Here is a 56,256-nt window from a genome sequence, read left to right on the forward strand (position 1 = left end):
ATGCACTCCGGGGCCCCTCTGGGGCTCCTCACCGGCTACGCATAGCCAGTCAGATTAATTTCCGCTTCTGTGGCGGAGCGATTGATCTTGCACGTAGGGACGATGAAGTCGGGTACGACGTACCTGCAGACCCTGCTGCATGCCCAGAGGACGGTGCTGGCGCAGGCCGGCGTGCTGGTGCCCGGTCGGGCTCCCGGCGCGCAGGCCTCCGCGGTGCGCTCCGCGCTGGTCGCCGTCGGGGACCGGGTGCGCTGGGAGCAGCTGGTCGAGGAGATCCGCGCCCATCGCGGCGTCGCGGTGATGTCCCAGGAATTTCTCGGGCCCGCCGCCGACGCCGCCGCCCAGCGCATTCTCGACAGCCTGCGCGGCATCGAGGTGCAGGTGGTCGTGACCGCCCGCGACCTCAACCGCACCCTGGTCTCGATGTGGCAGGAGACCATCCAGAACGGCCGTAGCTGGAGCTGGGAGTCCTACCTGGCCGGCGCGCACGAGACCGCTCCCGGCACGACCCGCGGCATCCGGGACAAGGAGACCCCCGGCGGCACGTTCTGGCGCCAGCAGCACCTCGCCCGGATCCTCGCCGACTGGGTCGGCCGGGTCGGCCCCGAACGGGTGACGCTGGTGACGGTGCCCCGCCCGGGCGCGGCTCCGTCGGTGCTGGCCGAGCGGTTCGCGCTCGCCTCCGGTGCCCCGGTGCAGGCCGCGCCCGTCGGCGCCATGCGCTCCAACGTCTCGCTCGGTCTCGCCTCGATCCTGGTGCTGCGCGACCTCAACGCCGCCTTGCGCGACCTCGGAGTGGTGGGCGTCGAAGGCCGGGAGCTGCGCAAGCGCTTCATCGCCAAGACCGCCCTGGCCCGGCTCGCCGCCGACGAGCCCCGCCTCGGCCTCGCGGTCCAGGACTGGGTGCGCCGGCAGACCGACGCGACCACCGCATCGGTCCGTTCGCTCGGCATCCGCGTCGTGGGCGACCTGGCCGATCTCGAGCCGGTGGAGGTGGCCGGTGTGCAGCCGGCCGAGGTGGACTCCGAGTACCTTGCGCGGGCCGCGACGGCGGCGCTGATCGAGTCGGTGGCGCGCCACCCGGACCTGCGCGACCTCGGGGCGGGTGCGGTTTCCGGCTAGGGTCTGCACTCGTGGCTGAACGGTTGGTGTTGCACGCAGGTCTGATGAAGTCCGGGACCACGTACGTGCAGCATCGCCTGGTCCGCGCGCCGGAGGGGCTGGCGGCCCACGGCTTCTCCTTCGCCGGGCGCAACTGGCACGACCAGGTGGTCGCGGTCAGCGACCTGCTCGGCACCAAGCGTCGCGCCCGCGGGGAGTTCGAGGGCGCCTGGGAGCGGATGGCCGACGAGATCCGCGCATGCGAGGGCACCGTCGTCATCTCGATGGAGTTCCTCGGCCCGGCCACCGCCGAGCACATCGAGCGGATCGTCGCGGCGTTCCCCGATACGAGGGTCGAGATGGTGCTCACCGTCCGCGACCTGAGCCGCACGGTGGTCGCGATGTGGCAGGAGAACGTGAAGAACGGGCGCACGCACGGCTGGGGCGACTACCTGCGCAGCGTCAGGTCGCGCGAGGGCGCCGCCGGCCGGATGTTCTGGCGCCAACAGGGCGCCTTCGGGATCGTGGATCGCTGGTGCCGCGTGCTCGGGCCCGAGAACGTCACCGTGGTGACCGTCCCGCGTCCCGGTGCCGGCAGCGAGGAGCTGTGGCTGCGGTTCTGCGAGGCGATCGGGCTGCCGCCCGAGGCCTGCCCGCCGACGCCGGCTGCCAACGAGTCCCTGGGCGCCGCCTCCGTCCAGGTGATGCGCCGGGTCAACGAGGCGCTCGACGGCTACGCCATCCCGTGGCCGCAGTACTCCAAGGAGCTGAAGTTCGGGCTCGCCAAGTCGATCCTCACCGGCCGGCGCCGCGAGGAGGAGCCGCTCGGCCTGCGGACCCCGCGGTGGCTGCGCAAGGAGGCCGCCGGGATGAAGGAGCGACTGCGGGGGAGCGGCGTACGGGTCATCGGCGACCTCGAGGACCTCGATGCCGTCTCGACCAGTGGCGTGGGCGGCGACCGGGTGTCGCTCCAGGCCCAGCTCGACGCCGCGGTCTACGCCCTGGCGCGGATCGCGCAGCGCAACATCGAGCGCGAGCTCGGCGGCCCGCTGCCGCCGGCCACGGGACCCGTCGAGGACGACGGCAGCCCCGCCGATGCATGAGCCGTCCGCCGACTTCTGAGAGGATGCCCCCGATGCCACCTGATCTCGACCTGCGCGCTCTGCCCGAGGACCTGCTCGCCGACGACCACGAGTACGTGTTCGTGGTGACCTACGGCCGGACCGGCTCGACCCTCGTCCAGGGCCTGCTCAACGACCTCCCGCGCACCCTCGTGCGCGGCGAGAACGGCTTCTACATCCTGCACCAGTGGCGCGCGGCCGAGGCCGCGGTCTCCTTCGGGCAGCGCCATCTCGCGCACCGCCCCCGCAAGGTGACCTCGGCGTTCTACGGCGCCCACCTGCTCGCGAACGCCGGCTTCGTCGCCAGCACGCGCGCGCTCACCAAGCAGATGCTGCTGGGCCTGCGCGGTGGCCGCCACTACGACCGGCTGGGCTTCAAGGAGGTCCTCTGGCACGAGATCGAGCCCGAGGAGACCGAGGCCTTCTTCGCCTGGTTCGAGCAGGTCTTCCCAGGTGCTCAGTACGTCCTCAACACTCGTGACCCCGAGCGTGCGGCCGGCTCCGGCTTCTGGCAGCGTGTCGAGCACGACGAGGCGCTGCGCCAGATCAGCCGGGTGCTGGAGATCCAGGCCTACCTGCGCTCCACCCGCCCCGACCGGGTCGTCGACCTGCGCTTCGAGGCGATCACCAACAAGGACACGAGCGTCTCCGACGCGGAGCTGACCAAGCTGGCGACCTTCGTCACCGGCGAGTGCTCCCCGGAGCTGCTCGAGACACTGCGCGGTGTGCTCGGCACCGGGCATGGCCCCCTCCCGTTCGGCGCGAGCCGGACCGACGACCAGGAGACCACCTCATGACCGACACGGCCGCGACCCCGGATCGCCAGACCGTCTTCCTCCACATCGGCACCCGCAAGTCCGGCACGTCATTCCTGCAGAAGGCGCTGCGCGAGTCGGTGCCGCAGCTGGAGGCGCAGGGGCTGCACCTGGCGTACACCACCCGCAAGGGGCAGGTGGAGCGACAGCTCACGCCGTTCCAGGAGTTCGTCGCCGGCGGCCCGATCGAGCCCGCCCGCGACGGCGTCGCCGGGATGATCCAGCGGATCGAGGACGCGCCGCAGTCGCGCCACCTGGTCACCCTCGAGGACCTCGCCGAGCTGCCCGAGCAGATCGCCGACCTGATGATCGGTCCCCTCGTCGAGAAGGGGTACGACGTGCACCTCGTCGTCACCGCCCGGCACTGGGGCCTGACCATCCCCTCGGAGTGGCAGCAGGACGTCAAGGAGCGCAAGCACGTCTCCTACCGTGACTTCCTCGACGCGATCCGCGACCGTACGCCCTCGGCGGACCTGTTCATGATGCGTCAGGACCTGCCGGTGCTGCTCGAGCGCTGGGGCCGGCACCTGTCCGCCGACCGCATCCACGTGGTCGCCGTGCCGCCGTCCTCGCGTACGGAGGGCTCTCTCATGCAGCTCTTCTGCGAGCTGATCGGTATCGACCCGGCCGTGCTCAAGGTCCCCACCGGCGACATCAACGCCTCGATCTCCCTGGACCAGGCGGAGCTGCTGCGGCGGGTCAACATCGCGCTCGGCGAGCGGCTCCCGGATCTGGAGACCGACTATCGCTTCGGCGTCCGCGAGTGGCTCACGCGCGGCAGCCTGATGCGCCGCAAGCGCGAGTCGATCCGGATCCCGGCCGAGGACGTGGCCTGGTGCATCGAGGCGGCGCAGGCGCAGTTCGACGCGGTCAAGGCCCTCGGCGTGGACATCATCGGTGACGCCGCGGACCTGGTCCCGGCCGCCGACGTGAAGACCGGTCCGGCGGGCGTCAGCGACCTCGAGGTCAACGACGTGGCCGTCAACGCCCTCGCCGACCTCGCGGCGCGGCACTGGCGCGAGCTGAGCGAGCGCAACATCGAGCGCGAGACCCTCATCGCGGAGCGCGACGCGCTCGCCGCCCGGGTCGCCGAGCTCGAGGCGCCCCGAGGCCTGCGCGGCCGGCTGCGCGGCGGCCGCTGATCGCGGCTGCCGATCAGGAGCGGTGGACGCAGTCCCCGACGAGCTTCGTGCCGCTGAGCTGGTAGTCCGTGATGACCGGCTCGTGGTCGGAGACGGCGGTCGAGCCGACCTGGGCCTGGACCGGCTTCAGGGCGGTGCCGCGGTTGAGCAGGTAGTCGATCCGGATCGTCGGGTGGGGTGCGGCGTGTGAGTTCGGGCTGCCGATGCCGACCTGGCTCCACGGGTCGCTGACCACCCGCGCCAGCGCGTTCATCGCGGCCGATCCGGGGCCGGAGTTGAAGTCGCCGCCGATGATCACCGGGTTGGGATCCTCGGCGATGATCGAGGCCGCCTGCTGCGCCTGACGGGTCCGCAGGTCGACGTGGGAGCCACTGCCGGTGTTGTTCTCGAGATGGGTGTTGTAGACGCTCACCGAGGTGCCGTCGACGTCGAGGACGACCTTGAGCAGGCCGCGCTGCTGCAGCCCGCCCTCGTTGACCAGCGGGGTGTTGCTCTTGCTCAGGATCGGGAAGCGGGCCAGCACGAGGGTGCCGTACTGGCTCTGCCCGTGGCTGGTGGTGTGGCCCACGACGTTGACGCCGAAGGCGTACGTCATGCTCAAGGCGCTGCTCAGCACGGCCGGCATGTCGACCCAGCCGCTGTAGCCACGGTGCGCATCCACCTCCTGGAGGAGCACGACGTCGGGGTTCAGCCGGGCCAGCTCGGTGGCGATCTGGTCGATCATCACCTGCTTGCCGTGCAGCGCGGAGTGGATGTTGAAGGTGACCACCCGCAGCGCGTGCACGGTCGGCTTCGCGACACACGAGGGCCTCGGCGTCGGGTCCGCGGTGCCGGAGGGCACGGTGGTGGCGGAGCTCGGGACGGGCGAGCCGTCCGGGCTGGCGGTGGGCGACGACGTCGGCGTCGGGCCCTCGACGATCGAGGTCGGCGAGGAGCTGCCCGACGGGATGTCCCGCAGTGCCGCGCGCTGGCCGGAGTCGTCGTTCGACAGGTAGACGGCGACGCCGATGACGCACAGGGTCACCACGATCGCCACGGTGATGATCACTGTGGCCCGGTCCGGGCCCCCGACGGGAGGACGGTCGTCGGGCTGGCTCACGGGTCGGAGTCTAGACGCGGCCCGGTGGGAGTCCTCACATCGTGAGCGGCCTGGCCGCGCCGGTTACCGATCGGTAATCTGGCGCCCGTGAGCAAGACGAACGCAGGCAACTTCTTCGAGGACTTCTCGATCGGCCAGGTCATCCGGCACGCCACGCCACGCACGGTCACCGAGGGTGACCGCGCGCTGTACGGCGCCCTCTACCCGACCCGCTTCGCGGTCCCGTCGTCGCGGGCCTTCGCCGCCTCGGTCGGCCTGGCCGCCCACCCGGTGGAGGAGCTGATCGGCTTCCACATCGCGTTCGGCAAGACCGTGCCGGACATCTCGCTCAACGCGGTCGCCAACCTCGGGTACGCCGAGTGCCGCTTCCACCGGCCCGTCGTCCCGGGCGACACGCTCTCCACCACGTCCGAGGTCATCGGCCTCAAGCAGAACTCCAACGGCCGGTCCGGCGTGGTCTACGTCCGCTCGACGGCCACCAACCAGCGCGGTGAGATCGCGGTCGAGTGGTGTCGCTGGGTGATGGTGCACAAGCGCTCCGCGGAGGCCCCCGCGCCGGAGACGGTCGTCCCCGAGCTGGCGCCGGCGGTGGCGGCCGGCGACCTGGTCATCCCGGCGGGCCTCGACTTCAGCGCCTACGACCTCGCCGCCGCCGGCGAGGAGCACCGCTTCGACGACTACCGGGTGGGCGAACGGATCGACCACGTGGACGGCGTCACCATCACCGATGCAGAGCACATGCTGGCCACCCGGCTGTGGCAGAACACCGCCAAGGTGCACTTCAACACCGAGGTCCGTCCCGACGGCAACCGCCTGGTCTACGGCGGTCACGTCATCTCCCTGGCCCGTGCGCTCTCCTTCAACGGTCTCGCCAACGCCCAGCTCGTCGCCGCGATCAACGCCGGCTCGCACGTCGCTCCGGCGTTCGCGGGCGACACGGTCTACGCCTGGAGCGAGGTCCTCGACAAGGCCGAGACGTCCGCGCCCGGGGTGGGTGCGGTGCGGCTGCGGCTGGTCGCGACCAAGGGCCGCGACGAGTCGATGACGCTGCGCACCGAGGACCCTTCGACAGGCTCAGGAGGGGCCGGGAAGTACGCCCCCGGCGTGCTTCTCGACCTCGACCTCTGGGCGCTCATGCCCCGATGAGGCGGGTCCGATCCTTCGCCACCGGCGAGGTCAGCGGCCGGATGGCGCCGCCCTGACCTCGTCGGACGGGGCCCCGCCGGGTGCGAACGCGCGCGCCAGCGGGAGCATCCCGAGGATCAGCACCATCGGCACCGCGAAGCCGATCCGCAGGTTGCCCGAGCCGACCACCCCGGTGAGGACGGCACCGAAGAGAGCGCCGACGTAGTTGAACTGGTTGAACCGTGCGATCACGGTGTCGATCCGGGTCCGGTCGCCGCCCGCGATCCGGGCGGCGGCCGAGAAGCTGAGCGGCGCGATCACCGCGACGCCGGCACCCAGCACGGTGAACCCGAGCACCGCGATCGGCCAGGTCGGCGCGAAGACGACCACCGCGAGCGCGCCGCAGCCGACCAGCGAGCCGATCCGCAGCACCGGCACCGCGCCGTACCGTGCGACGAGCCGGTCCCCGGCCAGCCGCATCACCAGCGAGGCGATCAGGTAGGGGAAGGTCGCCAACGCGACGAGGCGGTGCGGCGTCGGGAAGACGTCGTCGAGATAGTTCGGGCCCCAGGTCTGCGCGGCCGTGTCGACCATGTAGAAGAGCACCATCCCGAGGCCGACCAGCAGGATCGGGCGCCATGGCACGTCCTCGAGGTCCGCGGTCACGACCGCGCCCGCGCGGGGCAGGAGCGGGAGCGTCGCGGCGAACAGCGGCACCACCAGCAGGAAGGCATCGGTCCACAGCGGGGTGTCGCCCAGCGCCAGGGCCAGCGCGGCGCCGATGACGCCGCCCAGGGTCCAGGCGCCGAAGAACGAGGGCAGGATCGTGCGTCCGTACGCGTGCTCGAGGGCGACCGCCTGCATGTTGGTGCCGGCGTCCACCGCCCCGAGCCCGACGCCGTAGACGGCCATCCCGGCGATGAAGAACCCCATCTGCGGCGCGGTGGTGATCACCGGGACGGCGATGGCGATCAGGACCAGGCCGATCCGCAGCAGCCGTGCGCTCGGGTGTCGCTTGGCGAGGGTCTCGACGAGCACCGAGCCGACGCCGGCGAGCAGCACCATCATCAGCAGCAGCAGCGAGAGCGTCAGATCGGAGATCTCCCAGTGGTCCTGGAAGCGCGGCAGCCGCGCGGTCAGGCTGATGTAGATCAGACCCTGTGTCGCGAAGGCGACCTGCGCGGCACGGCGGGACCGGGCGAGCGCGGTGTCGATGAGGGCCATGCGCAGATGGTGGCAGCAGTGACCGCCTTTCGGCAGGCAGACGCGCTGCTGGCACACTCACCTGCGTGAGCGAGCGCCAGCGAGTGAACAGTCCAGTGCCGTCTCGTGGTGCCTCGTGCCCGCACGGAGCGAAGCGAGTCCGGGTATGAGCCTCTACCTCGTTCGTCATGGCGCAACCGAGTGGAGCAAGAACGGGCGCCACACCGGCGTCACGGATCTGCCGCTCCTTCCCGAGGGCGAGGAGGACGCCCGCCGGATGGCCGCGCGCCTGGCCGGGCACACGTTCGCGTCGGTGATCACCTCACCGCTGCAGCGGGCACGCCGTACGGCCGAGCTCGCCGGGTTCCCCGACGCGGTCGTCGACGAGGACCTGGTGGAGTGGGGCTACGGCGACTACGAGGGCATCACCACCGTCCAGATCCGTGAGCGCGACCCGGGCTGGTCGATCTGGACCGGCCACACGCCCGGTGGCGAGAGTGCCGACGAGGTCGCCCGCCGGCTCGACCGGGTGATCGCTCGGGCAAAGGCCTGCGACGGCGACGTCCTCGCCTTCGCGCACGGCCACTGCCTGCGTGCGCTCGCCGCCCGCTGGGTCGAGGAGCCCGTCTCCTTCGGGCGCTTCCTCGTGCTCGGCACCGCGACGCTCTCGATCCTCGGCGACGACCGCGGCCAGGCGGCCGTGCTGACCTGGAACAGCTGACTCCCCGGGCCGGCCGGTCGCGGCCGCCCGTCAACCCTTGACCCGCGCGGTCGCGGGGGACACCGTGGAGGGCATGTCGCACGAGTTGTGGCGCCCCGACGAGGTGTCCTACGACAGCTTCGTCAGCCATCTCGACCGGGCCGGCGCTCTGCCGACGTACGTCCCGTGGCCGCTGCGCCCCGGCTGGTCGATCGTCGACTTCGGGGTCGCCGCGGACCGGATCGGACCCGGCGCGACGCTGACCGTCGTCTCCGGTCCGAGCGAGGTGGACGGACCGGTCGACCTGTTGCTCGTCTCAGAGGAGGCCGGCGTGGGCCTGGGGGCCCGCTTCGCCGGTACGGAGGGCGCCGACCCGGGGCCCGGGCTCGGCGAGGAGCCGCCCGCCGCCCGGATCAGGATCGGCAGCCTGCTGGTCTCGCTGTGGCCGGTGTCGGTCGCGACCGCGGAGGGGGAGTGGGACCGCTCCGTGCTCGCCGGCGAGGCCGCGGGCCGCTGGCTGTGGCTCATCGCGCGCCCGGCGGCGGCGATGCTGATGCTGCAGGACGGTTGGGAGCTGCGAGATGTGTCCGGGCTGGGGATGTCGTTGGTCGAGCTCCCCTTCGACGCCGGGCACCCGCGCTGGTGAGCAACGCCCTCGATAGTCTCGCTGCGTGCGCATCGACCTCCACACCCATTCGCGGGTGAGTGACGGCACCGATTCGCCGGCCGAGCTCGTCGCGGCCGCAGCCGCGGACGGTCTCGACGTGGTGGCGCTGACCGACCACGACACCACCGCCGGCTGGGCCGAGGCGCTCGCTGCGGGGGAGCGCCTGGGCATCACCGTGATCCCGGGCATCGAGATCAGCACCGACCACCACGGCCGAAGCGTCCACCTGCTCGGCTACCTCTTCGACCCGACCCTGCCCGAGCTGGTCGCCGAGCTCGACCGGATCCTCGCCGGCCGCTCGGCGCGGGTGCCGGCGATGGTCGCCGGGCTGCAGGAGGCGGGCGTCGCGATCACCGAGGCCGACGTGTACGCCCAGTCGACCGACGCGGCGGCCACCGGGCGGCCGCACGTCGCCGACGCACTGGTCGCGCTCGGCGTGGTCGCCCATCGCGACGAGGCGTTCGAGCGCTACCTCGCCTGGGGGCGGCCGGCGTTCGTCGACCGCTACGCCGCGCCACTGGAGCAGATGGTCCGGCTGCTCGCCCGGGCCGGCGGGGCGAGCGTGATCGCCCACCCCTGGGGCCGCAGCAGCCACCGCTCCCCGTCGGTCGAGCAGCTCGCCGCGCTGGCCGAGATGGGACTCAGCGGGATCGAGGTCGATCACCAGGACCACGACGCCGCCACCCGTACCGAGCTGCGGGCCGTCGCCGCGGACCTCGGCCTGGTCGCGACCGGCTCCAGCGATTACCACGGGACCGGCAAGACCGGGCACCCTCTCGGGGTGAACACGACCGATCCGGCCGAGCTGCGCCGACTTCTGGAGCGGGCCGCAGCGGCGTCCGCTGCCAGCGGGCGCCGTACGCCCTCCGTGGCGCTGCCCGCGGAGGACCAGGGATGATCAACTCGTCGCTGCTGGCGTCGTCGTTCGTCACGCTCTTCGTGATCATGGACCCGGTCGGCACGGTGCCGGTCTTCCTGTCGCTCACGTCGGGCCGCTCGGCGGCGACCGCGCGCAAGGCGGCCTGGCAGGCCGTGGTCGTCTCGTTCGGCGTGATCTCGGTCTTCGCCTTCTTCGGCCAGGCGATCCTGGACTACCTCGGCATCTCGGTGGCGTCGCTGCAGTGCGCGGGCGGCCTGCTGCTCCTGCTCGTCGCGCTCCAGCTGCTGACCGGGACCCACGGCGAGCAGACCGCCGTCGGCGACACCAACATCGCGATGGTGCCGCTCGGCACCCCGCTGCTCGCGGGCCCCGGCGCGATCGCCGCGACGATGGTCTTCTCCCGCGACGTCGACGACTTCGGTGACTTCCTCGCGGTCGCGATCGCCGTCGTCAGCGTCCACTTCGTGCTGTGGGTGGTGATGCGCTACTCGCTGCCGATCCTGCGGCTGATCCGGGAGAGCGGCGTCATGCTGGTCACCCGGATCGCCGGCCTGCTGCTCGCGGCCATCGCGGTGCAGATGGTCGAGAACGCCGTGCTGGCGTTCATCGCATCGGCCTGAGGCTCACCTGCGGCCGAGCGACTGGAACCGCTGCAGCACGCCGCGCGGGATCGCCCGGGTGATCCCGACGATGACCTTGTAGTGCGCGGACGGGATCGAGTACGTCCTCCTCCGGCGGTAGTCCTTGAGCGCTGTCGACACCAGCTCCTCCACGTCGAGCCACATCCAGGCCGGCGCGGAGCCGTGGTCCTCACCCAGGCCCATCCGCTCGTGGAACTCCGTCCTGGTGAAGCCGGGGCACAGCGCCATCACGTGCACGCCCCGCGAGGCGTACTCGGTGGAGGCCCACTCGCTGAAGCTGTTCACCCATGCCTTGGCGGCGCTGTAGGTGCCGCGAGGGAGGAAGGCGGCCACGCTCGAGACGTTGATGATGCCGCCGGCGCCGCGTGCCGACATCACGCCGAGCGCCGCGTGTGAGAGACGCAGGACGGCGGTGACCAGCACCGTGAGCATCTGCTCCTCCTCGTCGGCGGTGTTGTCGAGGAAGCGGTCCTTGAGGCCGAAGCCGGCGTTGTTGACCAGGAGGTCGATCGGCCGTGCGAGGTCCGCGACCCGGGCCTCCACGGTGGCCAGCTGGGCGCGGTCGCCGAGGTCGGCCGACAGCACCTCGGTGGTGCTCCCGTACGCCGTCCTGAGCTCCTCCGCGACCTCGTCGAGACGGCCCTTGTCGCGGGCCACCAGCACCAGGTCGTACCCCTGCGCGGCGAGCTGGCGCGCGAACGTCAGGCCGATGCCGGCCGTCGCGCCGGTGACGAGGGCGGTGCCCTGCGTGGGACGGGGTGTCGTCGACATACCGCAACTCTCGCATGTCGTCGGGCATGATGGACCCCGATGACCACCACGCTCGCGATCGCCAACCAGAAGGGCGGCGTCGCCAAGACCACCTCCGTCGCCTCCCTCGGCGCCGCGCTCGCCGAGCTCGGACACTCGGTGCTGCTGGTCGACCTCGATCCGCAGGCCTGCCTCACGTTCTCCCTCGGCATCGACCCGGAGGACGTCGAGCTGTCGGTGCACCACGTTCTCACCAAGGGCACCGATCCGCGCGAGGTCATCTACGAGACCGAGGACGGCGTGCACCTGCTGCCGGCCACGATCGAGCTGGCCCGGGCCGAGGCGGACCTGTTGACCCGTACCGGGCGCGAGCACGTGCTCCGCTCGGTGCTCGAGGCGATGTCGGAGGACGGCGCTCCCGGCTACGACTGGATCCTGTTGGACTGCCCGCCGTCTCTCGGCGTGCTGACCGTCGCCGCGCTCACCGCGGCGGACGGTGTGCTGATCCCGCTGCAGTGCGAGACGCTGTCCCACCGCGGCGTGGGGCAGCTGCTCGACACGGTCCACGACGTCCGTCGGTTCACGAACACCTCTCTGGACGTCTGGGGCGTGCTGCCGACCCTCTACGACGGCCGCACGACCCATGCCCGCACGGTCCTGGAGACCATCTCGGAGACCTACGGGCTCGACGTGATCGAGCCCCCGATCCCGAAGACGATCAAGTTCGCCGAGGCTCCGGCCGCCGGTCGCTCGATCCTGGCGACCTCGCGAACCAGCAAGGGCGCCCAGGCCTACCGCGAGGTCGCGGGCAACCTCGTGGATCGGGCCGCGCGAGGCCGGACGACGTGAGCAGGCATCGCGCCGAGATCCGCCCCCGCTGGGCGCGGATCGGGCTTCTGGGCTCTGCGGTCGTGGTCACGATCGTCGCGGTGCTGGCCGGGTTCGGATTCCTCTCCGGATCCTCCGCCGACCCCTCGGCTGCGAGCGACCCGGCAGGCGCCGCGGCCGCCGTCGGGCGGGCCGTGGCAGACACGCCCCCCACCACGCCGTCGGCCTCGTCGTCCACCACGCCCGCGAGCGGCGGCGCGACCGCGTCGGCGAGCACCTCGACGTCCGCGAGCCAGAGCGCCGACCCCTCCTCGCAGAGCGCCGACAGCGCCGACAGCGCCGACAGCACGGCGCTTCCGGCCGACTCGGGCAGCGGGCGACGCGCGGTCTTCTCCCAGACCGAGCAGCGGGTCTGGATCGTCGACAAGGACGACCACGTCGAGCGGACGTACCTCGCCTCGGGCAGCACGGAGGACAACCTGCTCCCCGGCACCTACCACGTCTACGGCAAGTCCCGCTGGGCCGTCGGGATCGACGACTCCGGGGTGATGCAGTACTTCGTGCGGTTCACCCACGGCACCGACAACGGCGCCTCGATCGGCTTCCACTCGATCCCGACCAAGGACGGCAAGCCGCTGCAGACCATCGCGCAGCTCGGCCAGCGGCTCAGCCACGGCTGCATCCGGCAGAAGACCGAGGACGCCATCGCGATGTGGGACTTCGCCGACGTGGGCACCGAGGTCGTCGTCGTCGCCTGAGCCGACTCGGCCTCAGACACAGCCGACTCGGCCTGCGCGCACGCGTGACTCGGCCGCCACGCACATGAAAGGTCCGCCCCGTAGATGACGAGGCGGACCTTCACGTGTGCCGGAGGGCCGAGGCGGCGGTGCCGGAGGGCCGAGTCGAGCTACTCCGCGGCGGGAGCGGCCTCGCCGGCCGGCTTCGAGCCGGAGGAGCGGCGGCGACGACGGCGGGCCGGCTTCTTGTCGCCCTCGCCCTCGGCGCCCTCGGCGGCCGGAGCGCTGGCGACCGCGGCCGGAGCCTCGGCAGCGCCCTCGCCACCGACGACCTCGCCACCGCGCGAGCGGGTACGGCTGCGCGAGCGGTTGCGCGGGGCGCGCTCGGACTTCTCGCCGTCCTTGGAGGCCGGACGGTCGGCGCGCGGGGCGGGCTCGGACTTCTTGAGCCGGCCCTTGGTGCCCTTCGCGATGCCCATGTCGTGCAGGAAGTTCTCCGAGGAGGAGTACGTCTCGGCGATGTCGTCGAACGGCAGGTCGAGCGCCTTGTTGATCAGCTTCCACTTCACCAGGTCAGCCCAGTCGACCAGGGTGACGGCGATGCCGGAGGCGCCGGCGCGACCCGTACGGCCGATCCGGTGGACGTAGGTCTTCTCGTCGTCCGGGGTGGTGTAGTTGATGACGTGCGAGACGCCGGTGACGTCGATGCCGCGGGCGGCGACGTCGGTGCAGACCAGGATCTGGACCTTGCCGTCGCGGAAGCGCTGCATGGTCTTCTCGCGGGCCACCTGCGCCATGTCGCCGTGCAGGGCGCCGGCGTTGAAGCCGCGGTCGACCAGGTCGTCGGCGACGCGCTGTGCCTGGCGCTTGGTGCGGGCGAAGACGACGACCTTGTCGACGCCCTCGGAGCCGACCAGGATCCGGCCGATCATCTCCGGCTTGTCCAGGTCGTGGGCCTGGTAGACGTACTGCGCGGTCGCGGGCACCATCGAGGTGTCGTACGAGGACTCGGCGCGGATGTTCATCGGGGTGCGCATGTAGGTGCGCGCCAGCGCCACGATCGGGCCGGGCATCGTGGCCGAGAACAGCATCGTCTGGCGGGTCTCCGGGGTGAGCCGGATCAGCTTCTGGATGTCCTCGAGGAAGCCCAGGTCGAGCATCTCGTCGGCCTCGTCGAGGACCAGCGCGTGCACGTGGGAGAGGTCGAGGACCTTGCGGTTGGCCAGGTCGATGAGGCGGCCCGGGGTGCCGATGACGATGTCGACTCCGGTCTCGAGCGCGTCGATCTGGCCCTCGTACGGCGTGCCGCCGTAGACGGCGAGGGTGCGGATGCCGCGGTTCGAGCCGGCGAGGGTGATGTCGCCGTAGACCTGGAGCGCGAGCTCACGGGTCGGGGCGACGATCAGGGCCTGCGGCTTGCCCTGCGGGATGTCGACGTAGTCGCGGTCGCTCGGGGCGACGGTGCGCTGCACCACCGGGATGCCGAAGGCGAGGGTCTTGCCGGTGCCCGTACGGGCCTGGCCGATGAGGTCGGTGCCCTGCAGGGCGACCGAGAGGGTCATCTCCTGGATGGCGAAGGGCTCGCTGATGCCCTTGGAGTCCAGGGCGTCGCAGATCTCGGGCATGACGCCGAGGTCACGGAAGGTGGTCATGATCTTCAGATGTCGCTTTCGCTTGGCGGGAGCGGCTCTGTCGTCTCGACCGTGGGTCTTCCAACCGTCAGGGAAAGCACAGTGCCGCGCACATACAGTCGGGGCCCAGGATATCGGTAGGGTGCTCACGTGGTTGCATCCGTGGCTCCCGACCTGACCGACCCGCGCTACCGCGCCGCGATCGTCGACCTCCTCGGCGCGATCGCGTACGGCGAGATCTCCGCCTGCGAGCGGCTCAGCGAGGACGCCGGCCGCGCCCCGTCGCTGAGCGACAAGGTGGAGCTGCTGCAGCTCGCCCATGCCCAGTTCGCCAAGGTCGCTCCGATGATGGACGCGCTCCGCGACCTGGGCGCCGACCCGGACGAGGCGATGGCGCCGTTCCAGGTGCCGATCGATGCGTTCCACTCCTACACCGCCCCCGCCGACTGGTGGGAGTCGCTGGTCAAGGCCTACGTCGGCGACAACCTGGTCCGCGACTTCTACCGCGAGTTCGCGGTCCACCTCGACCCGGAGACGCGCGGGATCATCGAGTCGACCCTGGTCGAGGACCGCAGCGAGTTCGTCGTCGACCGGGTCCGCGCCGGCATCGACGCCGACCCCCTGATCGCCGGCCGGCTCGCGCTGTGGGGCCGCCGGATCATGGGGGAGGCCCTCACCCAGACCCAGCACGTCGCCGCGGAGCGCGACTCGCTCTCCGACGTCCTCGCCGGCGACGTGATCGGCTCGCTCGACCTCGCCAGCATCGCGGAGATGTTCGGCCGGATCACCCAGCACCACATCGAGCGGATGGGCAAGCTCGGCCTCGAGCACTGAGGCGTGGCGGCGTTCCGCCGCAACGGGGCGACGTCGCTGTCGCTCAGCCCGGTATCAGATCCCGATCAGGGAGGCGGCCCGCTCGTAGCGTCGGGCCTCGTCCTCGAGGTCGATCCGGTTGGCCGCATCCTTCGTGAGTTCGTTGGTCGTGGCGACGCGGAAGAGCAGCGCGCGGGCCACGGCCGAGACCGGCACACGGGCCGCCTGCACGATGGCTCCCGCGGCGCCGTGGTGGCAGAGCACGTCAGCGATCACGACCCCCTCGGCGTACGACGACGGGCGCCAGTAGGGCGACATGTCGATCACCGCGGGCTCCGAACCCGGTGCGACGAGCACGTTGCGGGTGAGGTCACCGTGGACGAGTTGCCGCGTACCGGGCGGGTCCGGCTGGGCGCTCAGCCGTCCGGCGAGCCCGGCGAGACGTGGGACGAACTCGACCGACCGCTCGCCCCAGGCGACCCGATCGGCCCGCGCCCACGGGTCGTCCCGCGCGTCCAGGAAGGCGGGACGCGACACCCCGGCGACGGCGCTGTGCAGGAGCCGACCCGCCTCGACGATCCCGATCACCGCTCCGGGCCGTGACAGGTCGGGCTCGGCGCCTTCGACGAACGAGGTGGCCGTCCAGCCCCGAACGACCCAGGCGCCGTCGCGGCTCGCAACCGGCCTCGGCACTCGTACGCCCTCGAGGGGCGTGTCGCGCAGGGTCGTTCCCCACCAGCCGTGCGCTGGGCCGTCGCCCGGCTTGAGCACGAGGTGCCCCGACAGCCAGGACGTGCCCTGCCCGCCGGGCAGCCTCCGCGCGTCCGGGCCGGCGCCGAAGGCCAGTAATACCTCGGCTGAGGGCGCGACGACCTGCACGCCGACACCCTAGGGGACGCGAGACGGCCCCGACCGAAGGGTCGGGGCCGCCTCGGCTCGCACGGAAGGCTCAGAAGCGCCGGTCTCGGCCGGTCGCGGCGGCGGCGCCCATCACCGCGAAGCACGCGACCGCGATCTGCCAGATGTGGCGCCACCAGTCGATGCCCTTGGTGGTGTTGTCCCAGCCGTACGGGCCGTCGGGGTTCGCGTCCATGTAGCGCTGCGCCGGGCCGGAGAGGCCGAAGATCGCGTAGTAGACCAGGCTGCCGACGATCATGCCGATGATGCCGCACACGACGGTCAGCCAGAACGGGATGTTGTCCCGGTGGCCGGGCGCCAACGCCTTGCCGAGCGAGCCGATGATGATGCCGCCGATGATCGTGAAGATGATCGACCAGAACATGAGCGTGTCCCTTCCGTGCTGGTGAGGAGGGGAGGTACCCCCGATCCGATCTTGCACCCGCTCGGACCCGTGCGCACCCACCCGGGGACGCAGAAGGCCGCCGCGTGTCGCGACGGCCTTCGTGCTGTGAAGCCGCAGGTCAGTTGAGGAAGCCGACCTTGCCCGGGGAGCCGGTGCCGATCTCGACGTACGTGATCTTCTCGGCCGGGACGATGATGTGCTTGCCCTTGCGGTCCTTCAGGGTGAAGACACCACCGGAGGCGATCGCGTCGGCGATCAGCTTCTCCACGGCCTCGAGGGTCTCGTCGGTCTCCACGACCAGCTCACGGGCGGCGTACTGCACGCCGATCTTGATCTCCACGCTGTGTGCTCCTTCTTGGGGACTCAGTGCTCGTCGGTCTTCGGGTAGCCGGCGATGCCCCGCCAGGCGAGGTTACCGACGAACGTAGCCGCCTCGTCCTTGTTCATCCGGCGACGGCTGTCCAGCCAGAACCGGGAGGACACCTGCGCCATTCCCACCAGGGAGACCGCGAGCAGCAGCGCCGCCGGCTCCGGCAGGTCGGTGTCGGCCGCGATGACCGCGGCGATCGCCTCGGTGCACTCGTTGGTGACCCGGTCGACCTGCTCACGCACGGCGGGCTCGTTGGTGAGGTCGGACTCGAAGACCAGGCGGTAGGCGCCGGAGTCGCTTGCGACGTAGTCGTAGAACGCCTGGACCGTACGGGCGACGCGCTCGTTGTTGTCGTGCGTGGAGTTCAGCGCCTCGCGCACGTTGCCGATCATGGCGTCGCAGGACTGCTCCAACAGCGCGAGGTAGAGCTCGAGCTTGCCGGGGAAGTGCTGGTAGAGCACCGGCTTGGAGACGCCGGCCCGCTCGGCGATGTCGTCCATCGCCGCCGAGTGGTAGCCCTGAGCGACGAAGACCTCGAGGGCCGCGCCCAGGAGCTGTGTCCGGCGCTCGGAGCGCGGCATCCGGGCTCCGCGCCGGCGCGCGTCGTCGATGTCGTACTGATCGGTGGTCACGCCGTCGGCTCCCGCTCGCTCGTCCCCGATCGATCCGTTGACCGATCAAAGCCGAAGCCTACTCCGCAGTAGCCCGGTTTCGGATGCCGGGACCGGTCCGACACGCCCCGGGGAGGTACGGGAACATGGTGCGCAGACACGGTGTTACGCATCAGCAACACCGTACGCACTGCACGCATCACCCGCGCTTGACCGAAGGAGCATCCCCGTGCCGCTCGCACCGCTCGTGGAGCCTGCTGAGTCCCTCAGCATCGACGAGGTACGTCGCTACAGCCGCCACCTGATCATCCCCGACGTGGGCATGGCGGGTCAGAAGCGGCTCAAGAACGCGAAGGTGCTGGTCATCGGCGCCGGCGGCCTGGGCAGCCCGGCGCTGCTCTACCTGGCCGCGGCCGGCGTCGGCACGCTCGGCATCGTGGAGTTCGACGAGGTCGACGAGTCGAACCTGCAGCGCCAGATCATCCACAAGCAGTCGACCATCGGTCAGCCGAAGGCACAGTCCGCCGCCGCGGCGGTCGCGGACGTGAACCCGTACGTCAACGTGGTCCTGCACGAGGAGCGGCTGGACAACGACAACGTCTACCGGATCTTCGAGGGCTACGACCTCATCGTCGACGGCACCGACAACTTCGCGACCCGCTACCTGGTCAACGACGCCGCCTACTTCCTCGGCATCCCGTACGTCTGGGGCTCGATCTACCGCTTCGACGGCCAGGCCTCGGTCTTCGCCGCCGGCATCCGCAACAGCAAGACCGCCTCCGCCGAGCTCAAGGCGTCGGTCGCCAACGCGCCCTGCTACCGCTGCCTCTACCCCGAGCCGCCGCCGCCGGGCATGGTCCCGTCCTGCGCCGAGGGCGGCGTGCTGGGCGTCCTGTGCGCCAGCATCGGCTCGATCCAGGTCAACGAGGCGATCAAGCTCCTCGCCGGCATCGGTGAGCCGCTCGTCGGCGAGCTGATGGTCTACGACGCGCTCGAGATGGAGTACCGCAAGCTCAAGGTCCGTCGCGACCCCAACTGCCGTCTGTGCGGTGAGAACCCGGAGGTCACGGGCCTCATCGACTACGACTACTTCTGCGGCAACATCTCCGACGAGGCCGCCGACGCGGCCGCCGGCTCGACGATCTCGGTCAACCAGCTCGACGAGTGGTTGAAGGAGCGCGACGCCGGCACGCGTGACCTGGTCCTGGTCGACGTCCGCGAGCCCAACGAGTACGAGATCAACAAGATCCCGGGCTCGGTGCTGATCCCGAAGGGTGACTTCCTCAACGGAAGCGCCTTGGAGCAGCTGAGCTCCCTCACCGGGGGCGGCGAGAAGCAGCTCGTCCTGCACTGCAAGTCGGGCGTGCGCTCGGCCGAGTGCCTGCTGGTCGCCAAGGGTGCCGGCTACTCCGACGCTGTCCACGTGGGCGGCGGCGTGGTGGCGTGGGTCAGCCAGATCGACCCGTCGCAGCCCGCGTACTGATCGCGGATCAGCACCATGACTGGGGACCGCCTCGACGACTACGTCGAGGCGGTCCTGTCGTTGGTGGAGCAGGTGCCCCGCGGCCGCGCCACGACGTACGGCGCCGTCGCCGACGCGCTCTTCGACGAGTTCGGCGGTGGGCCGCGTCAGCCGGCCTCCGTGATGGCTCGGCACGGCTCGGGCGTGACGTGGTGGCGGATCGTGCGCGCCGACGGGACCCTGCCCGAGCGGCTCGCCGACGAGGCTCGGCAGGCCTACCTCGAGGAGGGCACACCGCTGCGTTCCTCGGGTGCGGTCGACCTGCGACAGGCGCTGTGGCTGCCCGCGTGACGGACGTCGCTTCGCCTTACTGACCGGTCACCCGGATGATCGGACCGTGCTCTACCGACTGCTGCACGCGATCCTCACGCCGATGCTCCGGCTGATCTGGCGCCCCCGGGTGACCGGCCGTGAGCTGGTGCCGCGTACCGGCGGGGTCCTCATCGCCAGCAACCACCTCAGCTTCGCCGACTCGATCGTGATCCCGTCCACGTCGCCGCGACCGGTGCGGTTCCTGGCGAAGTCGGACTACTTCACCGGCCGCGGGATCAAGGGCACGGCGCTCAAGCTGTGGTTCGAGGGGCTCGGCATGCTGCCCGTCGATCGCGATGACCCGCAGGCCGCGCTCGACTCCCTCGACACCGCGCTCGAGGTGCTGCGCCGCGGCGAGGCGTTCGGGATCTACCCCGAGGGCACGCGCTCACGCGACGGCAGGCTCTACCGCGGCCGCACGGGCGTCGCGCACCTGGCGTTGACCGCCGGTGTCCCCGTGGTACCGGTCGGGCTGAAGGGCACCGAGCAGCTCCAGCCGGTCGGCTCCAACCTGCCGCGGCTGGTCCGGGTCGAGGTGACCTTCGGCGAGCCGATCCAGGTGGCGGGGCGCTTCGAGGGGATGGCGCTGGGCAAGGCCCGGCGGCTGCTCACCGACGAGATCATGACCGCGATCCAGGAGCTGTCGGGCCAGGTCGAGGCCGGCGTCTACAACGACCGGGCTCCCGACGCCTGACTCCCTTGTGATCGGCCTCACGCCGGAGCACCATGGAAGGACGCCTGCGGCGTCGTTGAGGAGAGGTGAGGCCGGGATGGGCACGACCGACTGCTTGAAGGATTCCGTCCAGCACACGTACGACGACCTGGCGCTGCGGCTCGAGACCGCGTCCCAGATCCACGGCACGGCCTCGCACTCGCGTCGCGGGAGCCCGCCCATCGACATGCTCTGCGCCTGCGTCGCCCAGCACCTCCACGCCGTCGACGAGGTGCTGCTGCCGTGCCTGCCGATGCATCACGACACCCACGACTTCCGGGCGGCTCAGCACGAGATCGAGATCGTGCTCGCCCACGTGAAGGCGCACGAGTTCGGCTCGACCTACGAGCACAACTTCACCTGGGCCCGGGTCTGGGGCGACGTCCGCGAGGCGATGGCGACCCTGCAGCAGCAGGAGGAGGCGATGATCGCTCACCTGGGCGAGGTCCTCGACGACGCCGAGCTGCAGAAGATGACCGACGAGCTGGCTCGGCGCGAGCCGTACGAGCCGACCCGGCCGCACCCCTACATGCCCCACACCGGCGCCGCCGGACAGGCGATGCGCCGCGTGATGCGGGTCGTCGACGGGTTCTGGGACGAGGCCGACGGGCGCTACGTCCCGACACCGCCGCGTGCGCCGCGCAAGCCTCCCGGCCGGGTCTCGCAGTACTTCATGGGCAACCCTCGCTTCGACGAGGAGGAGTGAGCGGGGTTCCGAAGCAGGATCCCCGGCAAGGACTGTCGGAGGGGTCTGCTTCAGTGGACCCATGACCACGACGTACCGCCTGGAGGCACCGCCGCCCCCGGCAGCCGTGCCGCCGCTCGACGAGCACCAGCGGCGCGTGGTCGACCACCCGGGCGGTCCGCTGCTGGTCCTCGCGGGCCCCGGGACCGGCAAGACCACCACGCTGGTCGAGGCGATCGTCGACCGGATCGAGGCACGTGGCGCGCGACCCGATCAGGTGCTCGCGCTGACGTTCTCCCGCAAGGCGGCCGAGCAGCTCCGCGACCGGGTGACCGCCCGGCTCGGGCGCACCACCGGGGCCGCGCTGAGCTCGACCTTCCACTCCTTCGCCTACGGGCTGATCCGTGAGTTCTCGCCCGCCGACCTCTACGAGCAGCCGCTGCGCCTGCTGTCCGCGCCCGAGCAGGACGTCGTGCTCCGCGAGCTGCTGGCCGATCACCCGGAGGCGGTGCGCTGGCCCGAGTCGCTTCGCCGCGCCCTCGGCACCCGGGGCTTCGCGCGCGAGGTCGAGGCGGTGCTCTCCCGCGCCCGGGAGAAGGGGCTCGACGGCGCCCAGCTGCTGGCGTTGGGGCACCAGGAGGAGCTGCCGGAGTTCGTGGCCGCTGGCCTCTTCCTGGAGCAGTACCTGACGGTCCTCGACTCCCAGGGCGCGACCGACTACGCCGACCTGATCCGGCGCGCGGCGCTGGAGGCCGAGGCCCACCGCGACCTGCTCCGCGACCGGTTCCGCTACGTCTTCGTCGACGAGTACCAGGACACCGACCCCGGTCAGGTGGCCCTCCTGCGCGCGCTGGCGGGAGAGGGTGGTGACCTGGTGGTGGTGGGCGACCCACACCAGTCCATCTACGGCTTCCGCGGTGCCGACGTCCGGGGGATCCTGGAGTTCCCGACCCGGTTCCCGCGCGCCGACGGCCGGCCTGCCGAGGTCGTCGCGCTGCGGACCACGCGACGCTTCGGCCCCCGGATCCTCCTCGCCGCCCAGCGGGTCGCGGGGCGGCTCGGCCTGCCCGGCACGATCGACGAGCAGGCCCGCGAGGCGTTCCTGCACCCGGAGGCCGCGGCCGGCCCCCACGGCGACGGCCTGGTCCGGGTCCTCACCTTCGACACCGACCGCGCCGAGGCCGAGCACCTCGCCGACCTGCTGCGTCGTGCTCACCTCGAGGACGGCATCGGCTGGGACGAGATGGCCGTGCTGGTCCGCTCCGGTCGCGCCACCATCCCCTCGCTGCGCCGAGCGCTGGGCGCAGCCGGTGTGCCCGTCGAGGTCGCCGCCGACGAGCTGCCATTGGTGCGCGACCCGGCCGTCGCGCCGCTGCTCGAGGCGCTGCGCGCCGTCCTCAACCTCGACAACACCGACCCCGACGACGTCGACTACCTCGACCCCGCGCGCGCCGAGGGGCTGCTCACGTCCGCCCTGGGCGGCCTCGACGCCGGGGACGTGCGCCGGCTGGGTCGGCGCCTGCGCGTACGGGAGAAGGAGCTCGCCCACGCCGAGGAGCGCTCGCCGCGCCCGTCGAAGGAGCTGCTCCGCGAGGCGGTCGTGCACCCGGAGGTGCTCGTCGAGCTCGACGGCCCCGAGGTCGAGCGCGCCCGGGCCCTCGCCGGCCTGCTGCTGCGCACACGCGCGCAGTTCGACACCGGTGCCACCGCCGAGGAGCTGCTCTGGACGCTCTGGTCCGGCACGTCGTGGCCGACCCGGCTGCGGCGCTCCGCGGAGTCCGGCGGCGGTGCCGCCCGCCGCGCGCACCGCGACCTCGACTCGATCTGCGCCCTCTTCGAGATGGCGGCGCGGGCCGAGGAGAAGCGCGACCACGTCGGCGTCCGATCCTTCCTCGCGACCCTCGTCGCCCAGCAGATCCCGGCCGACACCCTCGCCGACAAGGGCGCGCGCGGCGCCGCCGTGCGGCTGCTCACCGCGCACCGCTCCAAGGGGCTGGAGTGGCACCTCGTCGTCGTCGCCCACGTCCAGCACGAGGGCTGGCCCGACCTGCGCCGCCGCGCCACGCTGCTTCAGGCCGACCGGATCGGTCCGGCGCTCGGCCCCGACGGCGGCGGCACCATCGTGCCGCCCGTCTCCAGCCGCGAGCTGCTGATGGAGGAGCGCCGGCTCTTCTACGTCGCCTGCACCCGTGCCCGTCAGCGGCTCGTCGTCACGGCCGTCGACTCCGGTGAGGAGGACGGCGAGTCTCCCTCGCGCTTCCTCGCCGAGCTCGGGGTCAACGTGCAGCGGATCGTCGGGCGGCCCAAGCGGCCGCTCTCGCTCCCGGGCCTGGTCGCCGAGCTGCGGCGCACCGTCGCGGATCCGGCGACCGCACCCGCGTTCCGGGAGGCGGCCGCCCGCCGTCTCGCCCGGCTGGCCGGCGAGGTGCCGATCGCCGACCCCGCGTCATGGTGGGGGACCCGCGGTGCCTCGCGCGCCTCGCGGCCGCTGGTCGCGGCCGAGGACCCCGTCGTCGTCTCGGCGACGATGCTGGAGAAGATCATGACCTGCCCCATGCAGTGGTTCCTCGAGCGCGAGGCCGGAGGTCAGGCCGCCGCCCACCAGAGCGCCAACCTCGGGCAGCTCATGCACGCCCTCGCCGAGCGGGTCGCCACCGGCGAGCTGCCCGCCGACGAGGCCGCGATCGAGGTGCTGATGGAGCACGTCGACCTGGTGTGGGGCCGGCTCGACTTCCGCACCCCCTGGTCGAAGGCGATCGAGTACGACCGGGTGCGTGCCGCGCTCGGTCGCTTCCTCGAGTGGCACCGCCACAACCGCCGCACGCTGCACGCCACCGAGGCCGGCTTCAGCACGGAGGTGGAGGTCGGCTCGGCCGACTCCGGTGGGATCGAGCGGATCGTCCTGCGTGGCTACGCCGACCGCCTCGAGATCGACGCCGACGGCAACCTCGTGGTCGTCGACCTCAAGACCGGTCGCAGACCGCCCAGCGGCCCCGAGGTGCAGCGCAACACCCAGCTCGCGCTCTACCAGTACGCCCTCGACAACGGTGCCGTCGACGGCTTCGTCGCCGGTGGCGCCGAGCTGGTCCAGCTGGGCATCCTCGACGGTGGCCCGAGCGCGGTCGTCCAGCCGCAGGATCGGCACGTCGACGGAGGCGCGCCGCGCGAGGCGCTGCGCGACGCGCTCGCCCTGACCGCCCGACGGGTACGCGCCGAGCAGTTCCCGGCGATCGCGGGCGAGCACTGCCGTACCTGCACCTTCGTCTCGCTCTGCCCGGCCAAGGGCGCAGGATCGGTGATCGCGTGAGCGAGTGCCAGCGCGCGAATCATTCAAGTCAGCGCCCGTGCGCCTCGTGCGCGCCCGGAGCGCTGGGCCGTCGAATCCGGGGAGGACGCGCATGAGCTTTGTGGAGATCGGCACGCCGCACGAGCTGGCGCGGCTGATGCAGACCCCCTACGCACCCAGCCCGCAGCAGTGGGCCGCGATCTCGTCGCCGCTGGAGCCTGCGGTCGTGATCGCCGGTGCGGGGTCGGGCAAGACCACCCTGATGGCGGCCCGGGTCGTCTACCTGGTGCTGACCGGGCAGGTCCGACCCGACCAGGTCCTCGGCCTCACCTTCACCACCAAGGCCACCTCCGAGCTGCGCGAGCGCATCCGCAGGGCGCTCGAGGTCGCCGGAGCGCTGGATCCGGCCGATGTCGACGAGGACGTCCTCGAGCCAACCGTCTCCACCTACAACGCCTATGCCGCCAACCTGCTCAAGGAGCACGGCCTGCGGATCGGGTTCGAGCCCGACACCCCGGTCATCTCCAACGCCTCGCGCTACCAGCTCGGGGCGCGGGCGGTGGAGCGGTTCACCGGCGAGGTCAGCCGGCTCAGCGATCACCCGCCGACGGTGATCCAGTACCTGCTGGCCCTCGACAGCGCGATGAGCGAGCACCTCTGCGGCCCCGATCAGGTGCGGGAGGTCGACGGCGACGCGCGCAAGCGGTTCGAGGCAGCGCTCGCCGACGAGGCGGCCGGCAAGAACCGCAAGACCTACCTGGGCGAGATCGAGAAGGCGATCAGCGCCATCGACCGGCGCGGCGAGCTGCTGGAGCTGGTCGCCGCCTACCGCCGGCTGAAGCGCGACCTGGGCTGGATGGACTTCTCCGACCAGATCGAGCTGGGTGCCCGGCTCGCGACCGAGCAGCCCGACGTGGGTGTGGCCGAGCGCGAGCGGTTCAAGGTGGTGCTGCTCGACGAGTACCAGGACACGTCGGTCGCGCAGGCCGTGATGCTGTCGCGGATCTTCGGTGAAGGCCATGCGGTCACCGCCGTCGGCGACCCCAACCAGGCCATCTACGGCTGGCGCGGCGCTTCGGTCTCCAACATCCTCAACTTCGGGGCGACCTTCCCACGCGTCGACGCGTCGACGGGCTCAGGGCGAGCCGAGGGTGAGGTCGCCCTCTACCCGCTGACGGTCAACCGCCGCTCCGAGCGCCGCATCCTCGAGGTCGCCAACGAGCTGGCCGCGCCGCTGCTGCGCGCCTACCCGCAGGTCGCCGCGCTCGAGCCGCCCCCGGAGGCGGGGGAGGGCGAGGTGTCGGCTGCCGTCTACGCGACCCAGGCCGAGGAGCTCGAGGCGCTCGCCACCGCGGTGTCGGCCGCCCACGGCGACTCGTGGGCCCAGATCGGGGTCCTCACTCGCGACAACAGCACCGCCGAGCTGGTCTTCGACGCCCTGACCGGTGCCGGCATCCCCGTCGAGATCGTTGGTCTCTCGGGCCTGCTCCGGCTCCCCGAGGTCGCCGAGATCGTCGCGACCCTGCACCTGATGCACGACGTCACCTCCAATGCCGCCCTGCTCACGTTGCTCAGCGGCCCGCGCTGGGCCGTCGGACCGCGCGACCTCAAGCTGCTCGCCGGGCGGGCCCAGGAGCTCGCCGGTCGCGGCGGCGGGCGGACGCCGACGGCAGGCGATGTCGACGCCCACCTGCTGGAGATCGCCGACGGCATCGACCCCGCCGAGCTGCCGGCCCTCGACGACGCCCTCGCCGACCCCGGCGAGCTCGGCTACTCCGCCGAGGCGCGGGATCGGTTCGACCTTCTCGCGGCCGAGCTGCGTCAGCTCCGCACCCACGTCGGGGAGCCGCTGCTCGACCTCGTCCGCCGGATCATCGACACCCTCGGCACCGACGTCGAGCTCGCCTCAGCGGTCAGTCCGGCCGCGGCCGCGCGTCGCGACAACCTCGACCTCTTCGTGAAGGCGGTCGCGGAGTTCCAGTCCGTCGACGGCGACGTCAGCCTCGCCGCCCTGCTGGCCTACCTCACCGCTGAGGACGACCAGGGCAACGGTCTCGACCTGGCCACCCCGACCGAGGCCGACTCGGTGAAGCTCTTGACCGTGCACCGCTCCAAGGGCCTCGAGTGGGACAGCGTCTTCCTGGTCGGCATGTGCGAGACGAAGTTCCCCTCCACCAAGGGCCGCACGCTGTGGACCTCATCGCCCTCGGTCCTGCCGGCTCCGCTGCGCGGCGACGCCGCCGACCTGCCGCAGCTCGACGGGTACGACAAGCCCGCACTCGACGCCTACCGCGCCGCCTCCAAGGCGAACGACGCGGAGGAGGAGCTGCGGCTGGGCTACGTCGCCTTCACCCGGGCAGCGCACGCCCTGCGGGTCACCAGCCACACCTGGACGCCGAAGACCACACCGCTCGGCCCCTCGCCGTTCCAGACCCTGACCCGCGACCGGCTGGCCGGCTGGGGCATCACCCTGGCGGACGGCGTCTCGGGCGGCTGGCTCGACAAGCCCGAGAAGGGCGCCCCCAACCCCTACGCCGCCGTCGACCCCGCGCGCCCCTGGCCGGCCGGCGGTCCCGGCGCCGAGGCCCGGCTGCGCCTCGAGGCGGCCGGGCTCGTGAGATCGATCGACCCCGCCGCGCAGGATCTCGACCTCGACATGATCGAGGCCGCGATCGTCGAGGAGTGGGACGCCGAGATCGAGCGACTGCTCACCGAGGCGCGCCGCGAGCACCGCAGCAGGATCGAGGTGACTCGGCCCGGCAGCCTGTCGGCGACGTCCCTGACCCGGCTGCGCGACGAGCCCGAGGAGTTCGCCCGCGACCTCGCCCGTCCGATGCCGCGCCAGCCCTCGTCCGCGGCCCGCTTCGGCACCCGCTTCCACGCCTGGGTCGAGGCCCGCTTCGGTCAGCAGGATCTCTTCGACATCGACGACCTGCCCGGCCGCGGCGACGTCGGCATCGAGGACGACGCCGACCTCAAGGAGGTCATCGCCGCCTTCGAGGCCGGGCCGTTCGCGACCCGTGTCCCGCACCGGGTGGAGGCGCCGTTCGCGCTCGTGCTGACCGGGCAGGTGGTGCGCGGCCGGATCGATGCCGTCTACACCGATCCCGACGCCGGTGAGGGCCACTACCTCCTGGTCGACTGGAAGACCAGCCAGCACGCCAACGCCGACCCGCTCCAGCTCGCCCTCTACCGGCTGGCGTGGGCCGAGCTGACCGGCGTCGCGCTGGAGCAGGTGCGGGCGGCGTTCTTCTACGTCCGCAGCGGTCAGCTGGTCGAGCCGGAGGAGCTGCCCGATCGCGCCGGACTGGAGCGCATCGTCGCCGCGGGCGAGGGTCTCGCTGCCCACGGGTGAGCGGGTGCGGGTGTGGGCGGGTGCGCGCGTTAGCGTGCACCCGTGACCTACCTGCACGAGCGGCTGAGCAGCGGACGGTACGACCGGGCGGCAGCTCACCGCTCGGACACCGCATGGATCGAGGAGCGCTGGGCCGACCCGACCTCACGCGTGATGGTCCTGGCCGGCACCCGGATCCGGCCCGTCGAGGGAGCCATCGAGTGGATCTCGCCGGCGGATGCGCCCGGTGGGGCCCGGCTGATGCTCGGCGTACGCGACGGGATCGCCCACTTCGCCGTGGTGACCACCGAGCTGGCCGCGACCGAGGCCCACGTCCCGCTGCGCTCCCTGCTGCTGAACCTCACCGAGGACGAGGCGCCGATGGTCCTGCACGCGGTCGGCCTCGCCGAGTGGATGCGCGCGACCCGGTACTGCGCCCGCTGCGGGCTCCCGCTCGACCCCGTGAAGGAGGGTCACGAGCTGATCTGCGGCCACGGCCACACCACCTTCCCGCGCACCGACCCGGCGGTGATCATGCTCATCACCCACGGCGAGCCGGGCTCCGCCGAGGAGCGGTGCCTGCTCGGTCGGCAGAAGGCCTGGCCCGCGGGGCGCTTCAGCACGCTGGCCGGCTTCTGCGAGCCGGGGGAGTCGCTCGAGGGCGCCGTCCGGCGGGAGGTCTTCGAAGAGGCCGGGGTCGTCGTCGGGGACGTCGCATACTTCGGCAACCAGCCCTGGCCGCTGCCGGCCAGCCTCATGCTCGGCTTCACCGGCCGCGCCACCAGCACCGAGATCCACTGCGACGAGGACGAGATCGAGGACGCCGGCTGGTTCACCCGTGCCGAGCTCCGCGCGGGAGCCGAGAGCGGCGACCTCGTGCTGCCGGGCGGCGTCTCGATCAGCCGCTCGCTGATCGAGTCCTGGCTCGGTGAGAGCCTGCCCGGCTCCTGGTAGGCCGTCTCGGGACGCCCCGGACATGCAGAAGGGCCGCGACGCGCAACGCGTCGCGGCCCTTCGCCGTAGGAGGGGGATCAACCGGCCAGGGCGGCGAGCTTCTCCTTGACCGCCATCAGCGACGGGTTCGTCGCCGAGGTGCCGTCGGCGAAGACGAGCGTCGGCACGGTCTGGTTGCCGTTGTTCACCGACTCGACGATCTGGGCGGCCTCGGGGACCTGCTCGATGTCGACGACGTCGTACGTGATGCCCTCACGGTCCAGCTGCCCCTTCAGGCGCTGGCAGTAGCCGCACCAGGGAGTGGTGTACATCGTGAACGTCTCGGCAGTCATCAGGCGGTTCTCGCTTCCAGATTCGGGGATCGCGCTCGGGAAGAACCTATCCGGAGGGCCGGTTGTTCCCGCACCCGTCGCGTCGGGCGCGTGCCGGAACTGTCGGCGCTCCGATCTAAGGTGAGCGCGTGCCCGATCCGCAGAGCCTTCTCGATGCCCTCGACCCGGAGCAGCGTCAGGTCGCCGAGGCGCTGCGCGGCCCGGTGCGGGTGCTCGCCGGCGCGGGCACCGGCAAGACCCGTGCGATCACCCACCGGATCGCGTACGGCGTTGCGACGGGCGTCTATGCGCCCTCCGAGATCCTCGCCGTCACGTTCACCACCCGAGCCGCGGGGGAGATGCGGCAGCGGCTCCGGACGATGGGCGCCGGCACCGTCCAGGCGCGGACGTTCCACTCCGCTGCGCTGCGCCAGCTGCGCTACTTCTGGCCCCACGTGCACGGCACCGAGCTGCCGCAGCTGATCGAGTCCAAGATCGGTCTGCTCGCCAGCGCGGCCCGGCGCAACCGCGTGCAGACCGACCAGGCGCTGCTGCGCGACCTCGCCTCCGAGGTCGAGTGGGCCAAGGTCAGCAACGTCCACCCCGACGACTACGCGGCCATCGCGCCGCGCCGTGGCCGCGAGGTGACCAACCTCGACCCGGCCTCGGTCGGACGCGTGTTCGGCAGCTACGAGGAGGTCAAGCGCGAGCAGGGCCGGATGGACATGGAGGACGTCCTCCTCCTGGCCGCCGGCCTCCTGGCCGAGGACGAGCGGGTCGCCGCACAGGTCCGCCGGCAGTACAAGTGGTTCGTCGTGGACGAGTTCCAGGACGTCTCGCCGCTCCAGTCCTCGCTGCTCGACCTGTGGCTCGGTGGGCGCAACGAGATCTGCGTGGTCGGCGACCCCGCCCAGACCATCTACTCCTTCGCCGGCGCCGATGCCCGCTACCTGCGCGACTTCGGCAAGCGGTTCCCCGGCACCACGGCCGTCGAGCTGGTCCGCAACTACCGCTCGACCCCGCAGGTCGTCGACGTGGCCAACACCCTGCTCAAGGGCTCGCCCAGCCAGGGCGTCGAGCTACGCGCCCAGCGTCCGGCCGGCCCCGCGATCACCTACGCCGCCCGCTCCGACGAGGTGGCCGAGGCCGACGCGGTCGCCGCCGAGATCCAGCGGCTGCATGCCGCCGGCCGGCCGTGGTCGCAGATCGCGATCCTCTTCCGGATCAACGCCCAGTCCGAGACGTTCGAGGAGGCGCTGACGGCGCGCAACATCCCCTACGTCATCCGCGGCGCGGCCCGCTTCTTCGAGCGTCCCGAGGTGCGCGAGGCGGTCACCCGGCTGCGCGGCGCGGCCCGCTCGGGCGAGGGCGAGGACCTGCTCGAGACCGTCCACGGCACCCTCGCCGGGATGGGCTGGACGCAGCAGCCGCCGGAGGCCCGCGGTCAGACCCGCGACCGTTGGGAGTCGTGGCAGGCGCTGGTCGACCAGGCGCACGAGTTCGCCGGTGCCGACAGGAGTGGCGCCGGTCCCGCGCCCACTCTGGGTGCGTTCGTCGACGAGCTCGACCGTCGTGCGGCCGAGCAGCACGCCCCGGTGGCCGAGGGCGTCACGCTGGCCAGCTTCCACTCCTCCAAGGGCCTCGAGTGGCACTCGGTCTTCCTGATCGGCCTGCAGGAGGGCACCCTGCCGATCACCTATGCGCTCGACTCGCCGACAGCGGTCGAGGAGGAGCGCCGCCTGCTGTACGTCGGCGTCACCCGGGCCCGGATCGACCTCCAGGTCAGCTGGTCGCTGGCGCGGCAGCCGGGCGGTCGCGGGTCCCGCAAGCCATCCCGCTTCCTCGACCCGCTGCTGCCCGCCTCCGCGCGCCCCGAGTCCGCGCCGTCGGCCAACCGGCGGGCCCGGATGTGCAAGACCTGCGGTCGTCCGCTCGGCACCGCCGGCGAGAAGAGCCGCGGCCGGCACGAGGACTGCCCGGCCGCCTATGACGAGGAGCTCTTCGAGCGGCTGCGGGAGTGGCGTCGCGAGGCGGCCGGCAACAAGCCCGCCTTCACCGTCTTCACCGACGCCACCCTCGAGGCGATCGCGGAGTCGAAGCCGGGCAGCATCGCCGACCTGCTCCGGATCAACGGCGTGGGCCGGGCCAAGCTCGATGCGTACGGCGAGGACGTGCTGGCGCTGATCTCGACCTCCGCCTGACGACGTCTCGACGGCCGTGGCCGGAAATCGACGAAAAACATGCGTTTAATCGTTTGCCGCCTCACGACGAGGCGGGATACCGTTCCCCTATCCACTCGCACGCGAAGCAACCGAAGGAGGCTGTCTCGATGACCACGTCCACGTTCAACACGCTGGCCACGACGCCCGCCTTTGGCATGCCGTTCGCCGCCTGCGCCGCGCTTTACACGCACGTGTGGTCCGACGTGACCATCCAGGGTAAGCGCACGCGCGAAGGTTCCCGCTCCTGGAGATCGCCCGACTGTTGAGAGACAGCCGAGACGCCTCCAGGCCGCGGAACCCGAAACGGGATCCGCGGCCTTTCTGTTTCTCCCACCCGCCACGACACCACCGAGAGGAGGTAAACACATGACCGCCGTACTCGAGCCCTCGCTCGGTGAGCTGCACGACCAGGCCGACCTGGTCGACGAGGAGCTGATGCCGTGCCGGGTGAACAACCCCGAGCTGTGGTTCGCCGAGTCGCCCTCGGACGTCGAGTTCGCCAAGGCACTCTGCCAGGCGTGCCCGGTCCAGACCCTTTGTCTGGCCGGCGCCCTCAGCCGTCGCGAGCCGTGGGGCGTGTGGGGAGGCGAGCTCTTCCTGCAAGGCGCCGTGATCCCGCGCAAGCGCCCGCGGGGCCGCCCGCGCAAGCACCCCGTCGCCGCCTGATCCGCACTCCATCCCACCAACCATCCAGCAGTACCCAGGACACGAAGGAACGACCATGATGATCAACACCCCGCTGAGCAGCACCGCCTTGCTTCCCCAGGAACTCTCGCGCGCGCAACAGCCCGGGCGCCTGGGAGAGGCGCCGCACCTGCAGCACCGTGTCTTTCGGGTGACCCGGGCGGAGCGATTCGGGCTCAGGACCCGCCTCGCCCTGGCGCGCCTGATCTGAGGGCCGAGGAGTCCGGTCAGCCGGTGAGCGCATCCCAGGCGCACCCGCAGTGCGGGTGTCGCAGCCAGCGCCGCTCGCTGACCGGCTCCTCGCCGGGCGTCTCCGCGAGCCGTACGGTCGCCGACCAGGTCGACGGCCGTTCGCCACGGGCGTACGTCAGCAGGTCCCGCGCGATCCAGCCGAGGGTGAGCGTCTGCAGGGCGGCGCTGGGGACCGCCGGCACGGCCGCGCGAGCGACCTGGTCGACCACGACCCCATGACGCGGGTCGTGATCGGCCAGGGCGGCGTCCACGCAGCGCAGACAGGCCGTCTCGCCGGGCAGCACGAACGGCCCGACCTCCCAGCCCCACGGGGTCACCACGGCTGCGAGGTGGGCGATCCCGTCGCGGACCAGCGGATCGGCCCGGTCGCGGGGGAGCGCGCCGTAGGCCAGCAGCAGGCGCACCTGCGCCCGATCACTGACAGCGATGCCGGCCGTCCGCAGCAGCGGGGTCGCCGCGCCGACGAGGGAGCGCGGTCCCACCAGGGCGACGCTCGCGGCGGAGCCGTCGTCGGGCTCGGACACCAGGAGGTCGGCGTGCGCGAGCAGCGCCAGCGCGTGCGCCGACTCGGGCTTCGGGTGGCCGATCGGCCGACCCCGTTCCATCGCATCGAGCAGCCCCCGGATCTCGGGCACATCGGGCAGCACCACCCGATGGGGCGGTTGCAGGCCCGCCTGCAGGTGGTGATCGTCGCGCCGGACGACCACCACGCCGGGGCGCAGACGGGGGCTCACCCCGTCACTGTCACACGGATCGGTCCACCGCGTCCGGCGCTATCCACAGGCCCGAGATGAACCATGGCCCCGCCGACCAGCAGGTCGACGGGGCCACGGTGAGAAACCTCGAAGGCTCAGGCCTTGCCGAGAATCCGGTTGAGGTTGGTGCCACACACGGGGCAGACGGCCTTGGCCATCTTGGTGCCCTTGTCGTTCACCTTGATCTCACCGGTCGCCTCGCGCTTCTCCTTGCACTTGACGCAGTAGAACTCGCCGCTCCAGCTCTCCGCCATGACGGCCTCCTCAATGTCTGTGTTCTTTGGTCGTCGCGACGGGGTCGTTGGGGAAGCCCGCCGGGAGCTGCGGCCTGTGCCGCAGTCGAATCGACCCTACGGCACATACGGCCCGGTTGCGCAACAGGGGCGCCACGCGTGTTGTCCGCGTGTCGCCAGCGTCGAGAGGACGACGGGACGAATGAGCCCTCCCGGATGCGGGCATAGAGAGACCCCCGGTGCCTGGATCGTCCTTCGCCTTCCCCTTGCCAAGGACGTCCGGCGGCGCCGGGGGTCTCGCTAGGCATGAACCTAGGGAGCGGCGTGGCAGCCGGTCAACGCCCGTAGCGCACAGCCTGTGGACAAAGGTGTGGATGACCTGGGAACAACTCGGTCGCATCCGTGGAATACGCCCCTCTCGGCGTGGATATTGGATGTGGAATGCTGCGTATGTCAGGCGCCTAAACTGGCGCTGACCTGCAAAGACGACTCTCCACCGGCTGTGGAGAGGAAATTCCACGGCGAGGAGCGGCGTGTCGCGGCATGAGACGGGGTCCGACGCCTGGTCGGCGGGGCCGGTGGCGGCCCTGCGACGGATCGCGTTCCTGCTCGAGCGGGGCCGGGCCGACACGTACAGGGTCAAGGCATACCGGGCGGCGGTCGCGGCGATCCTCCCGCTCGACGAGGACGAGCTGCGACGGCGTGCCGGCGACGGCACCCTCACCCAGCTCGCCGGCGTCGGGGCCAGCACCGCGAGCGTGATCACCGAGGCGCTGGAGGGCGTCGTACCGGAGCGTCTCGCCCGGGCCGAGGCCGAGCACGGGGCGCCCCTCACCGCCGGCGGCGCCGACCTACGGTCCCGGCTCAGGGGCGACCTGCACTCGCACTCGGACTGGTCCGACGGCGGATCGCCGATCGAGGAGATGGTCTTCACGGCGATGGAGCTGGGCCACGAGTATCTCGTGCTCACCGACCACAGCCCACGCCTCAAGGTCGCCCACGGCCTCTCCGCCGAGCGCCTGCGCAAGCAGCTGACGGTGATCGAGGCGATCAACGACCACGTCTCGACAGGCTCGATGTCCGGGGAGGGGTTCACCCTGCTCAAGGGGATCGAGGTCGACATCCTCGACGACGGCAGCCTGGACCAGACCGACGCGATGCTCGACCGGCTCGACCTGCGGGTCGCCAGCGTGCACTCCAAGCTCGCCATGGACCGAGCGGCGATGACGCGCCGGATGATCACCGCCGTCTCCACCACCCGGATGAACGTCCTGGGTCACTGCACCGGTCGTCTGGTCACCGGCAGCCGCGGCACCCGTCCGGGCTCGTCCTTCGACGCCCAGGCGGTCTTCGAGGCCTGCGCGGAGCATGCCGTCGCCGTCGAGATCAACGCGCGACCCGAGCGGCGCGACCCGCCGACCCGGCTGATCGAGCTCGCCCGCGACATCGGCTGCCTGTTCTCGATCGACTCCGACGCGCATGCCCCGGGCCAGCTCGACTTCCTGGTCCTGGGCTGCGAGCGCGCCGAGGCGGCCGGTATCGAGCCCGACAGAATCGTCAACACGTGGACGCGCGAGCGCCTCCTGACCTGGGCCAACGGGTAGTTTGCACGCATGGACACCTCCACCCCCGCCCGGCCGGAGGTGGAGGTACGCCGCAGCACGCGGCGCCGGCGCACGGTATCCGCCTACCGCGACGGCGACCGGATCGTGGTCCTGATCCCGGCCTCGATGTCACGCAGCCAGGAGGCTGAGTGGGTCGAGACGATGATCGCCCGGGTGGAGCGCTCCGAGCAGCGCCGCAACCCGACCGACGCCGACCTCCTCAAGCGCGCCACCGGTCTCTCGGACCTCTACTTCGGCGGGCTCGCGTCCCCCGAGTCGGTGCGTTGGACGAGCAACCAGAAGAGCCGCTGGGGCTCCTGCACCCCGATCGACCGCACCATCCGGCTCTCCGACCGACTGCAGGGGATGCCGTCCTGGGTGCTCGACTACGTCCTGGTGCACGAGCTGGCGCACCTCATCGAGCCGCATCACAACGAGCGGTTCTGGGGCTGGGTCGACCGGTTCCCGCAGGCCGAACGGGCCAAGGGCTACCTCGCCGGCTGGGCGGACGGCACCAACACCGACGCTCCGCACAGCCTCGACTGACCCGACGACACGTCGAGAGGTCACTTCTTGCGGCTCGAGGAGTCACGTCGCACGGAAGCCAGGCGCGACATCGCTACAGGCCGGCCGCCGCGATCACCCGGTCGAAGAGGGCCCGGTCGAGCACCGCGCCCTCGCGGCGTACGTCGTCGAGCACCAGGAGCCGATCGAGCCGGACCTCGCTCGGCCGGTGCTCGCGGTCCCACCCACCGGTGCCGATGTCGAGCCAGCGGTGCCCGAAGTGGTCGATCGCGACCCCGTCACGCTCCTGCCGCACGGCGCTGTGGTCGTGGTCCTTGCTGGTCAGCATCAGCGCGAGCCAGCGCCTGCCACGCGTGCCCACCACCAGGACCGGGCGGTCCTTGCCGCGTGACGCGTCCTCCTCGTACGGCACCCACGCCCAGCACACCTCGCCCGGCTCGGGCCGGCCGTCGCGGCTGGGGGCGTAGTAGATCCGATCGCGGCCGGCGCGCCGCGGGAGCAGGAGGTCGAGCAGGCTGCGCACGACGGTGAGGCTAGCGGCGACGCAGCGCGAGGTCGATGAGCTCGAGCATGTCGGGGTCCTCGGTGGGCAGCTCGTCGAGCCCGAACCACCGCACGTCGATCGACTCCTCCGAGACCGCGTGCACGCCGCCGGGCGGGGCGATCGCGACGAACCGTACGTCGTAGTGGTGGACGCCGTCCCCGCAGAACGGCACCGCGTGGTCGCTGAGCTGCACCGGCACGGGGTCGAGCTCCAGCCCGTCCAGACCCGACTCCTCGGTCGCCTCCCGCGTCGCGGCCGCCAGCAACGAGGCGTCGCCCGGCTCGAGGTGTCCACCGAACTGGAACCAGCGCTGTGCCTTGGTGTGCAGCGTCAGCAGGACGGCGTCGCGCTCGGCCGACAGCACGAGCGTGGAGGCCGTCAGGTGGTGTGGCCGGTCCTCCCGAAGGACGCCGGACGCGCGGCCCTCGAGGTAGGACGTGTAGCGCTGCCGCAGCGCGTCCTGCGCGGCGGTGGGCGCGGTCCACCCGGTCAGGAGCTCGAGCGCGTCACCGTGCAGGCTCCTCGGGGCAGGGCCGCTCACTCGGCGTCGGAGGTGTCGCCGGAGGCTCCGCCGCCTTCGAGAAGCTTGCGCAGCTCGGCGTCGAAGTCGGCCTCGTTGAGCGCGTCGGGTCGCTCCGCGCCCTCACGGAAGCCCAGCGGGTCGTCCAGGTCGGCCGACGTCGGCAGCAGGGCCGGCGACATCCACACGCCGTCGCGGGCCTCGATGCCCTGGCGGGTGCGCAGCGAGCCCCACAGGGTGGCGGCGTCGCGCAGCCGGCGCGGGCGCAGGTCCAGGCCGACCAGGTTCGCGAAGACCTGCTCGGCCGGGCCACCCGCGGCACGACGACGGCGTACGGCCTCCTGGAGCTTGGTCGCGGCCGGCATCCGCTCCGCCGTGGCCTGTGTGACGACCTCGTCGACCCAGCCCTCGACGAGCGCGAGCGCGATCTCGAGCCGTTCGAGCGCGGCCTGCTGCTTGGCGGACTTGGGCAGCTCGAACATGCCGTTCTCGAGCAGGTGCTGCAGCGACTCCGGGTTGTTCATGTCCACGCCGCGCATCTGCTCCTCGACCCGCTCCTGGATCGCCTCGAGGTTGATCTCGACGCCGGCGGCGTAGTCGCGCACCGCGCCGATCAGGTGCTCGCGCAGCCACGGCACACCGGCGAACAGCCGCTGGTGGGCGGCCTCGCGCAGGGCGAGGTAGAGCAGCACGTCGTCCTCGGCGACGCCGAGCCCCTCGGCGAAGGGGGCGATGTTGGCGGGCAGCAGGGCCGCCCGGCCGGGGGCGCCGAGCGGGACGCCGATCTCACCGAGGCTCAGCACCTCGCCGGCGAGCGCGCCCAGGCCGGAGCCGGTCTGGTTGGCCAGCATCGCGCCGACGGCCTTGCCGAGGAAGCCCGCCATCGGGCCGGCCATCGCCGCCATCTCCGGCGGCAGCGCGTTGGAGAGCGACCCGACCGACGACTCCGCGACCGGCTCCACGAGCTGCTTCCACACCGGGGCGGTCTCGACGATCCACTCGGCCTTGCTCCAGGCGGTCGCGTTGATCACGCCCGAGGGGAAGGCGGTGCTCTCCTCGAGCCAGTGGTCCGCGAGCCGGACGGCGTCTGCGACGGCGTCCTTCTGCTTCTGGGTCGGCGAGGGGTCCGGGGTCGCGGCGGCGGTCTTGCGGGCCGTGTCGAGCGCGACCTCCCAGTTCAGGGGGCCGTCGTAGGGCTGCATCATCGACTGGATCTGGCCCAGCAGGTGGCTCAGGTCGGGCATGCCGGCGGGCATCCCGGGCAGGCCGCCCGGGAACGGTCCGGGCCCGAACAGACCCTCGAACGGGGTGCCCTTGAACGGGTTCTGGGGCTCCTGGGGGTCCTCGGGGCCCGGGTTCTGGCCGGGGGTGTCGCTCATGGGCACAACGGTACGCGGTGGCCGATAGCCCGCCTCTACGCTGTCCTGCGTGAGCGCCGTACGACTGGTCGACATCCGCGAGACTCCTCTGGACGTGGCCGAGGTCTGCGCCGCGCTCGACGACCCGGCCAGCGGCGGCATGACCGTCTTCGTCGGCCGGGTCCGCGATCACGACGGCGGCGTCGGCGTGACCGGGCTGGGCTACAGCGCCCACCCGACCGCGCTGGACCGGCTGCGGGAGGTCTGCGAGCAGGTCGCCGAGCGACACGGCGTCGACGTCGCCGCCGTCCACCGGGTCGGCGATCTCACCATCGGCGACATCGCCGTGGTCGTGGCCGCCGCGGCGGGGCATCGTGGCGATGCGTTCGCCGCCTCGCGGGACCTGATCGACACGCTGAAGGCGACGGTGCCGATCTGGAAGCACCAGCGGTTCACCGACGGCACGGACGAGTGGGTCGGCACGCCCTGAGGCCGTACTCAGCGCGCCTCACGCGTACGCCCGCGCGCTCTCCGTACTCTTGCCGCGTGGAGATCCTGCTCTGGCTCGTGCCGCCCGTCGTGGTGACGCTGCTCGCGATGGCCTGGGTCTCCTGGATCGGACGCGCGGGGCGTGGCGAGGTCGACCCGGAGGTCGCCGTCCAGCGGATGGCCGCGGCGCTGAGCAAGCCCCAGCAGGCGTACGCCACCACGACCCGGCGACGCGAGCGCTCGACCGGCGTGGCGGTCCGGCCCTCGAGCCGTCCGGCCCAACGGTCGGGTCAACGGTCCGGCCAGCGCTCGGCCGCGAACAAGCGCGCTTCCTGACGCACGCGTACGCGCTCTTGGACGCGAATGAGAAGGTGTCGCCATGACCCAGCGCACCTTGGCGGCTATCACCGCGCTCATCCTCGTGCTGGGGCTGCTTCTCGCCGCGTGGCTGGTGCCGCTCCCGTACAGCATCTACCGGCCCGGCGTGACGCTCAACGTGCTCAGCTCGGACAGCCCCGACGGCAAGCCGATCATCCAGGTCTCCGGCCACCCGGTCTACCGCGACGGTGGTGAGCTGCGGATGACGACCGTCTCGGTCACCCGCCGCGACACCCACCTCGGGCTGCTCGACCTGATGCAGGCGTGGTTCGACCGCGACGCGGCGGTCTACCCGCGCTCGGCGGTCTACCCGGACACGTCCGGCAACGAGCAGGACGACACCTCCCAGGGCCAGATCGAGATGGCCAGCTCGCAGGACGTCGCGACGGCCGTCGCCATCAAGCAGCTCGGCCTGCCGGTGGTGCAGAAGGTCGAGATCGCCTCGGTCGCTCCCAAGTCGCCCGCCGACGGGCACCTCGAGGCGGGTGACCTGGTGCTCAGTGTCAACGGCGCCGACGTCTCGACCTCCGCTGCCGCGGTCAAGGCGATCCAGGCGACGCCACCGGGCCAGAACGTCGAGATGACGGTGATGCGTGACGGCAAGCAGACCACCGTCTCGTTCAAGCCGGGCACCAAGGACGGCAAGCCCTACCTCGGCGTCTCGGTCGGGATCGGCTACGAGCTGCCCTTCGACGTCAACGTCGACATCGACCCGGCGATCGGCGGCCCGAGCGCCGGGCTGATGTTCTCCCTGGCCATCTACGACACCCTGACGCCCGGCTCGATGACCGACGGCAAGGCGATCGCCGGTACCGGCACGATCTCGCCGGACGGCTCGGTGGGGCCGATCGGCGGCATCCAGCAGAAGATCCCCGCGGCGTTGCACGACGGCGCGAAGCTCTTCCTCGTGCCGGCCTCCAACTGTGCCGACGCCGTCGGCGCCGACCACGGCGACATGCGCCTGGTGAAGGTCGACACCATGGACTCCGCCGTGGACTCGATCGAGGCCTGGGCGAAGAACCCCGACGCGAAGCTTCCGACCTGTGGGAGGGCCTCATGAGCGAGTACGACGAGAGCGAGAACATCGAGCTCGGCGCCGAGCTGGACGACACCGACCCGGCGCTCGCGCACGCGGTGCTGGAGATCGAGGAGCACGTCGCCGGGGAGGGCTGGGACCGATCCGCCCGGCTCTACGCACTGGTCGACACCGCCGCCCTGGTCGCCCAGGAGCCGGCGCTCGCCAAGCTGATGGGGCTGGACTCCTCCTCGGCGCAGGGCTCGCTCACGCCGGTCGAGCAGGACCAGCTCGCTGCGGGCGTACGGCTGGAGGACGTGTTGCCCACCATCGTGTGGCCCGACGACGTGGTCGGCTGCGCGGCCGTCGTCGAGCGGCTCGTGCTGCCGCCGGATGCCGACGCAGCGATCCCTGCTGACCCCGAGGCGGCGGCCGAGTACGCCGCCAGCCACCCGGAGCGCCAGGAGGTCCGGATCATCGCCGGGGCCACCCGCGCCGGGGCGACGTACACGGCGCTGAGGCTGCGCTCCCACGACGACGCCGCCTCGGTGGTCGGGGGAGCCGACCTCGTGCCACAGCTGACCCAGCTGCTGGTGGCCAGCCTGGAGAGCGACGCGTGAGCACCCCACGCGGATGCTCGCTGCGCTCCGCTCCGAGCGGGGACGCCGCATGAGCGAGCACTACGACGAGGAATCCGTCGAGCTGGCTCCTCGCGGATCCGGCCGGACGCGGATCCTGCTGATCAGCGTGGCGGCGCTCGTGCTCCTGATCGTGCTGATCAACCGCTTCACCGCCTTCTACACCGACCATCTCTGGTACGACTCGGTCCACGCCGGTCACGTCTTCACCACGCTGTTCTGGACCAAGATCGGGCTGTTCGCGGTCTTCGGGCTGCTGATGGGGGCGGTCGTCGGGCTGTCGATGTTCCTCGCCTTCCGGTCCCGGCCGTTCTTCACCGGCACCGAGGAGGACACCAACCTGGTCCGCTACCGCGACGCCATCGCGCCGGCGCGGATGGTGCTGACCCTCGGCATCAGCGGCCTGATCGGCATCTTCGCCGGCGTCTCCGCGGCCGGGCGCTGGCGGACATACCTGCTGTGGCGACACGGCGGGAGCTTCGGCCAGAAGGACCCGCACTTCCACAAGGACGCCGGGTTCTACGTCTTCGACCTGCCGTGGTGGCACTTCCTGATCGACTTCGGCCTGATCGCCAGCTCGCTCGGGCTGATCGCCGGAGTCGTCGTGCACTACCTGTACGGAGGCATCCGGCTGCGCGGCCATGACCGGATGAGCGCCTCAGCCCAGGGCCAGATCTCGGTGCTGCTCGGCGTGTTCGTGCTCTTCAAGGCGGCCGACTACTGGCTCGACCGCTACGACCTGGTGCACAGCGACGGCTCGCTCTTCACCGGCATCGGCTACACCGACGCCCACGCCGTGCTGCCGGCCAAGAACATCCTCACCGGCATCGCGGTCATCTGCGCGATCCTGTTCCTGCTCAACCTCTGGCGTCGCACCTGGGAGCTGCCGTCGATCGGCCTGGCGCTGCTGGTCCTCTCCGCGGTGCTGCTCGGTCTGATCTGGCCGGCGATCGTGCAGGGCGTCAAGGTCGATCCGTCGCGCTCGGACAAGGAGCGCTCCTACCTCGCCGACAACATCACGGCGACACGGACGGCGTACGCGATCGACGACAAGCACGTCGTCACCGACCCCAACGCCGACAAGGCGGATGCCGCCACGGCGAGTGCGCGCGGCCTCGACCAGCAGGCCTCGTCCGTGCCGATCGCCGACCCGGTGGCGGTGCAGCCACAGTTCGAGCAGACCCAGCAGGTCCGCTCCTACTACAAGGTGACCAACCCGCTCGACGTCGACCACTACACCGTCGACGGCAAGGACCGCGCGGTGCTCCTCGGCGTGCGCGAGGTGGACACCTCCGGCATCAACGCGGCGGACCAGAACTGGACCAACCTCCATACCGTCTACACCCACAGCAACGGCGTGATCGCGGCCTATGCGAACCAGCGCGACCGCACCGACACCACCGAGAGCCCCTCGGTGCAGTGGGCGCAGACCGACGACCTCAGCGGGGGCACCAGCCTCGAGAACCGGATCTACTACGGCGAGGACAGCCCCAACTACTCCGTCGTCGGCGTTCCGCAGGGCGGGAACGAGGTCGAGCTCGACCTCGGCGCCGAGGACAGCGATGCGTCGACCTCGACCTCGACCGTGTACGACGGCGACGGCGGCGTCTCGATCGCCTCGAAGTTCCGCCGGGCGCTGTATGCGGTGAAGTTCGGCTCGGCCAGCTTCCTGCTCAGCCAGCGGGTCAACGACGACTCCAAGGTGCTCTACAACCGTGACCCGAAGACGGCCGTGCAGAAGGTCGCGCCGTGGCTGACCCTCGACAACGATCCCTACCCGGTGGTCGAGGACGGTCGGATCGTGTGGGTGGTCGACGGCTACACCACCACCGCCGACTACCCGGAGTCCGAGCGCGAGTCGCTCGACACGATGCTGGACGACGCCACCCAGGCCACGCCCGGGCTGCAGCCGTTGCCGACCGACGAGATCAACTACATGCGCAACTCGGTCAAGGCCACCGTGGACGCCTACGACGGCACGGTGACGCTCTACGAGTGGGACCCGGACCCGATCCTCAAGGCGTGGGAGGCCGCCTTCCCGGGGGTCGTGCAGCCGAAGAAGGACATCCCGGCGGATCTCCTCTCGCACCTGCGCTATCCCGACGACCTCTACAAGGTGCAGCGCTACCAGCTGGCCCGCTACCACGTCACCGACCCGACCAGCTTCCTCGCCGGCTCGGACCGCTGGGCGGTGCCCGAGGACCCGAGCCAGCCCGGTCACCTGCAGACCCCCGCGCGGATGTTCCTCGACAACGGTGACGGACGCGAGACCTGGTCGGAGTCCTCGACCTTCGTGCCCAGTGGCCGCAGCAACCTGGCCGCGGTGATGAGCGTCGACTCCGACGCGACCTCCGACGACTACGGCACGATCCGGCTGCTCACCGGGTTCGACCAGAACGCCGGCGGGCCCGGGCAGGTCGCGAACCAACTGAAGAGCAACACCGAGATCGCGTCCAAGGTCGGCGCCTTCGCGCGCAGTGGCAGCGCCCCGGTGTACGCCAATCTGCTGACCGTGCCGCTCGGCAAGTCCGGGCTGCTGTACGTCCAACCGGTCTACGCCCTGCAGGCGAACGGATCCGCGGCCTCCTACCCGGTGCTCGCCTACGTGCTCGTCTCCTACGACGGGCAGCTCGGCCACGGCCCGACGCTGGGCGCGGCGCTGACCGACGCCCTGCGAAACGGCGGCGACGGTGGCACCACCGCCCAGCCGGCGCCGGGTGGGGGAGGGCAGCCATCGACCTCGCCCTCGACCTCGACCTCACCCCCAGCCTCGCCCTCTGGGACGCCGACCACGCCGAGCTCGAGTCCCGGCGGGAAGAAGTCGGCCGGCGCGCTGCTCCAGGACGCGAAGTCCCTCTTCGGGCAGGCGGACGCCGCCGGCAAGGCGGGCGACTTCACCCGCCGCGAGAAGCTTCTCGCCCAGGCCCAGAAGAAGGTCGACCAGGCCGCCGAGCTGCTGTCGGGCGACTGACCCGGACCCGCGGGCCGCTCGATTTGGCCCGGTGGGGGTGAGCGGGTAACGTAGTGTTCACCGACGCGGGGTGGAGCAGCTCGGTAGCTCGCTGGGCTCATAACCCAGAGGTCACAGGTTCAAATCCTGTCCCCGCTACCACCAGAAGAGGATCGGATCCCCAGGGATCCGATCCTCTTCTGCTCTCCGGTGATCTTTCCGGGGGATTAGGGCCCGGCAGGGTCCGCTTCCTGGTCGGCCACGGCGACGGGCTTCGCCACCTTCCGCGGAGGCCCCTCCGGGTCCAGGTGCGGCAGCAACCGGTCCAGCCAGGCCGGGATCCACCAGTTGGCCCGGTCGAGCAGGTACATGCTGGCCGGCACCAGCAGCAGCCGGATGACCGTCGCGTCGACGATCACGCTGACGCCCAGGCCGAGCGCGATCATCTTCACCACCACGCTCGGGTTGGCGACGAAGGAGAAGAAGACGCTGGCCATGATCAGCGCCGCGCAGGTGATCACGCGTGCCGTGGCGGAGAGCCCCTCGACGATGCTCTCGTGGTTGTCGTGGTGCTTGAGCCAGCCCTCCCGGATGCGGGAGAGCAGGAAGACCTCATAGTCCATCGACAGGCCGAAGACGATCGCGAACATCATCATCGGCACGTACGACTCGATGGGCACCTTCTCGCCCACGCCGAGCAGCGAGGACCCCCAGCCCCACTGATAGACGGCCACCAGGACGCCGTACGCCGCCCCGATCGAGACCAGGTTGAGCACCGCCGCCTTGAGCGCGAGCACGGGGCTGCGGAAGGTCGCGAGCAGCAACAGGAACGCCAGCGCGATCACCACGACCACGATCAGGGGCAACCGGTCGGCGATCTTGTTGCGGAAGTCGAGTTGCGAGGCGACCGGACCGGTGACCAGGCCGTCGGCGTCCGAGCCGGCGAGGGCCTTCGGGAGGGTCTGGGAGCGCAGCGAGTCGAGCAGGGTCAGGGTGGCCGCGTCCTGCGGCCCGGTCTGCGGCACCACGTTGATGATCAGCAGCGATCCGTCCGGCGTGGCCTGGGCGGGGGAGACGCTGGCCACGTCGTGCGCCTCGCCGATGGCGGTGGTGACCTGCTGGCCGAGCTGGGTCGCGTCGGCCGGCGACGTGCCCTTCGGCAGGTCGACGACCACCGTCAGCGGGCCGTTCGCGCCCACGCCGAAGCCCCGCTCGATGCGGTCGTACGCCCGCCGCGACGTCCAGTCCGACGGGTCCGCGCCGGCGTCGACGTGGCCGAGCCGCATCGAGAAGAGCGGCACGATCAGGATCGCCAGGAGGAGCAGGCCGCCGATGAGGAAGTGCCACGGATGGGCACCGACGCGCTCGGCGTACCGGTGCCAGGCGCCCTCCCCGCCGCCGGAGCTCTGCTCGGCGACGGGCGTGCGGACGTGCAGCCGATCGATCCCGCGACCCGCGGCACCGAGGAGGGCCGGGACCAGCGTGACAGCGGCGATGGCCGCGACGCACACGGTCGTCGCGGCGGCCAGGCCGAGCTTGCCGATGAAGGCCAGGCCCGAGGCGTAGAGCCCGAACATCGCCAGCATCACCGTCACCGCCGCGGTGATGACGGCCCGGCCGCTGGTCGACACCGTGTGCGCGGCCGCCTCGACCGGGTCGTGGCCGTCCATGACCAACTGGCGGTGGCGGGTGGTCAGGAACAATGCGTAGTCGATGCCGACGCCGAGCCCCATCATCAGCGCGAGCGTCGGCGAGACCGAGGCGAACGTGGTGGCGGCGGCGAGGAAGGACAGGACCCCCAGCCCGGTGACCACACCCACGACCGCACTCAGGATCGGCAGGCCGGCGGCGTACACCGACCCGAAACCGATGAGCAGGACCAGGATCGCCGCCAGGATGCCCACCAGCTCGCCGAGCTCCGAGGCGTCCGGCTTGGCCGCCTGGCCGAGCGGGCCGCCGTAGTCGACGTGGACGCCGGCGGCGCGGACGGGCGCGACGGCGTGGTCGATCCTGTCCACCGTGGTCTCACCGAGCTTGAGCGGGTTCTCGTCGAAGTGGACGGTCGCGTACGCGACGGTGCCGTCCCTCGACGTGGTCGCCGCGGCGAGCGGGTCGCTCACCGCGACCACGTGCGGGATCTGGCCGATCGCCTTGACCGCCGACTCGATCGCGCTCTGCTGCTCGGCGACCGACCCGGTGGACACCGAGAAGACCACCTGGCCGGTGTTCGCGCCGAAGGCGGGGTCGTGCGCGGTGATCAGGTCAGCGCCGGCCTGGGACTGCGTCCCGGGGAGGTTGAAGTCGTCGAGGTAGCTGCCGCCGAACGTCGCGCGACCCACCATCACCAGAACGGCGACGAGCAGCCACGCCCCGATCACCCACCAGGCACGGCGGGCGCAGACACGACCGAGGCGGTACAGCCGGCCGGACTCCAGCGCAGGCCGGTCGGGATCCGTCTCCGGTGGAGACGCCATGGTCCTCAACGTAGCGGCGTCCCGACCGCGGGTGCCTCACCGCTTTTGGGGAGGTGGAACGGGCGGCGCTGGGGTTGGTCTCGACAAGCTCGACCTCCGGGGTGGGCTCGACCTCCGGGACGGGCTCGACCTCCGGGGTGGGCTCGACCTCCGGGGTGGGCTCGACCTCCGGGGTGGGCGTCGCGCCTGCGCGGCCGGCCACGTTGCTATTTCTCGCGGCAGTGGAAACCTCGGAAGGGTGACGATCCCGACCCCACTGACCACCGAGTCCGACCCGCAGCTGGTCGACGAGGTCGATGCACAGGTGCGGGCATGGCTCGCCGCCGCGGCCACGATGCCGGTGCACGCCTCCGCCGGACGCCTGGCCAACGTGCTCAAGGATCCGAACGGGCTCGCGTTCACCGTGGGCTTCGTCGACCGGGTCGTCCGACCGGAGGATGCGCGCGTGGCGGCCCGCTCGCTGCGCGAGCTGGTCGCCATCACCCCGCGGTTCCTGCCGTGGCACCAGAAGGCCGCGCTGCGCGCCGGTGCGCTCGCCTCGCACGTCGCGCCGGGGTTCGTCGTCCCGGTTGCGCGCAGGGTCCTGCGCCGGATGGTCGGGCACCTGCTGATCGACGCCAGCGACGCGCGCCTGGGCGCGTCCATCGCCCGCATCCGCGAACGCGGCGTCCGGCTCAACATCAACCTGCTGGGGGAGGCGGTCCTCGGTGAGCGGGAGGCGGATCGCCGGCTCGAGAGGACCCGGCGCCTGCTGCGGCGCCCCGACGTCGACTACGTCTCGATCAAGGTCTCCGCGGCGGTCGCGCCGCACGCACCGTGGGCCCACGACGAAGCCGTGGAGCACGCAGTCGAGCGTCTCCTCCCGCTCTACCGGGAGGCGGGGGCGTCATCGAGCCCGACGTTCATCAACCTCGACATGGAGGAGCACCAGGACCTCGACATCACGCTCGAGGTCTTCACCCGCCTGCTGGACCGACCCGAGCTCCTCACCCTGGAGGCAGGGATCGTGCTTCAGGCCTATCTGCCCGACGCGCTGGGAGCGATGATCCGGCTCCAGGAGTGGGCGGCCGCCCGCCGGGCGCGTGGGGGAGCGGCGATCAAGGTCCGCCTGGTCAAGGGTGCGAACCTTCCGATGGAGCGCGTCCAGTCCTCGCTCAGCGGCTGGCCACTGGCCACCTGGGGCTCGAAGCAGGAGACCGACACCTCGTACAAGAAGGTGCTCAACTACGCGCTCGTGCCCGAGCGCACCGCCAACGTCCGGGTGGGCGTCGCGGGGCACAACCTGTTCGACATCGCGTACGCCTGGATCCTGGCGGGCCGGCGCGGGGTCCGGGAACGGATCGACGTCGAGATGCTGCTCGGCATGGCCGAGGGACAGGCGGAGGCCGTACGCGCGAGCGTCGGTGGGCTGCTGCTCTACGTCCCGGTGGTGCACCCGGAGGACTTCGACACCGCGATCGCCTACCTCGTACGCCGTCTCGAGGAGGGCGCCAGCGCCGAGAACTTCATGTCGGCCATCGGCGACCTGGACACGTCGCCGACGCTCTATGCGCGGGAGCGGGAGCGCTTCGTGGCCTCGCTCGCGCGAGTGGACGACCTGGTGCCGGCACCGAACCGTACCCAGGACCGTCGTGAGCCACCGACCGCCGCCCCGGGGCCCGGCTTCGCCAACACCCCCGACAGCGACCCGTCGCTGCCCGGGAACCGGGCATGGGCCCGGGAGATCCTGGCCCGGATGCCGTCCTCGACGCTGGGAGTGCGGTCGGTCGAGCAGCACACGGTGTCCGACGTCGCGGGCGTCGAGGCGATCCTGGCCCAGGCGCAGGCGGCCGGTACGGCCTGGGGTGCGCGTCCCGCTCGGGAGCGCGCGGCCGTCCTGCGGGCGGCGGCGGTCGAGCTCGAGCGACGCCGCGGCGAGCTCATCGAGGTCGCCGGATCGGAGTGCGGGAAGACGGTCGACCAGTCGGATCCGGAGGTCTCCGAGGCGATCGACTTCCTCCGCTACTACGCCTCCCTGGCGCCGGAGCTCGACGCCGTGGACGGTGCGACGCACGTATCGGTGCGCCTCACCGTGGTGGTCCCACCGTGGAACTTCCCGCTCGCGATCCCGACCGGAGGGATGGCGGCCGCGCTCGCGGCCGGCTCCGCGGTGGTGATCAAGCCGGCACCGCAGGCCCGGCGCTGCGGATCCGTCCTCGCCGAGGCGCTCTGGGCCGCCGGCGTGCCACGCGAGGTGCTGCGGCTCGTGCACGTCCCGGAGAACGAGGCCGGGCGGGCTTTGGTCGCGAGCCCGCTCGTCGATCGGCTGATCCTGACCGGCGCGTACGAGACCGCGGAGCTCTTCGGCTCGTTCCGTCCCGATCTGCGGCTCCTGGCCGAGACGTCGGGCAAGAACGCCATCGTCATCACCCCCAGCGCCGACCTCGATCTCGCGGTGAAGGACCTCGTCGCCTCGGCTTTCGGGCACGCGGGCCAGAAGTGCTCGGCCGCCTCGCTGGCGATCCTGGTGGGATCGGTGGCGACCTCGCGGCGCTTCCGCGAGCAGCTCGTCGACGCGGTGCGCTCCCTCCGGGTCGGCGATCCCAGCGATGCGACGTCACAGGTCGGGCCGCTGGTCGAGCCCGCGTCCGGCAAGCTGCTGCGCGCGCTGACCACGCTGGCGCCCGGCGAGTCCTGGCTGGTCGAGCCGAGGCGGCTCGACGGGAGCGAGGGCAGGCTGTGGTCGCCCGGGGTGAAGGCGGGCGTGGTACCCGGATCGGAGTCGCATCTCGTCGAGTACTTCGGCCCCGTCCTGAGCCTCATCACGGCGCCGGACCTCGACGAGGCGATCGCGATCCAGAACCAGGTCGCGTACGGCCTCACCGCAGGGCTCCACTCCCTCGACCGGCACGAGATCGAGTCCTGGATCGAGCGCGTCGAGGCCGGGAACCTGTACGTCAACCGCACGACCGTGGGCGCGATCGTGCGGCGTCAGCCCTTCGGTGGGTGGAAGAGGTCGGCGGTGGGGGCGGGCACGAAGGCGGGCGGCCCCCACTACCTGTTCGGCCTGTCCGACTGGCGGACGGACAGAGCCGTCGTGCTCGAGCAGCCGTCGCCGGCCGTACGCGCCCTCGTCGAGGCGGCGGCCGGCCTGGACGGTGACGGCGTGATCGCGCGCGGTGCCGGATCGGATGCCGTCGCCTGGCGTGAGGAGTACGGCCGGGCCCGTGACGTCAGTGCGCTGATGGCGGAGCGCAACGTCCTGCGGCACCTGCCCGTACCCGTGACGATCCGCCTCGAGTCGGACGCCCCGGGGGGCGTCGCCGCGATGCTGCGGGTGCTGGCTGCCGGCGTCGCGGCGGCCGCGGAGGTGACGGTGTCCGTCGCTGCGGCACTCCCGGACCCAGCGGACCGGATCGTCGCCGCTGCGGGAGCGCGCTTCCTGGTCCAGGATGCCGAGGCATGGGCCGCGACCCTTCGCGGCGACCGGGCGCCGTCCCGGGTCCGGCTCATCGGGGGCTCGCGGTCCGGGTTCGCGCGGGCGAGCAACGGCCGCGTCGACATCGCGCTCTACGCGCAGCCGGTGGTCGAGGCGGGCCGCGTCGAGCTGCTGACGTTCCTGCATGAGCAGGCGATCGCCGTCACGGCGCACCGCTTCGGATCGCCGACGCGGCTCGCTCGTCGGCTGGTTGCTGTCGGTGACCGCAGCTGCCCACCGGGCATCGTCCCCGGCGCCGCCGGGGAATAAGCGGGGAATGAATCCCCGTTTATAGTGGGACGTGAACGGCAGAGGAACGGGTGGTGGGTGATGGATCGGATCCGGCGAGGGCTCACTCCTGCGTTGCGTGAGCTCACCATCGTGGGCGTGCTCTATGTGTTCTACTCCGCCGCCCGCACGCTCGCCAGCGGCGACGTCGCGGCGGCAGTGGCGCGCGCGGCCGATGTCGAGCGGATCGAGCAGGCGCTGCCGCTGCCCGGCGAGCGGTGGTTCAACCAGCTCGCGACCGTGCATCGCGGGCTCGGGCTGGCCGCCGACTACTGGTACGCCAGCCTGCACTACGTCGTGACCGCCGGCGTACTGATCTGGCTGTTCCGCTGCGGGCGTGAGGTCTATGTGCCGGCGCGCCGCGCTCTCGTGGCTGCCACCGTGGTCGCCCTCGGGTTCTACCTGACGATGCCGACGGCACCGCCGCGGATGATGGCCGGCTTCACCGACGTGATGGCGCTGCACTCCTCGTCCGGCTGGTGGGGTGCCGACGCCTCGGCACCGAAGGGCCTCGGCGGCCTGACCAACGAGCTGGCGGCCTTCCCCTCGATGCATGCGGGCTGGGCGCTGTGGGTGGCGCTGGCGGTGTGGAGCGCAACGCGCTCGAAGACGCTGCGCGCCCTCGGCGTCGTCTACGCGCTGGGCACCGCCGCGGTCGTGATCGCCACGGCGAACCACTGGGTGATCGACGTGGTCATCGGACAGATGATCGTGCTGGGGGCGTGGCTGGTGGTCCACCGCAGCCCCGCCGCAGCGCCGGTGATCGCTCCGGCCGGCGTGTCACTCCCCGAGGCCGAGGCCGCTTAGGACCACCGCGAGGAACCGCTCGCTGCGCTCCGGCGTGACGCGCGCGTTCCGGGTGATCTGGATGAGCGCGACGGCCGCGACCATGATGTCCTCGCGCTCGAGGTCGGCGCGGATCGCGCCCGCCGTACGGCAGCGCTCGACGAGGTCGCCGAGGAGGGTCCGCAACCGGGCGGCATCGCGGTCGGTCTCCGGCGACCGCGTCCCCCGCTCGGCCAGCCCGAACAGCGACAGGTCGGCGGTGTCGCGGATCCAGACCAGGTAGCGCCGCAGCGCGGCCGCCGGATCGTCGAGCTCCGCGAGCTCGGTGAGCAGGTGGGTCGCCTGGTGCACGCGGTCGAGGAAGACGGCCTCGCGCAGCTCCTCGTGGTGGGCGAAGTGGCGATACAGGGTGGCGTTGCCGATGCCGGCGCGGTGCGCGATCGCGTTGAACGAGACGTCCAGCCCCTCCTCGGCGTAGAGCGCCCGAGCGGCCTGGATGATGCGTTGCCGGTTCGCCTGAGCGTCCGCGCGCTCTGCTCTCTCCCGGGTCACGGCCCGATCATAGGGCGCCCGTCGCCCGCTCCGCGGGCGTCGGCGCTGCGCCTCAGCCGCACATTCCTCAGGCGGGCCCGGTGGACTCGCGGGGCACCAGGTGACAGGCCACCCTCTCGATCCCCGGGGTGACCGTACCGGCGGCGATGGCCTCGATGAGGGTCCGGGCGGCGACCCGACCGACCTCGTGCAGGCTCAGGTCGACGCTCGACAGCGGCGGGCGCGAGGCCTCCACCATCACGTCCCAGTTGTCGAAGCCGATCACGGCGACGTCCTCGGGCACACGGGTGCCGGACTCGCGCAGCGAGTCTAGGACGCCACGTGCGATCTGGTCGTTGCCGCAGACCACGCCGTCGAAGTCGGCGCCGGCGCGGATGAGGTTGAGGCCCGCCTGCCGCCCCCAGCCCTCGCTCCACTGCCCGATCAGGGGCGCGTGCACGAGTTGCAGGCCGGCGGCGCTCAGGACCTCGCGGGTGGCGGCCAGGCGTGCGCGGGTGGCGTCGTCGGAACGGCCGGAGACGAAGGCGATCCTCGTACGCCCGGTGGCGAGCAGGTGCTCGGCGGCCGAGTGGGCTCCGGCAGTGTCGTCCGGCACCACCGAGGCGTCGGCAGGGTCGTTGGAGGAGGCCATCGCGTACACGACCGGCACCGGGAGGTCCAGGCCGAGGGACTCGCGGCCGAAGACGCCTCGACCCGTGACCAGGATGCCGTCCACCCGCCGACGCAGCAGCGAGTTCACGAAGTACTGCTCACGGATCCGGTCGCCGCGACCGTCGCAGATCAGCAGCGCGATCTCGTCCTCGGCCAGGGTCTCCGTCGCGCCGACCAGCACCGGAGCGGTCAGCCGACCGAATTGGTCGCTGGTGATGACGCCGATGGTGTTGGTCCGCCCTGCCAGCAGGCTGGCCGCGATCTCGTTGTGCTGGTACTTCAGCTCGCGGGCGACGTCGAGCACCCGCTGGCGCGTCTCGTAGCGCACCGTCCCGTTCCCCGACAGGGCCTTGGAGACGGTGCTGATCGAGACGCCGGCACGCTCGGCGACGTCGGACGCCGTCACGCGGCGACGGGGTGCGCTGGCTGATGTGTTGGGCACGTCGGAACAGTAACACCGTACGGAAAAATTTTCCGCGTTTTGCTGTGTCGGCTCCGAAATTCCGCCCGTGGAAGAGATGCTCGTCCATTCCGGAGGGCGTGCTCGTCCCTGGTGACGGGGGCGCCGCGTGGTGAGGAACGAATTTCCGTATGTGACTGACGCCACGAAAACTATTGACAGTTTTGGAAACCGGTTGCGATAGTTGCCGTGCTTCGGGTCACAACGGGGTCGCCGCGCGGTGGCCCTCCCGAAGCCTCGGACACGGATGGAGTGGACATGAACCGACGGACGCAGGGCGTCGCGGTGGCAGGTGTCGCGGTCGCGATGTGCCTCGGCCTGGCCGCGTGCGGGAGCGGGACGAGCGTGGGCGCCGACCCGAGCGCCATCACCGCGAAGGACGACGGCGCCAAGCTCACCCTGTGGGTGCGCGCCGGCAACGAGGCGGTCACCGACGCGGTGGTCAACGCCTACAACGACACGCACAAGAACCAGGTGGCCATCACCCACGTCCCGGCTGATCAGTACGTGGCGAAGTTCGCTGCTGCGGCGCAGTCCGGGTCGCTGCCGGACCTGCTCACCTCCGACATCGTCTTCCAGCCGCAGATCATCCAGGCCGGCGCCGTGCTGGACCTGACCGACCTGCTGGCCCAGTCCGGCGCGGCCGGCAAGCTGGCACCGGCCCACGAGCAGGCCTCGACCGCCGGTGGCAAGACGTACGGCGTCCCGTTCGTCACCGACACGTCGCTCTACCTGTACAACAAGGACCTGTTCAAGAAGGCGGGGCTCGACCCCGAGAAGCCGCCGACGACCTGGGACGGCATCGAGCAGGCCGCCGACGCGATCACCAAGCTCGGCGACGGCGTGAAGGGGCTGTACTTCAGCGGCGACAGCTCCGGCTCGATGGCCTACGACCTGACGCCTCTGATCTGGGCCCAGGACCAGCAGGTGGTCAAGGACGACGGCTCCTTCGACTTCGACAACGAGGCCACCACCAAGGCGCTGGGCTTCCTGCAGAGGCTCTACCAGAAGGGCGACATCCCGGCCTCGGCCAAGACCGACACCGGCGACGGCTTCTTCTCGGTCTTCTCCGGCGGCAAGATCGGCATCGACCTGGCCGGCGGCAACGGCGTGAACACCGCGACGGTGGGCACCAAGCCGGCCTTCGACTTCGGTCTCGCCCCGATCCCTGGCCCGGAGGACGGTCAGTGGGCCACCTTCTCGGGTGGTGACACCGCTGACATCGCGAAGACCACCAAGCACCCGGACGAGGCGTGGGACTTCATCAACTGGCTCTCCTCGAAGGAGACCTCGCAGGACGTCTACCTCAAGCTGCCGGCGATGGCGCCGCGCACCGACGTGACGGTCCCGAGGTCTCTGGGCGACCAGTTCACCGTGCCGGCTGAGCTGATCAAGAAGGGCCAGACGTACGTCTCGACCCACTACAACGACGTGATCGCCTCCGCCCAGGGTCCATGGCTGGAGATGCTCCAGTCGACCATCTTCAACGGTGCCGATCCTGCCGAGGCGGCCAAGAAGGCCCAGTCCGAGGCCGACGCCGCCGTCAACCAGTGATTCCGGATCCCGGCCGGGGCGCCGCCTTGGGTGTGCCCCGGCCGGGCCGGATCCCTGCAACTGAAGGAGTCGCGATGATCGCAACCCTCGAACCGGCGGACGTGGCCGATCCGTCCACCGCTCCGATCACGCCGCCGCGTGCACGCCGCAGTCTTCGTGAGGAGCTCACCGGCTGGGCCCTGGCCGCTCCCAGCGCCGCACTGCTCCTGGTCTTCTTCGTGGTGCCGCTGGGCCTGATGGTGTGGATGTCGTTCTTCGACTGGCCGGCCTTCGGGCCGCATACCTCGGTCGGCACCAAGAACTACAGCCAGATCCTCAGCGACCCGAAGTTCGGCAAGGCGGTCGTCTTCACCGTCAAGTACACGGTGATCACCACCGTGCTCGGCCTCGCGGTCTCCCTCGGCCTGGCCCTGCTGGTCCGTCCGAGGTTCCGCGCCCGGACGCCGATCCGCGCCCTGCTGTTCGCGCCGGTCACCATCGGCCTGGCCCCGGCCGGCCTGCTGTGGCTGTCGATGAGCAACTCCCGGACCGGCGTGCTGCCCTCGATCGCCAGCCACCTGGGCCTCGCCCAGTCAGGGGTGGACTGGTTCGCCCGGCCCTCCACCACCTTGGCGGTGGTGATCGTGATGACGATCTGGAAGACCGCGGGTCTGGCGATGCTGGTGCTGATCATCGGGATGGACTCCATCCCCGAGGAGGTCTACGAGGCCGCTCGCCTCGACGGCGCGAGCCCGTGGGGCACCCTCACCCGCATCACGCTGCCCCTCATCCGCCGCCCGCTGTCGCTGGTGACTCTGCTGACGGTCAGCACCACGTTCCTCGGCTTCGACCAGTTCTTCACCATGACCAAGGGCGGCCCGGACAACTCCACCGTCACGGTCGTCTACTACCTCTACAACGCCGCGTTCGTCAGCCTCCACCGCGGCTATGCCGCCGCCGTGGCGGTCCTGATCGTGCTGATCATGGCGCTCGTCTCGATCCCGCAGGTCTGGCTGCAGAAGGGGAAGTCAGCATGAGCGACTCACTCGTCCTCGAACCGATGCCCTCCCCGGCCCGTCCGGCGCCTCGACCGGCGCGCGGTCGGCGGCGCGGCTCGGCCCGGCTGATCATCGCCGCCGTCCTGGCGCTGGTCTTCGCCTTCCCGATCGTGTGGACGGTGATCGGCTCGTTCAAGCCGGCCGAGGACGCCAACGCCTCGCCGCCCGTCTGGTGGCCCTCGCATTGGACGCTGTCCAACTTCAGCAAGCTGGACAGCTCGGGCTCCTCGCTGGCCGGGTACATCGGGCAGTCCCTCGTGGTCACGCTGCTGACCGTCGTGCTCACCACCATCGCCGCGACCCTGGCCGGCTACGCGTTCGCCTTCTTCCGCTTCCGCGGCAAGAACGTGCTGTTCGCGGTCAGCATCGGCGTCCTGCTGGTGCCATACCCGGCGCTGCTGATCTCGCTGTTCACCGTGATGGTGTGGCTCGGCCTGACCAACTCGCTGATCGGGCTCGCGCTGATCTACACCACCTTCCAGCTGCCCTTCGCCATCTACATGATGCGCAACTCGTTCGAGTCCATCCCCGAGGAGATCGTGGAGGCCGCCCAGCTGGACGGCTGCACCAAGATCAGCGCGCTGCCCAAGATGCTGCTGCGTCTGGTCGGGCCCGGGATCGTCACCATCGCGCTGTTCGCGTTCCTGGCCGCCTGGAACGAGTTCCTAGCCGCCCTGGTGCTCTTGAACGACAACTCCAGCTTCACCTTGCCCATCGCGCTGGTCAACGCCCAGAACGGCCCCCTCAACACCATCGACTGGGGCGGCCTGCAGGCGGGGATCACCGTCACCATGCTCCCGTGCGTCGTGCTCTTCATGCTGCTGCAGCGCTACTACGTCTCGGGTCTCGTCGCAGGAACAGGAAAGTGACATGACAGCACAGGCTGCCTACCCCACCCATCGGATCGCGACCCCGCTGCGGGAGAACCGCCTGATCATCGCCCCGTCCCTGCGCGCCGGCGCGTTCGACAGCCACGGCGTGGACTGTCCGTTCGTGTTCTCCCTCGACGGGCGGCAGGGGATGACCTACGTGGGCTGGGACGGCATCGGCTACCAGACCGCCCTGACCTGGAACGACGGCGACGACGCCTGGACGACGGGGGAGGTCGTGGTGCCGCGCGATCCGGAGGATCCGCTGCTGCGCTACAACGCGGCCCTCACCTCGATCGTCCGGGACAACGACCTGCGCTCGCCGGGCGAGCTGAAGGAGATCGACGGCTGGTACTACGGCACCTTCCACGCCTATCCGGCGGCCGGCTACGAGGCCGGTCCGGCCTCGATCGGCTTCCTGCGCAGCCGCGACCTGCGGACCTGGGAACAGGTCGGCGACGTCCTGCGGCCCGAGGACGGCGGCACGTGGGAGCGCGGCGGACTCTACAAGTCCTGGCTGATGGAGCACGACGGGTTGTTCTACCTCTTCTACAACGCCAAGGATCGCGACGAGTGGCCCTGGGTGGAGCAGACCGGTCTGGCCACCTCCACCGACCTGAGCACCTGGACCCGGCACGGCGCCAACCCGGTGCTCAGCGCCGGCGCTGCGGGCGCCTTCGACGAGCAGTTCGCCTCCGACCCGTGCGTGCTGCGCGACGGCGATGTCTGGGTGATGTTCTACTTCGGTCTCGCCACCGACGGCCATGCCCGCGAGGGCTACGCCACTTCGTCGGACCTTCGGCGCTGGGAGAAGTCCGAGGAGATCCTGCTCGACGTGGGCCCGGCCGGATCGATCGACTCCCTGCACACCCACAAGCCCGCCGTCATCGAGTGGCAGGGCCGACTGGAGCACTACTACTGCGCCGTCGCCAAGCAGGACGCGGTCGACCTCGGCGGCGTACCCCTCGCGGAGAGGCGCGGGATCACCCGCGCCGTCAGCGCCGACGGCGGGGGAGAGGAGCGCTAGCAGCACGGCGGCGTCACCTCGCTCTATCCCGATCTCGGAGAGGATTCACCCAGCAATGAAGCACCTGCACCCGCGGGACGGCCGACGCGTCGGCCGACCCCTCCTCGCCGTCACGACGACGGTGGGACTGCTCAGCGCCGCGGCGCTGGCGACCGGAACCGCGTCCGGCGCCTTCGCTGCACCGAACCCGCTCGCCGGCGCGGCCACGTCGACGCACGCCGCCCCGTCCGGCAACCACGGCAACCCGCACGTCACCGCACCCGGGGTCAGGGTGGACAGGA

The 56,256-nt window shown here is 71.4% G+C and carries 54 protein-coding genes and 1 tRNA gene (1 of these 55 cut by a window edge); 38 read left to right on the top strand and 17 right to left on the bottom strand.

Annotated features, from left to right (window positions below):
- Positions 1-102 precede the first annotated feature (102 nt).
- From ACZ5L9_RS12410 to ACZ5L9_RS12425, 4 genes are read left to right on the top strand one after another with little or no spacing between them, the layout of a single operon-like run.
- The gene (locus ACZ5L9_RS12410; protein WP_464528101.1) at positions 103-1,122 is read left to right on the top strand and encodes a hypothetical protein; all 1,020 of its coding nucleotides are present in this window, start codon (positions 103-105) and stop codon (positions 1,120-1,122) included.
- An 11-nt stretch (positions 1,123-1,133) separates the two neighbouring features.
- Positions 1,134-2,204, top strand: coding sequence for a hypothetical protein (locus ACZ5L9_RS12415; RefSeq protein WP_464528104.1), 1,071 nt, complete (start codon positions 1,134-1,136; stop codon positions 2,202-2,204).
- Positions 2,205-2,236: 32 nt separating this feature from the next.
- Positions 2,237-3,019 (top strand): sulfotransferase, encoded by a 783-nt coding sequence (locus ACZ5L9_RS12420; RefSeq protein ID WP_464528107.1) that lies wholly within the window; start codon positions 2,237-2,239, stop codon positions 3,017-3,019.
- Positions 3,016-4,179 carry a hypothetical protein gene (locus ACZ5L9_RS12425; protein WP_464528110.1) on the top strand — a complete coding sequence of 388 codons (1,164 nt, stop codon included), beginning with the start codon at positions 3,016-3,018 and terminating at the stop codon, positions 4,177-4,179. Before ACZ5L9_RS12420 ends, ACZ5L9_RS12425 begins: the two co-directional genes overlap by 4 nt.
- A 13-nt stretch (positions 4,180-4,192) precedes the next feature.
- Here the strand turns inward: ACZ5L9_RS12425 and ACZ5L9_RS12430 are convergent, their stop codons facing one another.
- On the bottom strand, positions 4,193-5,278 hold the full coding sequence (locus tag ACZ5L9_RS12430; protein WP_464528113.1) for an endonuclease/exonuclease/phosphatase family protein: 1,086 nt from the start codon (positions 5,276-5,278) through the stop codon (positions 4,193-4,195).
- Between the two features lie 87 nt (positions 5,279-5,365).
- Between ACZ5L9_RS12430 and ACZ5L9_RS12435 the strand changes: the two genes are divergently transcribed.
- Entirely contained in the window at positions 5,366-6,424 is a 1,059-nt protein-coding gene (locus ACZ5L9_RS12435; RefSeq protein ID WP_464528116.1) for a MaoC family dehydratase, read from the top strand.
- A 30-nt stretch (positions 6,425-6,454) separates the two neighbouring features.
- Here ACZ5L9_RS12435 and ACZ5L9_RS12440 read toward each other — a convergent pair whose 3' ends face one another.
- Positions 6,455-7,627 (bottom strand): MFS transporter, encoded by a 1,173-nt coding sequence (locus ACZ5L9_RS12440; protein ID WP_464528118.1) that lies wholly within the window; start codon positions 7,625-7,627, stop codon positions 6,455-6,457.
- A 145-nt stretch (positions 7,628-7,772) separates the two neighbouring features.
- Here ACZ5L9_RS12440 and ACZ5L9_RS12445 point away from each other — a divergent pair, with 145 nt between their 5' ends.
- The 4 genes from ACZ5L9_RS12445 (at position 7,773) to ACZ5L9_RS12460 (ending at position 10,473) form a co-directional block, all read left to right on the top strand.
- Positions 7,773-8,327 carry a histidine phosphatase family protein gene (locus tag ACZ5L9_RS12445; RefSeq protein ID WP_464528120.1) on the top strand — a complete coding sequence of 185 codons (555 nt, stop codon included), beginning with the start codon at positions 7,773-7,775 and terminating at the stop codon, positions 8,325-8,327.
- A 73-nt stretch (positions 8,328-8,400) separates the two neighbouring features.
- Positions 8,401-8,952: a DUF6758 family protein gene (locus ACZ5L9_RS12450; RefSeq protein WP_464528123.1), complete on the top strand. Its 552-nt coding sequence runs from the start codon at positions 8,401-8,403 to the stop codon at positions 8,950-8,952.
- A gap of 25 nt (positions 8,953-8,977) precedes the next feature.
- Positions 8,978-9,871, top strand: a complete 894-nt coding sequence (locus tag ACZ5L9_RS12455; RefSeq protein ID WP_464528126.1) for a PHP domain-containing protein — start codon at positions 8,978-8,980, stop codon at positions 9,869-9,871.
- The gene (locus tag ACZ5L9_RS12460; RefSeq protein WP_464528128.1) at positions 9,868-10,473 is read left to right on the top strand and encodes a MarC family protein; all 606 of its coding nucleotides are present in this window, start codon (positions 9,868-9,870) and stop codon (positions 10,471-10,473) included. Before ACZ5L9_RS12455 ends, ACZ5L9_RS12460 begins: the two co-directional genes overlap by 4 nt.
- 3 nt (positions 10,474-10,476) lie before the next feature.
- Here the strand turns inward: ACZ5L9_RS12460 and ACZ5L9_RS12465 are convergent, their stop codons facing one another.
- The gene (locus tag ACZ5L9_RS12465; protein WP_464528129.1) at positions 10,477-11,265 is read right to left on the bottom strand and encodes an SDR family NAD(P)-dependent oxidoreductase; all 789 of its coding nucleotides are present in this window, start codon (positions 11,263-11,265) and stop codon (positions 10,477-10,479) included.
- Between the two features lie 39 nt (positions 11,266-11,304).
- Between ACZ5L9_RS12465 and ACZ5L9_RS12470 the strand changes: the two genes are divergently transcribed.
- On the top strand, positions 11,305-12,093 hold the full coding sequence (locus ACZ5L9_RS12470; protein ID WP_464528132.1) for a ParA family protein: 789 nt from the start codon (positions 11,305-11,307) through the stop codon (positions 12,091-12,093).
- Positions 12,090-12,830, top strand: a complete 741-nt coding sequence (locus tag ACZ5L9_RS12475) for a L,D-transpeptidase (protein ID WP_464528134.1) — start codon at positions 12,090-12,092, stop codon at positions 12,828-12,830. The genes ACZ5L9_RS12470 and ACZ5L9_RS12475 overlap by 4 nt, the downstream gene beginning before the upstream one ends.
- Before the next feature lie 149 nt (positions 12,831-12,979).
- On the opposite strand, the gene ACZ5L9_RS12480 is transcribed toward ACZ5L9_RS12475, so the two are convergent.
- On the bottom strand, positions 12,980-14,461 hold the full coding sequence (locus ACZ5L9_RS12480; RefSeq protein WP_464528137.1) for a DEAD/DEAH box helicase: 1,482 nt from the start codon (positions 14,459-14,461) through the stop codon (positions 12,980-12,982).
- Positions 14,462-14,590: 129 nt separating this feature from the next.
- Here ACZ5L9_RS12480 and ACZ5L9_RS12485 point away from each other — a divergent pair, with 129 nt between their 5' ends.
- On the top strand, positions 14,591-15,274 hold the full coding sequence (locus ACZ5L9_RS12485; RefSeq protein WP_464528138.1) for a ferritin-like fold-containing protein: 684 nt from the start codon (positions 14,591-14,593) through the stop codon (positions 15,272-15,274).
- A 54-nt stretch (positions 15,275-15,328) separates the two neighbouring features.
- On the opposite strand, the gene ACZ5L9_RS12490 is transcribed toward ACZ5L9_RS12485, so the two are convergent.
- From ACZ5L9_RS12490 to ACZ5L9_RS12505, 4 genes are all read right to left on the bottom strand, one after another.
- The gene (locus tag ACZ5L9_RS12490; RefSeq protein WP_464528140.1) at positions 15,329-16,132 is read right to left on the bottom strand and encodes a phosphotransferase; all 804 of its coding nucleotides are present in this window, start codon (positions 16,130-16,132) and stop codon (positions 15,329-15,331) included.
- 70 nt (positions 16,133-16,202) lie between these two features.
- Complete coding sequence (locus ACZ5L9_RS12495) at positions 16,203-16,535, bottom strand: hypothetical protein (RefSeq protein WP_464528142.1); 333 nt, start codon at positions 16,533-16,535, stop codon at positions 16,203-16,205.
- A 139-nt stretch (positions 16,536-16,674) separates the two neighbouring features.
- Positions 16,675-16,896, bottom strand: a complete 222-nt coding sequence (locus tag ACZ5L9_RS12500; RefSeq protein ID WP_464528144.1) for a DUF3107 domain-containing protein — start codon at positions 16,894-16,896, stop codon at positions 16,675-16,677.
- Between the two features lie 23 nt (positions 16,897-16,919).
- A complete protein-coding gene (locus tag ACZ5L9_RS12505) occupies positions 16,920-17,507 on the bottom strand; it encodes a TetR/AcrR family transcriptional regulator (RefSeq protein ID WP_464536859.1) in 588 nt (195 codons plus the stop codon).
- Between the two features lie 259 nt (positions 17,508-17,766).
- Here ACZ5L9_RS12505 and moeB point away from each other — a divergent pair, with 259 nt between their 5' ends.
- The 7 genes from moeB to nudC all read left to right on the top strand — a co-directional run bounded on the left by moeB (position 17,767) and on the right by nudC (position 28,342).
- Entirely contained in the window at positions 17,767-19,020 is a 1,254-nt protein-coding gene (moeB, locus tag ACZ5L9_RS12510) for a molybdopterin-synthase adenylyltransferase MoeB (RefSeq protein WP_464528147.1), read from the top strand.
- Between the two features lie 15 nt (positions 19,021-19,035).
- A complete protein-coding gene (locus tag ACZ5L9_RS12515) occupies positions 19,036-19,350 on the top strand; it encodes an MGMT family protein (RefSeq protein ID WP_464528149.1) in 315 nt (104 codons plus the stop codon).
- A 46-nt stretch (positions 19,351-19,396) separates the two neighbouring features.
- Complete coding sequence (locus ACZ5L9_RS12520; protein ID WP_464528152.1) at positions 19,397-20,065, top strand: lysophospholipid acyltransferase family protein; 669 nt, start codon at positions 19,397-19,399, stop codon at positions 20,063-20,065.
- A gap of 94 nt (positions 20,066-20,159) precedes the next feature.
- Positions 20,160-20,789, top strand: coding sequence for a hypothetical protein (locus tag ACZ5L9_RS12525; protein WP_464528155.1), 630 nt, complete (start codon positions 20,160-20,162; stop codon positions 20,787-20,789).
- A gap of 61 nt (positions 20,790-20,850) precedes the next feature.
- Positions 20,851-24,075 (top strand): ATP-dependent helicase, encoded by a 3,225-nt coding sequence (locus ACZ5L9_RS12530; RefSeq protein WP_464528157.1) that lies wholly within the window; start codon positions 20,851-20,853, stop codon positions 24,073-24,075.
- A 91-nt stretch (positions 24,076-24,166) separates the two neighbouring features.
- The gene (locus tag ACZ5L9_RS12535; protein WP_464528159.1) at positions 24,167-27,409 is read left to right on the top strand and encodes a UvrD-helicase domain-containing protein; all 3,243 of its coding nucleotides are present in this window, start codon (positions 24,167-24,169) and stop codon (positions 27,407-27,409) included.
- A 42-nt stretch (positions 27,410-27,451) separates the two neighbouring features.
- A complete protein-coding gene (gene nudC, locus ACZ5L9_RS12540) occupies positions 27,452-28,342 on the top strand; it encodes an NAD(+) diphosphatase (protein WP_464528160.1) in 891 nt (296 codons plus the stop codon).
- 77 nt (positions 28,343-28,419) lie between these two features.
- Here the strand turns inward: nudC and ACZ5L9_RS12545 are convergent, their stop codons facing one another.
- A complete protein-coding gene (locus tag ACZ5L9_RS12545) occupies positions 28,420-28,674 on the bottom strand; it encodes a mycoredoxin (RefSeq protein ID WP_464528162.1) in 255 nt (84 codons plus the stop codon).
- 128 nt (positions 28,675-28,802) lie between these two features.
- Here ACZ5L9_RS12545 and ACZ5L9_RS12550 point away from each other — a divergent pair, with 128 nt between their 5' ends.
- The 4 genes from ACZ5L9_RS12550 (at position 28,803) to ACZ5L9_RS12565 (ending at position 31,770) form a co-directional block, all read left to right on the top strand.
- Complete coding sequence (locus tag ACZ5L9_RS12550) at positions 28,803-30,854, top strand: ATP-dependent helicase (protein ID WP_464528163.1); 2,052 nt, start codon at positions 28,803-28,805, stop codon at positions 30,852-30,854.
- A 128-nt stretch (positions 30,855-30,982) separates the two neighbouring features.
- Complete coding sequence (locus ACZ5L9_RS12555) at positions 30,983-31,141, top strand: hypothetical protein (protein ID WP_464528165.1); 159 nt, start codon at positions 30,983-30,985, stop codon at positions 31,139-31,141.
- A gap of 100 nt (positions 31,142-31,241) precedes the next feature.
- Positions 31,242-31,541 (top strand): WhiB family transcriptional regulator, encoded by a 300-nt coding sequence (locus ACZ5L9_RS12560; protein WP_464528167.1) that lies wholly within the window; start codon positions 31,242-31,244, stop codon positions 31,539-31,541.
- Between the two features lie 55 nt (positions 31,542-31,596).
- Positions 31,597-31,770, top strand: coding sequence for a hypothetical protein (locus ACZ5L9_RS12565; RefSeq protein ID WP_464528169.1), 174 nt, complete (start codon positions 31,597-31,599; stop codon positions 31,768-31,770).
- Positions 31,771-31,786: 16 nt separating this feature from the next.
- Here the strand turns inward: ACZ5L9_RS12565 and ACZ5L9_RS12570 are convergent, their stop codons facing one another.
- Positions 31,787-32,545 (bottom strand): hypothetical protein, encoded by a 759-nt coding sequence (locus ACZ5L9_RS12570; protein WP_464528170.1) that lies wholly within the window; start codon positions 32,543-32,545, stop codon positions 31,787-31,789.
- A gap of 116 nt (positions 32,546-32,661) precedes the next feature.
- A complete protein-coding gene (locus ACZ5L9_RS12575) occupies positions 32,662-32,820 on the bottom strand; it encodes a DUF5679 domain-containing protein (RefSeq protein ID WP_017934894.1) in 159 nt (52 codons plus the stop codon).
- A 512-nt stretch (positions 32,821-33,332) separates the two neighbouring features.
- Here ACZ5L9_RS12575 and ACZ5L9_RS12580 point away from each other — a divergent pair.
- Positions 33,333-34,403, top strand: a complete 1,071-nt coding sequence (locus ACZ5L9_RS12580) for a PHP domain-containing protein (RefSeq protein WP_464528172.1) — start codon at positions 33,333-33,335, stop codon at positions 34,401-34,403.
- 9 nt (positions 34,404-34,412) lie between these two features.
- On the top strand, positions 34,413-34,949 hold the full coding sequence (locus tag ACZ5L9_RS12585) for a M48 metallopeptidase family protein (RefSeq protein ID WP_464528174.1): 537 nt from the start codon (positions 34,413-34,415) through the stop codon (positions 34,947-34,949).
- Between the two features lie 73 nt (positions 34,950-35,022).
- Here ACZ5L9_RS12585 and ACZ5L9_RS12590 read toward each other — a convergent pair whose 3' ends face one another.
- The 3 genes from ACZ5L9_RS12590 to ACZ5L9_RS12600 are packed head-to-tail and all read right to left on the bottom strand — an operon-like array spanning position 35,023 to position 37,371.
- Positions 35,023-35,451: a type II toxin-antitoxin system PemK/MazF family toxin gene (locus ACZ5L9_RS12590; protein WP_464528177.1), complete on the bottom strand. Its 429-nt coding sequence runs from the start codon at positions 35,449-35,451 to the stop codon at positions 35,023-35,025.
- Between the two features lie 10 nt (positions 35,452-35,461).
- Positions 35,462-36,013: an NUDIX hydrolase gene (locus tag ACZ5L9_RS12595; protein WP_464528179.1), complete on the bottom strand. Its 552-nt coding sequence runs from the start codon at positions 36,011-36,013 to the stop codon at positions 35,462-35,464.
- Positions 36,010-37,371, bottom strand: a complete 1,362-nt coding sequence (locus ACZ5L9_RS12600; protein WP_464528182.1) for a zinc-dependent metalloprotease — start codon at positions 37,369-37,371, stop codon at positions 36,010-36,012. Before ACZ5L9_RS12600 ends, ACZ5L9_RS12595 begins: the two co-directional genes overlap by 4 nt.
- Positions 37,372-37,420: 49 nt before the next feature.
- On the opposite strand from ACZ5L9_RS12600, the gene ACZ5L9_RS12605 reads away from it, so the two are divergent.
- From ACZ5L9_RS12605 to ACZ5L9_RS12630, 6 genes are all read left to right on the top strand, one after another.
- A complete protein-coding gene (locus tag ACZ5L9_RS12605) occupies positions 37,421-37,840 on the top strand; it encodes a molybdenum cofactor biosynthesis protein MoaE (RefSeq protein WP_464528186.1) in 420 nt (139 codons plus the stop codon).
- A gap of 56 nt (positions 37,841-37,896) precedes the next feature.
- Complete coding sequence (locus ACZ5L9_RS12610) at positions 37,897-38,175, top strand: hypothetical protein (protein WP_464528189.1); 279 nt, start codon at positions 37,897-37,899, stop codon at positions 38,173-38,175.
- A 43-nt stretch (positions 38,176-38,218) separates the two neighbouring features.
- A complete protein-coding gene (locus ACZ5L9_RS12615) occupies positions 38,219-39,277 on the top strand; it encodes a YlbL family protein (RefSeq protein WP_464528191.1) in 1,059 nt (352 codons plus the stop codon).
- On the top strand, positions 39,274-39,852 hold the full coding sequence (locus tag ACZ5L9_RS12620) for a PPA1309 family protein (protein ID WP_464528193.1): 579 nt from the start codon (positions 39,274-39,276) through the stop codon (positions 39,850-39,852). Before ACZ5L9_RS12615 ends, ACZ5L9_RS12620 begins: the two co-directional genes overlap by 4 nt.
- A gap of 49 nt (positions 39,853-39,901) precedes the next feature.
- Complete coding sequence (locus ACZ5L9_RS12625) at positions 39,902-42,841, top strand: UPF0182 family membrane protein (RefSeq protein ID WP_464528196.1); 2,940 nt, start codon at positions 39,902-39,904, stop codon at positions 42,839-42,841.
- Positions 42,842-42,905: 64 nt separating this feature from the next.
- Positions 42,906-42,982, top strand: a tRNA-Met gene (locus ACZ5L9_RS12630).
- 65 nt (positions 42,983-43,047) lie between these two features.
- On the opposite strand, the gene ACZ5L9_RS12635 is transcribed toward ACZ5L9_RS12630, so the two are convergent.
- A complete protein-coding gene (locus ACZ5L9_RS12635; protein ID WP_464528199.1) occupies positions 43,048-45,294 on the bottom strand; it encodes an MMPL family transporter in 2,247 nt (748 codons plus the stop codon).
- Positions 45,295-45,532: 238 nt separating this feature from the next.
- Between ACZ5L9_RS12635 and ACZ5L9_RS12640 the strand changes: the two genes are divergently transcribed.
- Complete coding sequence (locus ACZ5L9_RS12640; RefSeq protein WP_464528203.1) at positions 45,533-49,021, top strand: bifunctional proline dehydrogenase/L-glutamate gamma-semialdehyde dehydrogenase; 3,489 nt, start codon at positions 45,533-45,535, stop codon at positions 49,019-49,021.
- A 93-nt stretch (positions 49,022-49,114) separates the two neighbouring features.
- Positions 49,115-49,846 carry a phosphatase PAP2 family protein gene (locus tag ACZ5L9_RS12645; protein WP_464528205.1) on the top strand — a complete coding sequence of 244 codons (732 nt, stop codon included), beginning with the start codon at positions 49,115-49,117 and terminating at the stop codon, positions 49,844-49,846.
- On the opposite strand, the gene ACZ5L9_RS12650 is transcribed toward ACZ5L9_RS12645, so the two are convergent.
- A complete protein-coding gene (locus ACZ5L9_RS12650; protein ID WP_464528207.1) occupies positions 49,820-50,377 on the bottom strand; it encodes a TetR/AcrR family transcriptional regulator in 558 nt (185 codons plus the stop codon). The two genes, ACZ5L9_RS12645 and ACZ5L9_RS12650, sit on opposite strands and share 27 nt — an antisense overlap.
- A 67-nt stretch (positions 50,378-50,444) precedes the next feature.
- Positions 50,445-51,470 carry a LacI family DNA-binding transcriptional regulator gene (locus ACZ5L9_RS12655; protein ID WP_464528211.1) on the bottom strand — a complete coding sequence of 342 codons (1,026 nt, stop codon included), beginning with the start codon at positions 51,468-51,470 and terminating at the stop codon, positions 50,445-50,447.
- Between the two features lie 276 nt (positions 51,471-51,746).
- Between ACZ5L9_RS12655 and ACZ5L9_RS12660 the strand changes: the two genes are divergently transcribed.
- From ACZ5L9_RS12660 to ACZ5L9_RS12680, 5 genes are all read left to right on the top strand, one after another.
- Positions 51,747-53,042, top strand: a complete 1,296-nt coding sequence (locus ACZ5L9_RS12660) for an ABC transporter substrate-binding protein (protein WP_464528213.1) — start codon at positions 51,747-51,749, stop codon at positions 53,040-53,042.
- A gap of 74 nt (positions 53,043-53,116) precedes the next feature.
- Positions 53,117-54,058 (top strand): carbohydrate ABC transporter permease, encoded by a 942-nt coding sequence (locus ACZ5L9_RS12665; RefSeq protein WP_464528215.1) that lies wholly within the window; start codon positions 53,117-53,119, stop codon positions 54,056-54,058.
- Positions 54,055-54,948 carry a carbohydrate ABC transporter permease gene (locus ACZ5L9_RS12670; protein ID WP_464528217.1) on the top strand — a complete coding sequence of 298 codons (894 nt, stop codon included), beginning with the start codon at positions 54,055-54,057 and terminating at the stop codon, positions 54,946-54,948. Before ACZ5L9_RS12665 ends, ACZ5L9_RS12670 begins: the two co-directional genes overlap by 4 nt.
- A 1-nt stretch (position 54,949) precedes the next feature.
- Entirely contained in the window at positions 54,950-55,975 is a 1,026-nt protein-coding gene (locus ACZ5L9_RS12675) for a glycoside hydrolase family protein (protein WP_464528220.1), read from the top strand.
- A 55-nt stretch (positions 55,976-56,030) separates the two neighbouring features.
- Positions 56,031-56,256, top strand: the 5' portion of a protein-coding gene (locus tag ACZ5L9_RS12680) for a discoidin domain-containing protein (protein WP_464528222.1). 2,828 nt of this gene lie beyond the right edge of the window; 226 of the gene's 3,054 nt are visible here — the first part of the coding sequence; the start codon lies at positions 56,031-56,033; the stop codon falls past the right edge of the window.

Source organism: Nocardioides sp. JCM 18998, assembly GCF_055391535.1.

Coding starts and splice junctions, on each gene's coding strand:
- ACZ5L9_RS12410 (WP_464528101.1), top strand. CDS start 103: ATGAAGTCGGGTACGACGTACCTGCAGACCCTGCTGCATGCCCAGAGG.
- ACZ5L9_RS12420 (WP_464528107.1), top strand. CDS start 2,237: ATGCCACCTGATCTCGACCTGCGCGCTCTGCCCGAGGACCTGCTCGCC.
- ACZ5L9_RS12425 (WP_464528110.1), top strand. CDS start 3,016: ATGACCGACACGGCCGCGACCCCGGATCGCCAGACCGTCTTCCTCCAC.
- ACZ5L9_RS12440 (WP_464528118.1), bottom strand. CDS start 7,627: ATGGCCCTCATCGACACCGCGCTCGCCCGGTCCCGCCGTGCCGCGCAG.
- ACZ5L9_RS12445 (WP_464528120.1), top strand. CDS start 7,773: ATGAGCCTCTACCTCGTTCGTCATGGCGCAACCGAGTGGAGCAAGAAC.
- ACZ5L9_RS12450 (WP_464528123.1), top strand. CDS start 8,401: ATGTCGCACGAGTTGTGGCGCCCCGACGAGGTGTCCTACGACAGCTTC.
- ACZ5L9_RS12460 (WP_464528128.1), top strand. CDS start 9,868: ATGATCAACTCGTCGCTGCTGGCGTCGTCGTTCGTCACGCTCTTCGTG.
- ACZ5L9_RS12465 (WP_464528129.1), bottom strand. CDS start 11,265: ATGTCGACGACACCCCGTCCCACGCAGGGCACCGCCCTCGTCACCGGC.
- ACZ5L9_RS12470 (WP_464528132.1), top strand. CDS start 11,305: ATGACCACCACGCTCGCGATCGCCAACCAGAAGGGCGGCGTCGCCAAG.
- ACZ5L9_RS12480 (WP_464528137.1), bottom strand. CDS start 14,461: ATGACCACCTTCCGTGACCTCGGCGTCATGCCCGAGATCTGCGACGCC.
- ACZ5L9_RS12495 (WP_464528142.1), bottom strand. CDS start 16,535: ATGTTCTGGTCGATCATCTTCACGATCATCGGCGGCATCATCATCGGC.
- ACZ5L9_RS12505 (WP_464536859.1), bottom strand. CDS start 17,507: ATGCCGCGCTCCGAGCGCCGGACACAGCTCCTGGGCGCGGCCCTCGAG.
- ACZ5L9_RS12515 (WP_464528149.1), top strand. CDS start 19,036: ATGACTGGGGACCGCCTCGACGACTACGTCGAGGCGGTCCTGTCGTTG.
- ACZ5L9_RS12530 (WP_464528157.1), top strand. CDS start 20,851: ATGACCACGACGTACCGCCTGGAGGCACCGCCGCCCCCGGCAGCCGTG.
- ACZ5L9_RS12535 (WP_464528159.1), top strand. CDS start 24,167: ATGAGCTTTGTGGAGATCGGCACGCCGCACGAGCTGGCGCGGCTGATG.
- ACZ5L9_RS12545 (WP_464528162.1), bottom strand. CDS start 28,674: ATGACTGCCGAGACGTTCACGATGTACACCACTCCCTGGTGCGGCTAC.
- ACZ5L9_RS12555 (WP_464528165.1), top strand. CDS start 30,983: ATGACCACGTCCACGTTCAACACGCTGGCCACGACGCCCGCCTTTGGC.
- ACZ5L9_RS12560 (WP_464528167.1), top strand. CDS start 31,242: ATGACCGCCGTACTCGAGCCCTCGCTCGGTGAGCTGCACGACCAGGCC.
- ACZ5L9_RS12565 (WP_464528169.1), top strand. CDS start 31,597: ATGATGATCAACACCCCGCTGAGCAGCACCGCCTTGCTTCCCCAGGAA.
- ACZ5L9_RS12575 (WP_017934894.1), bottom strand. CDS start 32,820: ATGGCGGAGAGCTGGAGCGGCGAGTTCTACTGCGTCAAGTGCAAGGAG.
- ACZ5L9_RS12585 (WP_464528174.1), top strand. CDS start 34,413: ATGGACACCTCCACCCCCGCCCGGCCGGAGGTGGAGGTACGCCGCAGC.
- ACZ5L9_RS12600 (WP_464528182.1), bottom strand. CDS start 37,371: ATGAGCGACACCCCCGGCCAGAACCCGGGCCCCGAGGACCCCCAGGAG.
- ACZ5L9_RS12615 (WP_464528191.1), top strand. CDS start 38,219: ATGACCCAGCGCACCTTGGCGGCTATCACCGCGCTCATCCTCGTGCTG.
- ACZ5L9_RS12620 (WP_464528193.1), top strand. CDS start 39,274: ATGAGCGAGTACGACGAGAGCGAGAACATCGAGCTCGGCGCCGAGCTG.
- ACZ5L9_RS12625 (WP_464528196.1), top strand. CDS start 39,902: ATGAGCGAGCACTACGACGAGGAATCCGTCGAGCTGGCTCCTCGCGGA.
- ACZ5L9_RS12635 (WP_464528199.1), bottom strand. CDS start 45,294: ATGGCGTCTCCACCGGAGACGGATCCCGACCGGCCTGCGCTGGAGTCC.
- ACZ5L9_RS12660 (WP_464528213.1), top strand. CDS start 51,747: ATGAACCGACGGACGCAGGGCGTCGCGGTGGCAGGTGTCGCGGTCGCG.
- ACZ5L9_RS12665 (WP_464528215.1), top strand. CDS start 53,117: ATGATCGCAACCCTCGAACCGGCGGACGTGGCCGATCCGTCCACCGCT.
- ACZ5L9_RS12670 (WP_464528217.1), top strand. CDS start 54,055: ATGAGCGACTCACTCGTCCTCGAACCGATGCCCTCCCCGGCCCGTCCG.
- ACZ5L9_RS12675 (WP_464528220.1), top strand. CDS start 54,950: ATGACAGCACAGGCTGCCTACCCCACCCATCGGATCGCGACCCCGCTG.